A 57,671-nucleotide genomic window follows, 5' to 3' on the forward strand; every position below is an offset into this window, starting at 1 on the left:
GGAACCATCACCGAGATCTACGATTACCTGCGCGTGCTCTACGCCCGCGCCGGCGAGCAGCGCTGCACGACGTGCGGCAAGGCCGTGGCCTCGCAAAGCGTCGACGAGATCGTCGAGACGCTGCTCGAGCTGCCCGAGGGCAGCCGCGCCACCCTGCTCGCGCCGCTCGTCGTGCACCGCAAAGGCGAGCACAAGGAGATCTTCGAGGACCTCGCGACGCGCGGCTTCTCGCGCGTGATCGTCGACGGCAAAATGGAGAAGCTCGATCCGCTTCCGAAGCTCGACAAGAAGCTCTGGCACGACATCTCGCTCGTCGCGGATCGCATCACGGTGCGCGGCGAGGATCGGCCGCGTATCGCCGAGAGCATCGAGCTCGCGCTGCGCGAGGGCAAAGGCGAGATGATCGTCGACGTCGAGGGAGAAAAGCCCCGCCCCTTCAGCCAGGCGCGCATGTGCTGCGGCAAGAGTTATCCCGAGCTCAGCCCGCAGAGCTTTTCGTTCAACAGCCCCCTCGGCATGTGCCCGAAATGCAGCGGCCTCGGCACGCGGCTCGAAGCAGATCCGGATCTCATCGTGCCAAACCCGGCGCTTTCGCTCCGGGAAGGCGCGATCGCGCCCTGGGCCTCGGCCATGTCGCGCGGCGAGGGCTGGACGTTCCGCATCGCGGACGCCGTGGCAAAGGCGACGGGCGTGGATCTCGACGCGCCCTTCGGAAAGTTGCCGGCGAAGAAGCGCGAGCTCATTCTGTACGGGCTCGAAGGCAAGAAGATCGCGGTGCAATGGGGCAAGGAGGGTTCGGAGAGCCACGGGACCTTCGGCATGAAGTTCGAGGGCGTGATCCCGAACCTGGAGCGGCGCTTCCGCGACACGACGAGCGACATGGCGCGGGATCTCTACCGGAAGTTTTTCCGGGAAATGCCCTGCGACGCCTGCGAAGGAAAACGCCTCCGCCCCGAGACGCTCGCCGTCTTCGTCGCCGAGAAGAACATCGCCGACGTGACGTCGATGACGGTGGGCGGCGCGATCGATTTCGTGGAAAAACTCGCCCTGCCCGGCGGGAAGGCGCGCATCACGGAGGGCGTGCAGCGAGAGATCGAGGCGCGGCTCGGCTTTTTGATGAACGTGGGGCTCGATTACCTGACGCTCGATCGCTCGGCGACCACGCTCTCCGGCGGCGAGGCGCAACGCATCCGACTCGCAAGCCAGCTCGGCAGCGAGCTCTCGGGCGTGATGTACGTGCTCGACGAGCCGAGCATCGGCCTGCACCAGCGCGACAACGAGAGGCTGATCGCGACGCTGCGGCGCCTGCGCGACCTCGGCAATACGGTGGTCGTGGTCGAGCACGACGAAGAGACGATCCGCGCAGCCGATCACGTCGTGGACTTCGGCCCAGGCGCCGGCCACGAAGGCGGCCGCGTGCTCTTCGCAGGCACGCCCGAGGAGCTCGCCGAGGCGAAAGGCAACGTGACCGGCGATTACCTCGCCGGCCGCCGTCGCATCGAGATCCCGGGCGAACGCCGAAAGCCGAACGGCTGGATCAAAATCAAAGGCGCGCGTGAGCACAACCTGAAAAACGTCGACGCGCGGATCCCGCTCGGCGTCCTTTCGGCGGTGACGGGCGTCTCCGGCGCAGGCAAGAGCTCACTCGTGAACGGCATCCTGCTCCCAGCGCTGAGCCGCGCGCTGCACGACGCGACGGGGCCCGTGGGCGCGCACGATTCGATCGAAGGCCTCGACGTGCTCGACAAGGTGATCGCAATCGATCAACAGCCGATCGGCCGCACGCCACGCTCGAACCCGGGCACCTACACCAAAGCATTCGACCACATCCGCGAGGTCTTCGCGCTGCTGCCCGAAGCACGTGCGCGCGGCTGGGACTCGGGGCGATTCAGCTTCAACGTGAAAGGCGGGCGCTGCGAGAGCTGCCACGGCGACGGCGTCGTGAAAGTCGAGATGCATTTCCTCGCCGACGTATACGTGCCCTGCGAGGTCTGCGGCGGAAAACGCTACAATGCGCAGACGCTCTCCGTGCGTTTCAAAGGCAAAAACATCAACGAGGTGCTCGAATCGAGCGTGGAAGAATGCCTCGCGATGTTCGAGCACCACGTGGCGCTGAAGCGAATCCTGACGACACTCGTGGACGTGGGCCTCGGCTACATGAAAATCGGTCAGCGCGCGACGACGCTCTCCGGCGGCGAGGCGCAACGCGTGAAGCTGAGCCGCGAGCTCGGAAAAACCCAGACCGGCCGCACACTCTACGTGCTCGACGAGCCCACGACAGGCCTACATTTCGAGGACATCCGGCGCCTGCTCGTCGTGCTCTCACGGCTCGTCGACGCCGGAAACACAGTCGTCGTCATCGAGCACAACCTCGACGTGATCAAATTCGCCGACTGGGTCCTCGACCTCGGCCCCGAAGGCGGCGCCCGCGGCGGGCGCGTCATCGCAGAAGGCGCCCCCGAGGCCGTGGCGCGCGTGCCAGAATCACATACAGGGCGGTTCCTGGCGGAAATCCTGGAGCGCGAGCAGGTCAAAGCAAAAGCCAGGAACGGCAAATCCGTCCGAGCGCACGTCTGAGCGGGTGCTCGACGGCGTCGCGCCGGGGCGCTGCCCCGGGCCCCGGAAGGGGGCTGTCCGCCCCCTTCACCCCGGACCAGGGCAAGCCCTGGACCTCAGGTGGAAAAACTGCGCGGTGCGCAGTTTTTCCAAGGGCCGGTGGCAAGACCGTGAAGGTTCGTCTCACGCGGCGACGGGACGTTGCCCGCCAAGCCGTCGGCGCTGCCGTCTTGGTTGGCAGGGTCGTCCGTGGTCTTGACCTGGCCTGTTCGATGAACTGCGCATCGCGCAGTTCATCGACCCCGAGTCCAGCGCTTGCGCTGGTCCGGGTCCAGGGGTGGACAACCCCTGGTCGGGGTCCGGGGTGAAACCCCGGCGCCACGCTGCGCATCAAGACGATTTCTTCAACTTCCGCTGCAACGTCCTACGATCGATCCCCAAGAGCTTCGCGGCCACCGCAATCACCCCACCCGAATCTTTGAGGGCGGCGTTGATTGCGTCGCGCTCGAGCTCGTCGAGCTTGTACGTCGTCCGGCTCGACGGCGGTGAACCTGAAAGCGGCGCGCGTGGGTGCTCGAAGAGGGCCGTCGCTTCGCGCAGCAATCGATCTGCGTCGATGGGCTTCGTCAGCAGCGTGTCCGCGCCCTCGCGCACGGCTGCTACGGCCAGCGGGATGTCCCCGAATCCCGTCAGCATCACGATGGCTGCCTCCGGGCAAAGACGTCGCAATCGTGGCAAGGCTGAGAGACCGTCGACGCGTGGCATCCGGTAATCGACGACCACCAGGTCCACGGGTGCGTCTTCCAGTGCGACGAGCCCCTCCTCCACCGTCGCTGCGGTCCGTGCCTGCACCCCTCGCCGCCGCATCGCGCCCTGGAGCGTCGTGCGGAATGCGTCGTCGTCGTCGATGAGCAGCGCCGTCTCGATCTTGCGAGGCATCTTCACACCTCCGAGTCACGCGACGCCACATGGCGCGCGAGCCGGATCGTCACCTTTGCCCCGCCTTCGACCCCATTGTCTACACTCAACGTGCCGTTCATCCGATCGAGCAGCACCGAGCTCACGTACAGACCGAGCCCCATGCCCCCTTCGCGCTCCTTCGTCGTCTGAAACGGCTCGCCGAGCCGCGCGAGGATCTCCGGCGCAAACCCTGGCCCATTGTCGTCGACCACGATCTCGGCGTGATCGCCGGAGTCCCGCACTGCAATCGCGATCCGCGGCTTTGGCGTCCGCACCATCGCCTCCGTCGCGTTCGTCAGGACGTTCACGAGCACTTGCAAGAGCCCTGCGGGCATGACCGTCACGTGCACTGGCTCGGGCGCGTCGATCATGATCTCGCCTCGGTATGCGAGCCGCCGCAGCTCGCGCCCCGCCATCTCCATCACCAGCTTGCCGAGCTCCACCTCCTCGCGCCGCTGATCGGGCCGGATGTAGCCTCGCACCAGGCCGATGATGTCGCTCGCTCGCTGCGCCTCGCTCGCGATCGTCCGCGCGAGCTCGGAGGCGTCGGGCGAGGCGTCTTTGGTGATCTCCGACAGCTCGCGCCCGGCGAGCAGGATCGTGGCGAGCGGCGTCGACAGCTCGTGCGACATCCCGCCGACCACGCGGCCGAGCATCGCCAGCTTGTCGTTGCGCAGCGCGCGTTGCCGGAGCTCGTCGAGCCGGCGCGCGTAGACGAACAGGAACACGCCGAGGAAGCCGGCCACGGACGCGAGCGATACGAACGCGCCGAGGTGGTGGACGCGCTCCTTGCCGAGCGGCGCCGAGGCGAGCGGCAGCGGATCCGCGAACGAGACGAGCGCGCCCACGGCCACGGTCAGGCCTGCGATCGCGAGGATGGCGCGTCCACCGCAGAGGAGCCCCGCGAGCGCGATCTGGAAGACGAGGAATGCGGCGAATGGGTTCCCTGTGCCGCCCGTGACCCAGAGTACGGCGCCGAGGGCGAGCACGTCGAAGCCGATCTGCCCGGCGACGAGGCGCCGCTCGTGCCGGAGGATGCGGCCGAGCACGAGCGCGAACGACCCGTTCAGGATCACGAGCAACCCGAGGATCAGGAACACCGGCGTCACGGCGAGATCCGGGACGAACCATTTTCCGGTCGCCGTGGTCGCGCCCATGCCGAGGATCGCGAGCCAGCGGAGCTGGATCAGCCACCGCGCCGCGGTCCCCTCGGGGATCGGATCTGCGCTCGAAAGGACGGCCCGTACGGACGATTGTCCCCCCGCGGGTGCGCCGCCCGCCGCGCGTGCCGTCTCGGGCTCGACGACGGCGATCGGGGGAACGGAGACACGGGCCGACATTGGGTCGCCAGACTATGGCGAGTCCGAACCCGGTGTCGAGCGGATCGCGGTGGAGGAGGCTCGGGGGAGGCTCGGGGTGCTCAGCTCGTTTGCCGAGCCAAGCCCCCGAGGGGAGAGGGAAACTCAGTGCTTCGCGGGGACGGCGGCCGGGGCGGCCGAACCGGCCGCCGGAGCGGCCGAGCCGGCGGCGGCGGGCGCGGCCGCCTCCTTCGGGATGGCGATGTCGCCGGTGCGCTGGGCCTTGAACGGGTCCTTCAGGTCGACCGGGTTCTTCGCCTCGATCGCCTCGGCTTCGCCGCGGAACTCCGTGTCGCTCATCGTGATGCCGATGAAGACCGCGAGGAAGAGCAGCGCGGAGACGAAGATGATCCCGTGGAACTTATGGTCCCACTTGAGGTGCATGAAGATGAGCGCGACGACCGACGCCTTGATCGTGGCGATCAAGAGGGCGACGATCAGGTTGCCCGTGTGGCCGATGTCCACGTAGCTCGCCGCCACGGTGACGACCGTGAGGAAGAGCAGCGTGGCGAACGTGGCGATGTAGACCTTGAACGGCAGGACGTGCGGAACGTGATCGCCGTTCGCGCTTCCGTGACCGTGGTCGTGCTCTGCGTGCGAAGTGCTCATGGTGCGCTCTGCTCCGGGGATCAGCCGACCAGGTAAAGGAGCGGGAAGAGGAAGATCCAGACGAGGTCGACGAGGTGCCAGTAGAGGCCCACGTTCTCGACGGGCGCGTAGTAGCGGCTGGAGAACTCGTTCTTCTGGTTCCGGAGGAGGATCCAGAGGATGAGGCCCATGCCGATGACCACGTGCACGCCGTGGATCCCGGTCATCATGAAGTAGATGGCGAAGAAGATGCCCGGGTGACCCGAGGCGAAGTCCGCCGCCGTGAAGTTGCCGCCGGGCAGGAGCCCGTCGTGGATCTTGTGGCTGTACTCGAAGTACTTGACCACGAGGAACATCGCCGCGCACGCGAGGGTGACCGCGAGCAGGAGCGTCGTCTTCTTGGTCTCGTTCTTCTGCGCGGAGCGGACCGCGAGCGCCATCGTGAAGCTCGACGTGATCAGCACGATGGTGTTGATGCCGCCCATCACGCGGTCGAGGTGGTGGTGCGCCTCGACGAACGACGGGAAGTACTTGCTACGGAAGATGGCGAAGGCGCAGAACAAGCCGCCGAACAGCAGGATCTCCGTCACCAAGAAGAGCCACACGCCCATTCGACCTGCGTCGAACTGGGTGTCTGCCTTGTCGAAGTGGTGGGCGACGTGGAACTGGGGGGAGAGCTTGCTCTCCCCGGCGCCGCCCAAAGCCTCGGCTTTCGCGCTCATCAAGCAGTCTCCTCAGCGGGACGCTCGTACGCGTCCAGCGTCACGATGGGGGCCTTCTCGAAGTTCTCCGTGATCGGCGGCGACTGCGTCTGCCACTCGAGCGTCGCGCTGTCCCACGGGTTCGCCGGCGCGGGCGCGCCGCTCTTCAGCGAGCGCGCGAGGCAGATGAACGTGATGAGGAAGCCCGTGCCCAGCACCCACGAGCCGTACGTCGAGAACGCGTGCAGCGGCTGGAACTGGTCGAGGTAGTTGTAGTAGCGGCGCGGCATGCCACGCGTGCCGAGGATGAACTGGGTGAAGAACGTCCAGTTGAAGCCGATGAACGTGAGGGCGAAGCCCACGCGCGCCAGCTTCTCGTCGTACATCTTGCCCGTCATCTTGGGCCACCAGTGGTGGAGGCCGCCGAAGAACGCGATCGCCGTGCTGCCCATCATCACGTAGTGGAAGTGGGCGACGACGAAGTACGTGTCGTGCAGGTGCAGGTCGACGCTCAGCGTGCCGAGGAAGAGGCCCGTCAGGCCGCCGATCGCGAAGAGGAAGAGGAACGCGATGCCGTAGAGCATCGGCACCGTGAACCGGATCGACCCGCCCCAGAGCGTGCCGAGCCAGTTGAACATCTTCACGCCGCTCGGGATGGCCACGAAGAACGTGAGGAAGGAGAAGATCGCCGAGGAGAGCTCGCTCTGCCCCGAGACGAACATGTGGTGGCCCCACACGAGGAACGACACGAGGGCGATGGCCACGCTGGAGAACGCGATCGCCTTGTACCCGAAGACCCGGCGCTTCGAGTGCGTCGTGAGGATCTCCGTCGCCACGCCCATGCCCGGCAGGATCATGATGTACACGGCCGGGTGGCTGTAGAACCAGAAGAAGTGCTGGAAGAGGACGGGGTCACCGCCGAGCGTCGGATCGAAGATGCCGATGTGGAACGCGCGCTCGAAGATGAGGAGGAGCAGCGTGATGCCGAGGACCGGCGTCGCGAGCACCTGGATGATGCTGGTCGCGTAGAGCGACCAGAGGAAGAGCGGCATGCGGTACCAGCTCATCCCCGGGGCCCGGAGCTTGTGCAGCGTCACGATGAAGTTGAGCCCCGTCAGGATGCTCGAGAACCCCATCACGAAGACGCCGAACGTCGCCGAGATGACCGACGTCGTCGACACGCCGGAGGCGTAGGGCACGTAGAAGGTCCAGCCCGTGTCCACGCCGCCCGTCACGATCGCCGCGAGCATGAAGATCGCGCCGATCCAGAACAGGTAGAGGCTCAAGAGGTTGAGCCTCGGGAAGGCCACGTCCTTCGCGCCGATCATCAGCGGCAGGAAGAAGTTGCCGAGCGACGCCGGGATCGACGGGATGATGAAGAGGAACACCATCGCCGCGCCGTGCAGCGTGAACGCCTGGTTGTACTGCGTGGCGTCCATGATGGTCTTCTTCGCCGTCAGGAGCTCGAGACGGACCAGAAGGGCGAAGATGCCGCCGAGCCCGAAGCCGACGAGCACCGACACCAGGTACATGATGCCGATGCGCTTGTGGTCGACCGTCGTCAGCCAGGACCAGACGCCAGCAGTTTGGTTCAGGTAGTTTTTGCCTCGAACCTCGGGCGAGTGCCCGAGTTCGTCGACCGTAGCCGTGTTTGCCATGATCGAGCCTCCGATTCCCTACTGGACCGTCTTCAGGTACGCGATGATCGCGTCGATGTCCGTTTCCTTGAGGAGGCCCTTGTAGGTCGGCATGACGGCCGGATACCCCTGGACCACCTTCTTGTTCGGCTCGAGCAAGCTCTCGCGGATGTAGTTCTCGTCGACCTTGATCGACGAACCGTCCGCGATCTGCTCCGTCCGGCCGAAGACCCCCTTGAACGTGGGACCCTGGATGCGGGACCCATCGAGCGAATGGCAGGTGTTGCAGCTACGCGTCGCGTAGAGCTTTTTGCCGAGCTCCGCCGGGGGAAGCGGCTTCTCGCCGGGCAGGAGGCCGGTCTCCTGCCAGTTGTCGTAATCGGCCTTCTCCATCACCCGGACCTTGGCCATCATGTCCGAATGGCCGACGCCGCAGTACTCCGTGCAGAACAGCACGGTGTCGCGGTTCTCCGTGGCCTCGAACCAGACCGTCGTGTACGTGCCCGGCACGACGTCCTGCTTCACGCGGAACTCGGGCACGAAGAAGCTGTGGAGGACGTCCTTGGAGCTCATGATGAGCTTCACGGGCTGGCCCTTGGGCACCACGAGCTCGTTCACGCTCACGTTCCCGTTCGGGTACGTGAACGTCCACATGTACATCTCCGCCGTCGTGCGGATCTCGAGCGCATTACCCGGCGCGACCATCGCCTGCATCCAGCCCTTGAGGCCCACGAAGAAGAGGCCGATCACCAGGATCGAAGGGATGATGGTCCAGGAAATCTCGAGCACCGTGCTATGGGTGACGTCGCTGAGCTTGTCCTTCGGGCCGCGTCGCTTGTACTTGTACATGAAGTACGCGAGCGCCCCCATCAGGAGGACGAACATCACGACATCCAGCCAGTAGACGATGTAGTACGCAGTATCGATTTCCCCTGCGATCGTCGAAGACTGTTTCGGCATCCAGAACGAGCCGAGTTCGATCGGATCCAACCTCATGCCAGAGCTCCATCCGCCGACTTCGACGCGCGACGACGCTCACGCCGCCAGAACCCGAAGAGCATGCCTCCGAGGCCCAGCACCGTGAACGCACCGCCCGCCTTCATCAGACGCCTCGTCGCGAGGACGTACTTGTTTTCTGCGGGATCGTAATGAAAGCAGAACAGCAGCACGCGGCCCCACGCGGACGCGAGCTTGCCCTGCGACGCCTCGAGCAACGAGAGCTCGAGGTCCTTCGCGCTGTAATTGAGCCCGTACAGCGTCCGCGAGAGCTTGCCCTCGGGCGTGAACACGAAGACGCCCGCCGCGTGCGCGTACTGCTGCGTCGCCTCTTCCCAGCGGTACCGGAAGCCCACGGCGTCGGCCACCCGACGCGCCTGGGCCTCCTCTCCCACCAGGAAATCCCATCCCCGCTCCGCCACGGGCCGGCCGTACGCGCCGATGTACGAATCGCGCTTCTTGCGGGCCGTCTCGGGGGTATCGCGGGGATCGATGCTGACGACGACGACGCGGTACTCCTTGCCCGTCGTCCATGCGAGGTTCTTCATGCCCTGCATCAGGCCGTTGACGACCAGCGAGCAGAGCATCGGACACTCGTAATACGCGAGCACCAGGATCACCGGGTGCGTGCCGTCGAGGTAGCTGCCCAGCGTGACGTCGCGCCCCTCGTGATCGCGGAGCTTCGCGTCCGCCGGAAGGACGGCGCCGGGTCGCTCCTCGATGTCCACGCCCTCGAGCTCCTTCGGCAACGCCGGATCCCCCGCGAGCGCAGGCGAAACCGGCGCAAGCGTGACCACGGCCGCCGTGAGCGCGGCAGCGACGAACATAAGGAAGCGGCCCGGACGAACCATCACTTCTTGGGCTCCTTGGGCTTGTCCTCGGGCTTAGTATCCTTGGAGTCGCCCTTCTTGTCGCCCTTCTCCTCGACCTTGGCGCCGTCCTTCTTCTCCTCGCCCTTGGTCTCGCCCTTGTTCTCCTCGGGCTTGTCCTGCTGGGGCGCGGGGGCCGGCTCCTCCTTCAGAGGCGGGGCCATCGGCGGCTGCCGATAGCCCGCGATCGTCAGCTCGACCGCGCGATCCGTCGGGATCCGCACGACGCCGTCCTTCTTGCTCACCCACTGGTAATGCGTGAGCTTCTGCTGCTCGGCGGTGCGAAGCGCCCGAAGGTCGGCCGCTTGCAGCGAGAGGACCTTGTCGTGGAGCTCGCGATCCACGTAGTAGTTGAAGATCTCGCGCACCGCGACGCAGAGAACCACCACGACCACGCAGGTGATGACCGTGACGAGCGTGATGAGGCCGTTGCGCGGCCTGTCATCCTCGACCGGGTCGTGCCCGCCGTGGCCGTGACCGCCCTCATGCGCGTCACCGTGATCGTCGTGCGCCTCGTCGTGCGCGCTCGATTCCACGCCGTCCTCGCGGTCCTCGGAGGTGGACTCGTCGTTGTCCGAGGACACCTTCGAGGTCTCCTCGGCAGCGGCCTCCGCGCGGCCCTGGTTCTTCTTCTTCTTCTTGCTCATGGATTGTCCACCTTCACGGTCTCGGCGAGCCGAGGATCACGGAGCGGGTAGAGCGGGCCCTGCGCAGCCTGCCGCGCGACCAGGAACGCCGCGATGCCGAGCGGTCCGAGCAGGCCGCAGATGTCCACCACGCTGAAGTGGAAGTGGTGGTCGAACGTCGGCATCACGAGCCAGTAGAGGTCGACGTAGTGCATGACCAGCATGATCACGGCGCCGACCGAGAGCCCCACCGCGTGCCGCTTCGCGTGCCGCGAGAGCAGGAGCAGGAAGGGGATCACGAAGTGGCCGAAGAAGATCGCGAGGCTCACCTTCGCCCAGCCCGCGTCGTCCCAGCGGTGGTGGTACCACACCGTCTCCTCGGGGATGTCGGCGTACCAGATCAGCAGGAACTGCGAGAAGCCGATGTACGCGAAGAAGACGATGAACCCGAAGAGCAGCTTGCCGATGTCGTGCCGGTGCTCGACCGTGCTGATCTTGCGGAAGTAACCGCGCTGCTGGAGCTGCACCGTGATGAGCGCGAGCACCGACAGCGAGCTCGTCGCGCACCCGGCGAACACGTACACGCCGAAGATGGTCGAGTACCAGTGCGGGTCGAGGCTCATCACCCAGTCGAACGCCGCGAAGGTCGTCGTCAGGGCGAAGAGGATCATCGCCGGCGCGCTCGCCGCCTGCATCTTCTCGGTGAGCTTGGCGTCACCGCTCTCGTCCTGCGCCCGGCTCGTCCGCGTGAAGTAGAGGCCGAGGGCCACCCACACCACGACGTAGAACGCCGACCGGCCGTAGAAGAACGAGGGGTTCAGGTACCCCGCCTTCTTCTGCAGGATCGGATCCGTCGCCGCCTGCGGCCCCATCCAGTGATGGTAGAGGTCGTGGGCCCAGAGGAAGATCGGGATCGAAAGGACCGCGACCGCAGGGAGGAGGCCCGCGAGCCACTCCATCTGCCGCCGCGCCGCCACGGACCAGCCCGCGCGCGCGAGGTGCTGGACCAGCACGAAGAACAGACCGCCGAGCGCGATCGTCGCGACGAACAGGAAGCCGATCAGATACGAGGCCGCGAATCGCTTCGCGTCCATCGCATACCCGGCGCCCGCCGCCACCACGCCCAGGACCGCGAGCCCCATGCCCGCCTTCGTGAGCGTGTCGCCCACGTCTTTCGGGAGCTTCCGGGCGTCGTCGGCCTTCGACTTCTCGCCCGTGGCCCGACCTGCGGTCATCGCCGCCGCCTGGCTCATTGCGCGTCTCCTTCCGGCTCGATCGCGCTGCGCTTGTCGGCAGGCACGTCGTCGATCGAGGCATGCTGGCTCTTGCCGAGCACCCTCACCCACGTGACGATGGCCCACCGGTCGGCCACCGGGATCTGCTTGCGATACGACGGCATGTTGCGGACGCCGTGCGTGATGGTGTCGAAGATCTGCCCGTCCGGCATGGTGCGGACGCGATCCGACGAGAGCTCGACCGGCGGGGGGAACCCGCGCTGCACCACCATCCCGCGGCCGCTGCCCGTCATGTCGTGGCAGGGCGCGCAGTAGATGTTGAAGCGCTCCTGGCCACGACGAACGACCTTCTCGTCCACCTCGACCGGGACGCGCGGGACGAACTCGCCCTTCGCGTCCTTGCCGCGGTAATACACGTCGTCCTCGTTCAGGTGGCCGACCGGCACCGTCCCGTCGACGAGCGGCCGCATCGCGCGACCGTCCTCGAAGAACGGGCTCGCCTCACCCCACTGGTACTTGGGCTGCCAGTCCATGTCTCCGAAGACGTGGACCGGCGGCTCCTCGCTTTTGTTGCCGCGGCAGCCCGCGAGGGCCAGCGCGAACAAGAGGAATGCGGCGGGCCTCATTCCGTGACCTCCACGATCTCGCGCGCGCCGAGCTCCTCGAGGAGCTTCCTCGTCTTCGACGCGTCGTATTTGGGGTCCTTCGCCTCGACGGTGACGAAGAACGCGTCGTCCGTCGCACGCGGGAAGGACGGGTGCTTCATCGACGGGTGGTAGAACATCGGCAGGCGGTTAATGCCCCACATGCCGAAGAACGCACCAAACGCCGAGAAGAGCACGGTGAGCTCGAACATGACCGGGATGTACGCCTGGTACGAGAACGCCGGCTTGCCGCTGATGACGAGCGGGTAGTCGAGCGAGACGAACGCCGTCAGCGCGATCGCGCTGAGCAGGCCCGTCGCGCCGCAGGCGAGCACGATCCAGGGCATCTTCGACGGGGGCAGCCCCATCGCCTTCTCCAGGCCGTGCACGGGGAAGGGCGTCTGCGCGTCGAAGTCCTTGTACCCCGCGTTCTTCAGCTTCTCACAGGCGTGCATCAGCTCGCCGGGCGTGAGGAAGTAGCCCATGAGGCCGAACGGCTTCGCCGCCTCTTCCTCGAGCTCTTCGTGACGATGAGCCTTATCCACGGGACTCCTCCTCGTCCTTCTCCGCGTCGTCCGACGCCTCCTCGCCCTCGTCGCCCTCGTCCTCGCTCTCGTCGGCCTTCGCGCTCGCCTCCTCGTGGTGGTCGTCGTGCGCGTCGTGTCCGTGGTCGTCGTGGCCCGCGTGCGGATCCGCCTGCGGCATCACGCCCTTGACCTCGCTGATGGCCACCGCCGGCAGGAACCGGAGGAAGAGGAGGAACAGCGTGAAGAACAGACCGAACGACCCGAGGAACGTCGAGATGTCGAAGAGGCTCGGCCGGAAGTACGTCCAGCTCGAGGGGATGTAGTCGCGGTGGAGGCTCGTCACGATGATGACGAAGCGCTCGAACCACATGCCGATGTTCACGAAGATCGAGATCACGAACATCGCCGGGATGCTGGTCCGGATGCGCTTGAACCAGAAGAGCTGCGGGGAAAAGACGTTGCAGCTCCACATGGTCCAGTACGCCCACTTGTACGGACCGAACGCGCGGTTGATGAACGCGAAGCGCTCGTACTCGTTACCGCCGTACCAGGCGATGAAGTACTCGATCGCGTAGGCGTAACCGACCATCGTCCCCGTGAGGAGGATGATCTTGTTCATGTTCTCGAGGTGCTTGATGGTGATCAGGCCCTCGAGACCGTACGCCTTGCGCGCGAGCACCATCAGCGACACGACCATCGCGAAGCCGCTGAAGATGGCGCCGGCGACGAAGTACGGCGGGAAGATCGTCGTGTGCCAGCCCGGCATGATCGACACGGCGAAGTCGAACGAAACGATCGTGTGCACCGAGAGGACCAGCGGCGTCGAGAGACCGGCCAGGATGAGGTAGGTCTTCTCGTAGTTCAGCCAGTTCCGGTGCGAGCCACGCCAGCCGAGCGAAAAGATGCCGAGCACGATCGAGCGGACCTTCGTCGTCGCGCGATCACGCAGCGTCGCGAGGTCCGGCACGAGGCCGACGTACCAGAACAGGATCGAGACCGTCGCGTACGTCGAGATCGCGAACACGTCCCAGAGCAGCGGGCTCTTGAAGTTCGGCCACATGCTCATCTGGTTCGGTATCGGGAAGAGCCAATACGCGAACCACACGCGACCGACGTGGAACACCGGGTAGATCGCCGCCGACATGACGGCGAAGATCGTCATCGCCTCCGCCGCGCGGTTGATGCTGGTGCGCCACTTCTGCCGGAACAGGAAGAGGATGGCGCTGATCAGCGTGCCGGCGTGGCCGATACCGATCCAGAAGACGAAGCCGGTGATGTCCCAGGCCCAGAAGACCGTGTTGTTCAGACCCCAGATACCGAGGCCTTCCGCGACGAGCTTACCGAGCGAGCCGAGCAGGATGAGCAGTACGCTCACCGCGAGGCCCAAAAGAACCAGCCACGAGGGGGTCGTCTTCTTCTCGACGATCCCCGCGACCGTCTCGGTCACCGCGTTGAAATCGCGGTGGCCGAGGACGAGTGGAGCACGCTTGCCGGGCGTGTCTTCTTGCAGGGCGGCGGTGGTCATGCCCCCTCCAGCTCAGGGTTGGGGTTCTTGATCTTGGCGAGGTACGTGGTGCGCGGTCGGATGTTGAGCTCCTCGAGGAGCTTGTATCCACGCGGCCCTTCGGCGCGCTTGGCCACCTCGCTCTGCTTGTCGTTGAGATCGCCGAAGTGGATCGCCTGCGCCGGGCAAGCCGCCTGGCACGCCGTCACCACCTCGCCGTCGCGGAGACGGTCGCGCCCCTCCGCCTTCGCGGAGATCTTCGCGCGGTTGATGCGCTGCACGCAGTACGTGCACTTCTCCATGACGCCTCGGCTGCGCACCGTGACGTCGGGGTTCATCTGCATCTTGTGCTGCTCGATCGTGTCCTTCGTGTAGTCGTGGTAGTTGAACCGACGAACCTTGAAGGGGCAGTTGTTCGCGCAGTACTTGGTGCCGATGCACCGGTTGTACGTCATCTCGTTCAGCCCCTCGGGGCTGTGCGTCGTCGCCGCGACCGGGCAGACCTCTTCGCACGGCGCGTTCTCGCAGTGCGAGCACATCATGGGCTGCGAGACGCTGGTCGGGTTGTCGAGATCGCCCTCGAAGTACCGGTCCATGCGGAGCCAGTGCATCTCGCGCGACCTCTGCACGCCCTCGGCGCCGACGATCGGGATGTTGTTCTCCGCCTGGCAAGCGACGCTGCAAGCGTTGCAGCCGATGCAGGCCGAGAGGTCGATCGTCATGCCCCAGGCGTGACCCTTGTCGTACTTCCGCTCCTCGAAGAGGCTCAGGTACTTCTTCGGCGGCGGGACGACCTGCGGGCTCTCCTGGTACTTCGCGAAGGACGCCTCGAGCACGAGCGGCCGGCCCTCCGTGAGGAAGTGCTCCTGCGTGCGCGAGAGCTTCGTCGTGCCGCCCGCCTTCGTGATCGACGCGCCGTCGGCGACGTGGAAGCTCGCGCTCGCGCGCAGCGCCCCCGTGTCGACGCCGATGTTCTTGCCGACCCGACCCACCACGCTCCGGCCCTGGCCGACGGTGACGAGGATCGTCCCGTCCGCCTGCCCCGGCGCCACGAGCGCAGGCAACGTCACCGTCGCCCCGTTCGCGCTCACGTTGACGAGGTCCCCGTCGGCGACGCCGAGCCCCTTCGCCGTCTTGGGCGAGAGGGACGCGACGTTGCCCCAGGTGAGCTTGGACATCGGGTCCGGCGTCTCCTGGAGCCAGCCGTTGTTGGCGTAGCGGCCGTCCCACGCGTGCGGATCCGGATCGAAGACGATCTCGATGTCACCCTTCGGCGCCGCGGCCTTCTGGGCCTTGATCGCCGCGCCGACCTTCGATGCGTCGAGATCGGCCGTCTCCGCCGGGAAGGCGCTGTCCTTCCAGAGGCCGTCGTGGAGGGCGCGCCGGAAGTCACGCTCGAAGTCGGCGACGAGCGACTGCGCGCCGCGCCAGCTCGCGCGGACGAGGTCGTAGCCCTTGCGCGTGCCGCCGAGGAAGATCTCGAGGATCTCGGCGTCCGACTTGCCGCCGTACATCGGCGCGATGAGGGGCTGGACGATCGCGCCGGTGCCGTCCTCGGCCCTGACGTCGCCCCAGCTCTCCAGCGTGTGCGCGCGGTTCAGGTGCCACGTCGCGGCCTTGCCCGTCTCGTCGACGTGGGTGCCCACGTGGATGAGCGTCTTGGCCTTCGCGATCGCGCTGCGGGCGTCCGCCGGCGCGTTGAACACCGGGTTGCCGCCGAGCACGAACAGCGTGTCGACCTTCCCCGATTCGATGTCCTTCGCGAGGGCGCCGATCTCGGCCGGTCCGCTCTTGATCTCGTCGAGCGGGCGCACGAGCTTCACGGTCTTGCCGACCGCGCCGATCGCGCGATGCACCGCGTGCACGAGCGCGTGCACGGCCGCGGGCTGCTTGCGACCCACGACGATCGCGACGGCGCCGTTGCGCTTGGCGACGTCGCCGGCGATGGCCTTGACCATCTTCGCGGTCTGCGGATCGAGCGCGGCCGCGCCGCCGAGCGAAGACGTGATCTCCGCGGGCAGCTCCACCTTCGCGGCGGCGGCGATCTCCTGCGCGAGCGCGTAGGCGAGCGCCGGGATCTTCTGGCTCTGGACGCGCACCCGATGATCCGCGCTCGTCCCCGTGACCGAGAAGGCGCTCTCGATCGCGTAGAACCGGTTCATCGGCTTGTCCTTGCGATCCGGGTTCCGCCGCCCGGCGAAGGCGCGCATGTTCTTCACGACGCTGCCTTCGTTGTGCAGGAAGTCCGCGTCGATCGAGACCACGACGTCGGCCGCGTCGAAGTCGTAGACGGGCACGAGCGCCTTGCCGAAGGCGATCCGCGCGCCCTCTTCCTCGACGTCGCGGCCGAACGCCTCGTAACGCACGACGCGGGCGTCGGGCATCAGCTTGAGGAGCGCGTCGAGCTGCGCGGCGAGCGTGGGCGAACGGTGATCCTCGACGAGGATCGCGAGGCCCTTGCCGTTCTTCTTCTTCGCGTCGTCACCGAGCTTGCGCAGGAAGGCGTTCGCCTCGTCCCACGTCCGCGCCTCGCCCTTCTCTTGCGGGCTCTGGCTGCGGTCGGGATCGTAGAGATCGAGCACCGTCGCCTGCACGAACGAGTTCGTCGCGCCGAGGCTCTCGGGGTGACGCGGGTTGCCTTCGATCTTCGTCGGCCGGCCTTCGTGCGTCTCGACGACGAGGCCGATCGCGGTGCCGAGGATCGGCATCGCGGTCGAGAAGAACAGGGGCCGACCGGGGACGACCTCCTCCGGCGCGCGCGTGTAGGGGACGATGACCTCTTCGGGCCTGCGGCACGCCGCGAGGCCGCCGAGGGCCATCGAGGCGCCCATGATGGTGAGGAACTCTCGGCGGCTCGTCCCTTGCGGAGGCTCTGCGGCGCCCTCCGGGAACTCGCGCTTGAGGTCCTCTGCGAACGACGGCGACTTCTCGAATTCGTCGACGCTCCGCCAGTAGTTCTTTCCGGACGTATCCGGCTCGATGGGATACGGAGCTCGCTTCATCGGTGGCACCCCGAGCAATGAACGGGAGGCGAGACCTTGCGCTGGGAGGGCGGGGCCGCGAGGTTCGCGACGCTCGCCGGCACGGTCTCGTCGACCATCTTGGTGATGTCCTTCGGATCCCGGAGGTTTGGCTCGGGGTTCCGATGGCAGTCGAGGCACCAGCCCATGGAGAGGGGCTGCACCTGACTCACCTTGATCATCTGGTCGACGCGGCCGTGGCAGCTCTGGCAAGCCACTCCTGCGGTCGCGTGGGCCTGGTGGTTGAAGTACGCGTAGTCGGCCAGGTTGTGGACGCGCACCCAGGGGATGGGGTTCCCCGTCGCGAAGCTCTCCCGCACGGGAAGAAGCTTTTGACTATCCGTCTTCACCTTCGAGTGGCAGTTCATGCACGTCTCGGTGGGAGGGACGGACGCTTGGGCGCTCTTGTCGACGGCCGTGTGACAGTAACGGCAGTCGATGCCGAGATCGCCGGCATGCAGCTTGTGGCTGTAGTCCACGGGTTGCGTGGGCGTGTAGCCGACTTCGACGTGCTTGTTGGTACCGTAGTACCAAAGGCCGCCGGCAGCCGCGGTGCCAAGCGGAGCAAGTACGAAGGCGGCCACCATCGGCAGCACCCGGTTGGACCACTTTGGGAATAGGTATCTCGCCATGTGGACGCTCGATCATCGGGAATTCCCGACGACGCGGGCGGGTTTTGCCGTCCCCAGCCGACGAGGGCAAGATGGCAAAGCGCCGCACGCCTGCGGCAACTTGCCGCGCCCCCTCCCTTACGGACCGACGAACGGTTCGTCAGGCCACATCTAAGGGCGTTTCGGCCACAGAAGAACGTTCCGTAGGGACACGTTTCGGGGTCGTCGAGCCCGCGGTTGGTCCGGGATCACGGCTCGGATCCCCCTCCCCTGCCCCGCTCTGACTACTGCTGCGCGAGTCGCCAGAGCAGATACGCGTCCGACTTCATCGCCTCGGGGATCGACTCCATCGGATCCCGCGACAAACGCGCGATCGCCTCGGGATCTTTCGCGCCTTCTTCAAGCGTGCCCGCGGCGACGAGGGCCTCGACGGCAGGCACGGGCGGCAGATCCACCATGAGGTGGATGCGCGGCGGACCGAGGTTTTCCGCGCCGTGCGGCACGCTGTTGTTGAAGGCCCAGACGGTGCCCGCAGGCAGATGCAGGAAGCGGCCCGCGACGCAGAGGCGCGCGGCCGGCGTCGTGATCAGCGGGATGTGGAAGCGGTGGTGCTCGTCCCAGTGGGGCGTGTTGTCGATGTGCAGATGGATGCGCGAATCGGGCGGGCTCAAGCCGAGCCACGCAGAGACGGGGCGCGCGGGGAAGGCCGTGTCGAGCAGCTCGCGCACGCGCGGCAAACCTTCGAGCGCGGGCGCGTCGATGCCGCCGCCGCTCGTGAGTCGACTGCCGGGCCAGCCGCGCTCTTGCCCGCCGCGCAGGATGCAGAACGAGGTGCCGAGGTGCCACTTCCACTGGCTCGGCAACCACGTGATGTCCGCGGCCTCGATCTCGGCGACGATCGGCGCGACGTCGATCGCGAGCGGAAGCCGCAGGAAACGATAGGCCTTCGGGAGTGCGCGCGGGCTCGGGACGTGACGCCTCTGGTACATCGGCTCTCCCCAGTCGAGAGGCCCCGCATCGCAGCCGACGCGGGCCCTCCGTGTCAAGTTCCGTGCGCGACGCGAAACGGCTCGAACATCGTGGAGAGCTCGTCGTCACTGCGAGCCGCGCTGCCACGCGAGATCTTCCCGATCCGGGTGGTCTCGTAAGCGGCCCGCGCGATCGCTTCGCGCTCTCCATGCGAGAGACAGGCCGCGAGCGTGACGATGTCGTCGACGTGATCCGCATCGGTGCCGGCCGCGCTGTGCACGCGCAGGCATCGCGTGGCGTCCACGCCGCTCGGGAGCACGGCTTGCACGGCGCGCACCTCGGCCGCGCTCCGCGTCGCGGCGAGGCGTTCGAGCGCGAACGCGTACCCCACACACCGCACGGGATCTCCTGGGCCACGCACGAGCGACGTGAAGAAATCGACGAGCGCCGCCGCGGTCTCCGGCACGTGCGCGGCGACGAGCGCGCGGCCGTCGTAACCGAGCGACGCGAGATCGCGCAGCGCGAGCGCATCGTGCCCGTGCTCGTCGCGCGACTTTTCGTGCGCCCACGCCGCGAGCGCCGCGCGCCCTTCTTCCTCGAAGCGCGCCCGGGCCTCGATCATGAGCGGCGGCGTCGCGTGGGTCGTATGAAAGTACCCCGCGAGGCGGTGGATCCAGCCCGTGAGCGTGAGCTCTCGCCGCGGCGGCGCAGGCCCTTCGCGTTGCGCGACGCCCACCGCGCCGTCGAGCAGATTCCGCGTCGCTGCGAGGCTCGCCGGCCCCTCGGGCGGCACCGAGAACGGCCCTCCGAGGGCCGTCGCGTCCTCGTGCAGGAAGGCTCGCGCGCTCGTCGCGACCACGATCTTTCCTTCCGCGATGCGCGCCCACGTGATGTCGGAACCCTGCACGATCGACGACGCCTCCTCGGCCCTCGGCCCCCACGGATACCCCATCGGGCGCGAAGCTTCCAGGCGCGCGCGCCGCGTGATAATCGAGGCCGCATCATGGGTATCGAGCGTCGCGACGTGGTCGTCCTCGGTGGAGGTCCTGCGGGCAGCACCTTCGCCGCCATCCTCAAGAAGTACGAGCCGAACCTCTCGGTCACGGTCCTCGAGAAGGCGCGCTTCCCGCGCTACCACATCGGCGAATCCCTCATCCCCGCGCTGAACCCGGTCCTGCGTGATCTCGGGATCTACGACGATCTCGGCCGCGCCGGGTTCATCCGCAAGATGGGCATCACGTTCGTGTGGGGCCGCGATCGGAACCCCTGGGACGCCGATTACCTGAAGCTCGGCGACGTGCGGGTCCACGAGGGCGCTCAGGTGCTGAACGTGCTCGGCCAGGATTTTTCGAAGCTCCTCCGCCGCCACGAAGAGCGCGACGAGACGTTCAACGCCTTCAACGTGCGGCGCGCCGAGTTCGACCACATGATCATGAACCGCGCGCGGGACTTCGGGGCCGACGTCCGCGAGGGGACGCGCGGACGAACCATCCACAAGGACGAACACGGCCGCGTCACGGGCGTCGACTGGGAGGACGATCAAGGCCGCGAGGGCACGATCGAGACCTCGTTCGTGCTCGACGCGAGCGGGCAAGGCACGCGCTTCACGCCCGGCGGCCGCGTCTTCGATCCGCACATGAACAACTACGCGGTCTACGGCTACTGGTCCGGGGCCGAGTGGAAGATCCTCTACCGAGGCACGCGCGACCGGACGAACGTGTTCATCTGCTCGGTCGACAAGGGCTGGATCTGGTACATCCCCGTCGCGCAGGACCTCATCAGCGTCGGGGTCGTGACGAACACGGCGCACTTCAAGGACGCCCTGCAAAACCAGGATCCCGAGTCGTTTTACCACGAGACGATCCAGGGCTGCGACGAGGTGCGCGGCCTGCTCTCCAAGGCCACGCACCGCGACGATTTCATCGGCGGGGGCAAGCGGATCTCGGTGACGCGCGACTGGTCTTCGTGGGCGAAGAGCCCGATCGGCCCGGGCTGGGCCACGGCCGGAGACGCGGCGATCTTCGTCGACCCGATCCTCTCGTCGGGCGTGACGCTCGCGATGCAGAGCGGCCATCGCGCGGCGTACACGTACCGCACCGCGCGGGCACGCAAGGAGCTGCCCGAGGACGCGCTCTGGCGCGCCTACGCCGACTACATCCGCGGCGAGGCGGGCTCGTTCCTCAGGCTCGCGCGGTATTTCTACGGGAACAACCGCGCGGCGCCGTCGTGGTGGTGGGAGGCGCAGAGGCTCGTGAACGCCTCGGGCAAGCTCGCGGTCGACGATCGGCAGGCCTTCACCATGGCGACGGCCGGGTTCTTCCCGACGCTGCGCGCGGTCACGGACGACACGGTGATCCCGCTCGTCGCGGGCATCGCGGGCCTCCAGGGCGACGTGTACAACGTGTTCTACGACGACGGTTTGCCGCCGCCCGCGGAGCTGCCGAAGCATGCGATCGAGCACCTCGCGCGCTTCCGGCTGGCGCTGCGCACCGAGCCCATGGCGAGCGAGGGCAAACCGACGGGGGAGCTCGACGTCTTCTACGATCTGGTGAGCGACGACGCCGACTTCACGCACCGCACGCACGCGGCGCCGAGCAAGATCGCGCCCGTGCTCGGCCCGGTCGTCGAGGCGATGGGCCGTCACCGCGAGGTCGCGACGCTGCTCGCCGAAGCCCCGCGGCTCCTGCCCGAGGGATACGCTTCGCCCGAGGCCATCCGCGCCGCGACGCTCTCCGTCGTGCGCGCCGCCGCCAAAAAAGGCTTCGTCAAGCTCGCGCCGGGGGCCTCGGCTTGAGCACCTCCGCGCACGCGCACGACGAGCTGACGCTCGTCTTCGTCCTGCACGAGCACGATCGCGAGTCGATCCGGCGCGCGGCGGAGGCGGCGAGCCACCCGGACGATCACAAGCGCGCGCGGCACCTCGAACGCGAGGAGCTGCGCAAGTTCGTGGTGCTGCCCTCGGACGAACGCCGGGCCGTGCTCGAGTGGCTCGAGGAGCACGGCATGCCGCACATGGACGTGCGCAGCGTGTCGGGACAGACGATCTTCGTGAAGACCACGAAGGAGGCCGTGGGGCGCACGTTCGGCGCCGAGTGCCGGCGCTGGCTCGACGAGAAGGAGAAGGACGAGCGCGCGCTCACGCCCATGGAATGGCCGATTCCGCGGCAGATCGCGCGGTACGTCCAGTCCGTGAAGGTCCGGCAGAGCGGCAACCGCGCGCGCAGCACCATGGTCGCGGACGCGGGCTCCGAGCACCCGATGCAGTTCCCCACGCTCGAAGGCGCGCGCGAGAGCCAGCCCGATCCTGGCTTCGGCCTCACCCCCGCGGACGTGCGCCAGATCTACCGCTTCCCGCCCATGAGCGAGCTCGACGGGTCGGGCGAGACGATCGCGCTGCTCATGCTCGGCGGCGCGCTCGAGGAGAGCGATCTGCACGCGTTCTGGGATGCCCACGGGATCCCGCATCCGCCCGAGATCAAGACGTACCACGTGGGATCACGGCCCTCGAAGGTGACGAGCGCGAACAAGCTCTACACGCTCGAGGTCGCGATGACCGTGCAGTGGGTGGGCGCGATGGCCCCGGGCGCGCGGATCCTCGTGTACTTCGTCGATCCGATGGTGATCGCCGATCCTTGGGTGACGTTCCTGCTCAAAGTGATCGGCGATCGCGAGAACATGCCGACGATCGTGTCGACGAGCTGGATCACGCCCGAGCGGAGCTACTACCGGGTGCACGGTCGCCGTGTCGTGAGTGGCCTGCTCGACCAGGCTGCGGCCATCGGCGTCACGGTCATCAGCGCAGCGGGTGACTGGGGCGCGTTCGACGGCGTGCCACGCACGATCAAGGACGGGAGGTACGTCGGGGACGCTCCCTGGCCCCATGGGGTGTTCCCGGCTGTGGAGGAGCGTGTGCTCTCGGTTGGGGGCACGATGATCACGGGGCGCGCGCCGCTCACGGAGATTGCCTGGAGTGGGCCGCCGCCGCCTGGGCTTGGCCGGGTGCTTCATTTCGTGCGGCTTGCTTCGAGTGGTGGGTTCAGCCGCGAGGTGCCGATCCCGAAATGGCAGTCCGACACGATGAAGGGCTGGTACGCGCGTGGCGAGGGTGAACCCGCGGTCGTCCCCTACGGCCGCGGCTTCCCTGACGTCGCCCTCATGGCGTCAGGCTCGGCCGTGCAACGCGCCCCCAACCAGCCTCTCACGATGCAGGGCTACCAGGCTGTCGCGTGTGGGCAGTGGGTCGACTATGCGGGTGGCACGAGCGTTGCGGCGCCGATCTGGGCGGCGATCGTGGCGCTCATGAACCAGGCGCGGCGTGCGGCGGGGCTTGGGCGCGTGGGGTTCGTCAATCCGATGCTTTATGCGCTCCGCAAGGAGAACCCGACCCCCTTCCGCGAGATCTCCGAGGGCAGCACGGATGTCGCCATGAACGTGCTCAACGCGCACGGCAAGGCGGTGATCCACAGGCTCTCGGGGTACTCGGCGGGACCTGGCTGGGACCCGGCGACGGGCCTTGGCGTGCCTGACGTGTCTCGCTTGATCGAACTCGCCACGCGGCGGGGCAAAAAATTCTAGCTCCCCTTTTGCATCGACCGCACCGCGGTCGATGCACCAAGGGTCCAGCGCTTGCGCTGGTCCGGGTCCAGGGGTGGACAACCCCTGGTCGGGCCCGGGGTGAAACCCCGGCGCCACGCTCCCCCTCAAAACCCGGGGTCGTAGTCGTGCAGCGGCGACGTATCGAGGGGCAACACCGACACGTCGCCCGACGGCGCTGACGGCAACACGATGTGACGGCGGTCGTGGGTGTTTTCCGCGACGACGAAGCGGACGCCGGCGGGGATTTTGAAGCCGAGCTCGGCGAGGACTGCGTTGGGGTCGTCGATCAGCTTTTGGCGGAACTCGGGGTCCTGCCAGGCGCGGAGGACGGCGCGATCCCAGACGGCGAGGTTTGCCATCTCATCGGCCGACATCTCGATGTGCTTCGTGTAGGTGATCTTGTTCGTCATCGGAATTGTTCCCCGTTCACGGCGGACGACGCAATGCGCCGAGGATACCCACCGGAGGGGGGGTCGTCACGTGGTTCTGACGACTTTTAGTCTGCGAGCAAAGTTTCGAGCTTGGCGCGACCTTGGGCGGGCGCGGGGTTTTGGGACTCGATCAGGGCGCGGAGTTGGGCGATGGCGCGGCCTTCTTGGATGGCGCGGCGTGCTTGGTCGACGCCGGCGGCGAGGGAGTCGACTTTGCCCATCAGCTTCAGGCTTGCGGCGGCGTTGAGGAGCAGCACGTCGACGATGGGGCCTTCGAGTTTGCCGGCGAGGGCGCGGGCGAGGATGCGGGCGTTTTCTTCGGCGGTGCTGCGGGAGGCGATGGCTTCGAAGGGGGCTTCGCGGAGACCGGCGTCTTCGGGGCGGATCATGTACTCGCGGATTTCGCCGTTTGGGAACAGCTCGGCGACGTGGGTGGGGCCGACGTTTCCGATCTCGTCGAGGTAGCGGCCGGGGTGGGCGTGGGATTCGGCGCAGGGGACGAGGGCTCGTTCGTAGCCGAGGTCGCGCATCACTTCGCAGACGATGCGGACGAGGCGGGGTTCGGGGACGCCGGCGATTTTGTGGCGTTCGCCCACGTGCCTCACGAGGGGGCCTCCGATGTGGAAGGAGGTTCCGATGCGGATTTGGCTGATGACGCGGGCGAAGCCGCTGGTCATGAAGGCGCGGCCGACGACGGAGGTGAAGCCGAGGTGACAGGTCTCGGTGCTTCTGACTTGTGCTTCGCCTGGGGCGTCGAGGTCGACGCCCCAGAGGGCGAACATGTCGGCGGCGCCGCTGACGCCGGTGAGGGCTGGGGCGCCGGGTTTGTGGACGTAGAGGCCGCAGGCGGCGGCGAGGACGGCGGCGCCGCTGGAGACGTTGATGGTTTTGAGGGCGTCCATGCCGACGCCGGCGATGCTGAGGGGGGGTTCGGGGGAGCGGACGACGTGGGGGAACCAGAGGCGCCACTCGTCTTGGAAGGCTTCGACGACGCCGGTGAGCTCGGCTTGGGATTCGCCTTTGGCGCGGAGGGCGGCGATGAAGGCGCCCTGGTGGAGCTCGGGCTGCTCGTTGCGCCAGATTTGGCGGTAGGCTTCGCGCGTTTCTTCTCGGGTGAGGTCCTCGCGTTGCTGGAGCTTGACCACGAGGCGGCCGAAGGCGCGGAGCTTGTCTTCGTCGAACATGGGTCGGGGGAGCGTACTCCGGTTGCGACAAACCGAGAAGGGGGGCGCGGGGCGGGGCTGGTCGTGCTTCCTCGACGGATTTTTGGCGCGCGAGGGGGTCGCGACGCTCCGAGGGGCACAGGAGACCGTTACCCGAGAGGGTCGCAACGTTCCGAGGGGCACTGGAGAGCGTTACCCGAGGGGGTCGCAACGTTCCGAGGGGCACTGGAGACGGTTGCCCGAGGGGGTCGCAACGTTTCGAGGGGCACAGGAGACCGTTACCCGAGGGGGTCGCAACGTTTCGAGGGGCGCGGGAGACCGTTCCCCGAGGGGGTCGCAACGTTCCGAGGGGCACGGGAGACTGTTGCGCGAGGGGGTCGCAACGTTCCGAGGGGCGCGGAGACCGTTACCCGAGAGCGGTCGGCTCGGGCTCCTCACGGCAATCGGGTTGTGATCCCCCGGAACGCCACTTCTGACCGCGCCCGTTCGACTTTAGATTCATTGCGAAAGGGAGGGTCACACATGAAAGCCACAAGGTTCTTGGCGTTGTTCGCGACATGCATGTTGTCCGCCGTCTCCACGCCCGCATTCGCGGACGATGCCGCGAATCAGGCGGATGCGGAGGAGCATGCCGAGGCTCGGACCGTGACCGTCGCGGGGCTCGGGGAGATCATGGTCGCGCCCGATTCGCTGCGCACGAGCATTTCCATTCGCGCGCGGGCCGCGACGCTGGCCGAGGCGCGCACGGAGGCCGCGAGCAAGACGCAGTCGGTGATGAATGCGCTGGAGGCACTCCGGATCCAGGATTTGCAGGTGCGGACCGTGGAAATCACGGTGACGCCGATTTCGGAGCGCCTGCGGGAGGGAGACGAGTCGACGCCGCGGATCATCGGTTACGAGGCGGAGAGCCGGCTCTCGGTGGCCCTGCGGGGCGTCGGGTCCGAGGTGCTGCGTGCCCAGGGCCCGCGGATCCTCGATACGGCGCTCGGCGCGGGCGCCAATGTCATCGGCGGGCTCGATTTCTTCCTGAGCAAGCCGCGCGAAGCGCACAGGCTGGCGCTCGCGGCGGCCGTTCGTGACGCAGAGGAGAATGCCAAGGTGGTGGCCGGTACGGCGGACGTTCAGCTACGTGGGCTCCGGACGATATCGACGGAGGCGGGGCAAACCTTCGGATACGGCCAGCAAGCCATGTATGCCGGCGGCGGGGAGGCGGCGTCGGTCGAATTCCCGGTCGAGCCCGGAGAGATTCGGGTGACGACGCAGGTGACGGCGAAGTTCGACTTCGTCGAGTAAGCCAGGGAGCGGGGGGTCGGGGCCCCGTCACGACCCCCCCAGCCTTGCACGTCATCCTACCGCCGTAGATTCAGATCGTCGGGAGGCCGCGGGCGATCGGCGCCGAGTTGTTCGAAGAGGAATTGCACGGCGCCCCGCAGGGACCTTTCGAGGCATTCGTCGAAATCGCCGTCCTGGATGCGGCAGGTGCTACCCGGTGAATCGAGACGAAACGGTTTTCCCTCGAGGTCTTTGCCTTCGGCCTGGAGGAACGCGGCATAGGCCGGCGTGCCGAATTGCTGGTTGCCGCAGATGAAGTCCTCGTGAACGTTGAGGTCGGCGTCGGTCACGAGGACGATGAGGTCCGCCTTTTCGGGGCTCGTTTTGCCCTCGTCGCGCAGGAGATCTCGGGCGGCCCGCTCGACGGGGCCGCGAAGGTCGCTCGGGGAGAGCTCGCCGTGGAAGCTCTGGAAGGCGCGAAGGCGGTCCACGTACACGCCTCGCTCGATGAACCGCTCGAACACGTAGCCGAGGTCGCCGAACTTCTTTCCCTCGGGAACCTCCCAGCGGAAGCTCACGCGCACGTCGCGCTCACGATTGACGAAGCGATGCGCGGCGTCGGTGGCGGCATCGTCGACCTGGAGATCCCGCCAGACGAGCTTCGGGATCTCCGCGTTCGGGCGCGCGCAGCACGCGAGCAGGACGAGGGCGGCGAGGGCGGGCCTCGGGTCGGCTCGCCAGGAGAAGGAGCGTCGTCGCATGAAACTACTTACATGCAGCTTCGAGATCCTTGGATGCCTTGCTCCAGGCTTCCTTCTCGGCGTCCGACCAGGCGCTCGGATCCTTCTGCGTGAGCGCGGTCCGCGCCGCCGCCCGTTTCTGCTCGATCGAAGCGAGAGACGCCGACGAGGCATGCATTTTCGATTCGCCGGGCGAGATGACGAGCGTCACGACGGAGCCCACGGCGCCGAGGCCCGCCGTCACGATGCCCGTGATACCCGTCACCGTCTTGATCGTGTCGGGGGAATCGATCACGTACGCCCCCACGCCGCCGATCGCGCCGCCCACGGTCCCCACGCCGCCCGTGATCGAGCCCATGATGGTCTTGAACTTTTGCTGATCCTGCTTGGCCTCCTCGTAATCGAAGAGGAGCTGCGCCTGGCGCTGGCTACAGACACGATCGGCGCGCTCGGCCTGACGCACCACGTCCTCCGGCCATTGTGGCTCGCCGGTGACGAGCGGCTCGCTCGGGCGCTTGAGCGGCGTCGTCTCGTTTTTGGTACACCCGATCGACATCACCACGAGCGCCACCCCCATGACGCTCACCCCTCCGAAGTAGCGACTCCACACAAAAGGCCCCACGCAATCCCCCCTACGTTCCCCCATCGATTTCCCCATGCTGCGACGATAACACCCACGGCGCGCGGCAAACAAGAAAGCCCGCCGACGGTCGCCGAGGCCGAGCAACTTTTCGTCAGGCGTTCGTCTCGCGCCGCAATCCGAGCCGCTTCATCCGGCTCTGGAGCGTCGTGGGGGGCAGGCCGAGGATGGCGGCGGCGCCCCCTTCGCCATAGATGCGACCGCCCGTCGCGCGGAGGACCCGCTGGATGTGGCGGCGCTCATTCTCGGCGAGCGAGACGAGCGCCTCCGGCGACCCGACTTCCCCGGCGCCGGACCGCTTGCGTGCCTTCGGCGCGAACAGGGCGAGGTCCGCGCGCTCGATCATCCCCGACGACGCCCGGATCGCCCCGCGCTCGAGGATATTCGAAAGCTCGCGGATGTTGCCCGGGTAATCGTGCTGCCGGAGCGCATCGAGCGCGCCCGCGGAGAGACGAAGGGATGCCTTCCCCACCCGAACGGAGAGCTCCTCCAGGAGGACCCGGCAAATCGCCGGGAGGTCCTCCATACGCTCGCGCAGCGGCACGAGGCGCAGCGGATAGACCGAGAGGCGATAATAAAGATCCCCGCGGAACCGGCCCGCGGCGACGGCTTGTTCGAGATCCACGTGGGTCGCCGCGATGACGCGTACCGAGACCTTGAGCGGCTGCTCCGCGCCCACGGGCAGGACCTCGCCTTCTTGCAATGCGCGGAGGAGCTTGCCCTGGAGATCGAGCGGCAGCTCGCCGATTTCGTCGAGGAACAAGGTCCCGCCGTCCGCGGCCCGAAAGAGGCCGGGGCGGGCCCGAAGCGCGCCCGAAAACGCGCCACGCTCGTGCCCGAAGAGCTCGCTTTCGAGCGTCCCCGAGGGCAAGGCCGCGCAGTTGACGGGGAGGAACGGTCGCTTGCGGCGCGGGCTCTTTTCGTGGATGAACCGCGAGAGCCGCTCCTTGCCGGTGCCCGTCTCGCCAATGAGCAGCACGGTCGAGCTCGTCCCCGCGACGAGGGCCGCCTGCCGCGCGAGCTCGCGCACCTGCGGATTGTCGCTGTCACCGAGCACGGAGGCGTGCTCGGTGATCTCGCCGATGCGGCGCTCGAGCGCGGCGGCCCGCTCTTCACTTTCGAGCCCGGCGCGGGCGAGCTTCTGGTTCTGGCGAATGCAATGAATCGAGAGCGCGAGCAGGCGCCCGAAGACCTCGACGAGGTCGACCACGGCGCGCGGATAAGGTCCACACCGCGCGCGGTCGATCGACATGACCCCGAAGACCTCGGAGCCGGTCACGAGCGGAACGACCATGCACGCGTGGCCGTATGGAAAATCCATCAATCCGTCGAAGAGGTCGCCGTCGCCGTGGGCGTGGTCGTCCTCGGTGAAGACACGGCTCCTGCGCTCCTCGATGGCGAGCCGAATGGAGGGGAAATGGTCGAGGTGGATTCGATACTCGCGGACCTCGGGCCGGAAGAGCGAGCCGCGCCCCGCCCTCGCGCGGAGCAAGGAGCCTTCGAGCTCGAAAATGACCGCGAGATCGTAAGGGGCGATGCGACCGAGCCATTCGAGGCCCCGCTGCAAGAGCTCGTCGAGCGCCGCGGGCGTCCCATCCGCGAGCTGCGCCAGGTCCGCGAGCTCGCGCGTGCTCGCGGCGACCCAGTCGTCGAGGTTCATACGGGCGAGAGTAACCGACCCCTCTCGACGCACGCAACGACGCCTCGTTGGTTTGAGCACCGACGGTTCGGTGTCGAGCAACGATATTTCGCTGCGCACCGACCCGTCGGTGTCCTTGCGCGCAGCGTCATCGAAGGAAGTCGCGGGGTTGGCGATTCGAGCCCGCTGGTACGTGCTGTGCCCATCGCGCCGTGTGCGGGGGCAGGCCGCGAGGAGGACGAGCATGGAGCGATCGGGAAGCGAAAACGGGCGAAGGCGCGTGGGTGCGTCACGGGTGCTGGCAGGTGTTTTGGCGTCGGTGGCGCTCGTCGGCGCTTGCAGTGGGGAGAATGGGACGGGCAACACGCCGACCGCGCCCGATGTCGACGAGGAGCTCACGGCGCTCCTCGCCGCCGAGGGCGTCAAGCCCGTGGAGAAGCCGGCGGCGCAGGATCCAGGGCTCGTGAAGCTCGGGCAAAAGCTCTTCTTCGAGAAAGAGCTGAGCGGCCGGCGGAACATCGCCTGCAGCACGTGCCATCATCCTTTGCTCGGGTCCGCGGACGGGCAGAGCCAATCGCGCGGCCAGGGCGCGACGGGGCTCGGGCCGCAGCGGGTGCACGGGCCGAAGAGCCTGTTTCTGGCGCGGAACACGCTCTCGATCTGGAACCGGGGCGTGAAGGGCTGGGACACGATGTTCTGGGACGGCCGGCTCGGCGGCAATCCCACGGACGGCTACATCTCGCCCGCGGGCGACGCGACGCCGCAGGAATTTTCCAATGCGCTCGCGGCATTTTTCATCATCCCGATCACGCCGGGCGAGGAGATGCGTGGGTTCCAGGGTGAGCTCGACGTGAACGGGAATCCGAACGAAATGGGCGACCTGACGGACGCAGATTTCGCCAAGATCTGGCCGCTCGTCGTGGCGCGCGCGATGGCCATCCCCGAATACCGGGACGCGCTGCTCGCGGCCTTCCCGGGGAAGACGGAGGCCGACATCAACGTGGTGCACCTGGCCGAGGCCGTGGGCGCCTTCATGACCGACGCGTTCACGGCGCTCGATACGCCGTTCGATCGGTACCTCGCCGGCGATCACGCGGCGCTCTCCGACGCGCAGAAGCGGGGCGCGATGCTGTTTTATGGACGCGCGAACTGCGGGTCATGCCATTCGGGCGCGCTGCAGACCGATTTCGGCTTCCACAACATCGCGGCGCCGCAGGTGGGCACGGGCAAGGGCGACGAGGCGCCGCTCGATTACGGGCGCGGGCGCATCACGCTGAAGGAGGAGGATCGGTTCAAGTTCCGGACGCCGTCGCTGCGAAATATCGAGCTCGAAGGGCCGTGGATGCACAACGGCGCGTACGCCAACCTGGAGGACACGGTCCGGCACCACCTCGATCCCGAGGCGTCCTTGAAGGCGTACGACGACAAGCAGGTCGAGCCCGAGCTCGTGGGCACGTACCAGAAGAGCGACGAGACGCGCGCGATGCTGCTCGCATCGCTGGATCCGCTGCTGAAGGTGGAAGGCGAAAAGCTCACGGACGCCGAGGTCGCGGACCTGATGGCCTTCCTGTCGGCGCTGACCGATCCCTCGTCGCTGAATCTGCTGCACCTGATCCCGGACAGCCTCCCGAGCGGGCTGCCCGTGGACGATTGATGCGTCACGCCTTCGAGACGAGCGCCGCCACGCGCTGACGCAGCGACGCATCCGCCGACGGCCCGAGACACGCCGAGGCCTCGGCCGCGAGCGCCGCAATTCGATCCGCTCGTCCCCGCGCCCGAAGCAGGCCCACGAGCCGCTCCACCACGTCGATCCACGGATCCCCGCCCATCGGCCGCGCCAGCCGCTCGGCCTCCTCCGCGTGCTCCAGCGCCTCGGCCCCGCGTCCCGTCTTCTCCGCGAGGTCCGCGAGGAGGAGCCGACACTTCACGGCGCGCCCCGACAACCCGAGCTCCGTGCACAACGTGAGCGCGCGGATCGCTTGCACCTCGGCCTCCAGGAGCTCGCCTTTTTCGCGCAGGTGATGCGCCAGGTGAAACCCCGAGTGCGCCTGCGCCAGCACGTTGCCCTCGCGCACCGCGAGCGCGTGCACCGCCTTCTGATCCTCGATCGCCTCGTCGAGACGACCCATCGCGGCGAACGTCATCGCCCGGCCGCTGCGCGCCGCGACCTGGCCCCACACGGCCGCGAGCGGATCGCCCTCGAGCGCGAGCTCTTCGCCGGCGCGGATCGCCGCCTCGAACACCTCGATCGCCGCGTCGTACCGCCGCACGTCGCGGAGCAAATTGCCGAGATCGTGGCCGGCCCGCACGACCGCGGGCAGGTTGTCCGAGCCGCGCAGCGTCTCCCAGCCCTTCTCGGCGAGCGCGAGGCCTTCCTCGATTTTGCCCTGGCTACGAAGCTGAAAGCCACGCGTGCAGAGCGCCTGCGCCGCGTCGAAGGGCCTTCCTGCGCGCCGGAAGAGCTCCTCGGCCCGTTCGAGCTGGCAAACGGCCTCGGGCCAGCGCGCGCGCTGGTGCGCGGTCTCGGCGCAGAGGAGGTGACAGCGCGCGCGGACCGTGAGCGCCTCCTCGCGGGAGTCGTCGCTGAGGAGCGCGAGGCTCTGCTCGACACGCTCGCCCGCCTCGTCGAAGCGGCCGAGCCAGAAGAGCGCGATGCCGAGATCGAAGAGAGCGCGCGCGGCGGCGAGCGGGTCGTCGTCCCGCAATCGGCTGCGCAAGGTCTCCGCGGTCATGAGCGCCTCGACCGCGTCGACGAACGCGCCGAGGGCGACGGCGCGGCGGCCCGTGAGGCGCGCATACTGCACGATGCGCTCGACCTCGTCGGTCTGGCTGTAGTGATGGAACAGCGCAGGCAGGTGCGGCGCGAGCTTGCCGGCGTGCAGGCGCTCGATGGACGCCGCGGCGAGGTGGTGCAGTACGCGCTTGTTGTCCATGAGCACCGTGCCGTAGATGGCGTCCCGCGCAAGCACCTGCCGGAAGGCGAACGTCTCCTCGCCGCGCTCCTTGCGGTGCGAGAGAATACCCCGACGGACGAGCTCGTGGAGATGTCGTTGCGAGGTCCGCTCGTCGCCGAGCGCAGATGCAACGCCGTCAAAAAGATCCGCGCTGAACTCGACGCCGAGGATGCTCGCGTATTGAAGCGTGGTGCGGAGCTCGGGCTCCAGCCGATCGAGGCGCGCGAGGAGCATGCCGACGAGCGAGGAAGGCACCGTGAAGCGCCGGAGGGCCGCGGCGTCGGCCGTGACCATGCATTGCTCGCGCAGCGACAGCGAGAGCTCCTCGGCGAAGAGCGGATTGCCCGCAGCCCGCTCGACGAGGAGGCGCACGACGTCCGCGGAGGGCTCCTCCCCCGCGAGGTGGACGGTGATCGCGCGAATCTCGTCGTCCGTGAGGGGCGCGAGCGGGACACGCGTGACCGCGACGTGCTCGGGGAGCGTGGCGATCTCGCCGTCGCGGCTCGTGACGAGAAAAACGACGGGGAGCGCGGCGCGGTAGCCGCCGAGGACACGGCCGAGGAGGTCGAGGCTCGTCGCGTCGGCGCGGTGCATGTCGTCGAGGACGCAGAGGACGGGCCTGCCGGGCCGGAGCGCGCTCGCCCTCCGCGCGAGGGCTTCGAGCAGGAGCGTGAGCGTCTGCTGGACGCGGCTCTGGAAGCCGTCGGGCCCGTACTGCTCGACGAGGTCGTGCCCGCCGAGGCCGAGGAGGAAGTCGACGACGGGCGCCTTGGCGATGAGCTCGCTGCGGCGGGAATCTTCGAGCGCGGCGGCGAGGGCGCCGATCTCGGTCGTCGTCTGCAGCGCGTCGATGATGGTCGCGCCGGGCGGGAAGAAGACGCGGCGGAGGAAGGCGACCCAGGCGCCGTACGGCGCGGCGGAGGCCGGGTGCGCGCGCACGACGAGGGTCGAGCGCGCGTCGTCGGCCTCGACCCGTCGCAAGAGCTCGTGCACGAGGCGCGACTTGCCGACGCCGGGCCCGCCCGTGACGAGGCCGAGGTGCAAGCCGCCGCGCGCGCGCGCCTCGGCGAGGAGGCCTTCGAGCGTGGAGAGCTCGGCGTCGCGGCCGACGAAGGGGCGATCCTCGGGAGCGCCGGCGCGGCTCTTGCGCGGGCCTTCGGCCTCGGAGGGGCCGAGGATCTCGTACGCCTCGCTCGGGCGCACGCGGCCCTTCATGGAGATGGGGCCGAAGTGCCGCTCGGTGAACCTGCCGCCGAGCAGATCGAGCGTCTCGCGGCTGACCACGACGGCGTTGAGCGGCGCCGAGCGCTGGAGCATCTCGGCGAGGTTGATGCTCTCGCCCGTGAGCATGGCGTCGCCGCCGCGCGTGACGAACCCCGTGTGGATGCCGATGCGCATGGAGAGCGCGCAGCCGATCTCGGCGAGGGTCGCGTTGATCTCGTGGCGCTGATCGAGCGCGGCGAACCCGGCCGCGACGGCGCGCTCGGCGTCGTCCTCGCTCGACGCGTGATACCCGAAGACGGCCATCAAGGACTCGCCCGGCGGCCTGTCGACGCGCGCGCCGGCCGTCTCGAAGGCGCGGCCGATGACCTCGGAGATCTGCGTGGCGATCTGCTCGATCTCCTCGGCGCCGAGCGTGCTCTCGCGTGGCTCGTCGAGCGCGAGGCCGACCATCGCGATCGTGAGGTGACGCCGTTCGCCCTTGCGCAAGCTCGGCCGGGGCAGGTCGGCCGAAGGACGCGCACGGCCGAGCCCCGCGAGCTTCGACTGGATGCCCGCGAGCTTGGGCACGGCCGGCGGCGGCGGGATGGTCACCGTCTTGCTGCGCGTGATCGCGACCGTCGCTTCGTTCTCGAGGCTCGCGCGGCGCGTGGGCACGCTCGATCGTTGGGCCGCGCGGCGCAGGTCGTAGAGCACGGCGCGGTCCGCGGCGAAGGGCTCGAGGGCGCGGGCGAAGGCCGCGGCGTCGGGGAACCGCTCGATCGGCTCGATGCGGATGGCGCGCATGACGGCCTCGGCGAGGCCGGGCGGGACGTTCGGCGCGGCGGCGGCGAGCGGGCGTGGAGGCTGCCTCTCGGCGAGCGCCGTGAGGTAGCCGATGAGGCTCGATCCCGGCCAGGGGCGCACGCCGGCGACGAGCTCGTAGAGGACGACGCCCGCGGCGAAGACGTCGGTCCACGGCCCGATCGCCCCGTGATCGCGGACCTGCTCGATCGCCATGTAAAACGGCGATCCCACGAGCTCGCCGGGCCGCGTGTTCGGATCGTCGACGAAGTGGGCGACGCCGAAATCGAGGAGCTTCGGGATCTCGCCGAGCACCTCGCTCCGCGCGAGGAAGATGTTGCGCGGCGTGATGTCGCGGTGGATGACGCCGAGCTTGTGGACCTTGTGCAGGACCTCGAGGACCTCGAAGACGATACGCGTCGCGTACGCCGGCGCGAGCGGCCCATCCGTGAGCCGCTGCTGGAGATCCTCGCCTTCGAGGTACTCCATCACCATGTACTGCGTGTTGTCGTCGAGCCGATCGATGTCGAAGATCTGCGGCAGGCGATCGTCGCGGATGCGGCTCGCGGCGAGCGCCTCGTTGCGGAAGCGCTCGGCCATCGCGGCCTTGCCTGCCATCTCGGGGCGGACGGTCTTGATGACGACGCGCGAGCCGAGCACGGGGTGCGCGGCCTCGTAGATGATGCCCATGCCGCCCGTGCTCATCACGCGGACGATCGGGAACTTGCCGATGCGCGCGCCCTTCTCGAAGGCGCGCAGCGCGGGGCCGATCGCGACCCCCTCGGGCATGGGGCCGGGCAGCGTGGAGCCCGCGCGCGGCGCGCCTGAAAAGCCGCCGGCCAGCGTGTCGTGATCACGTATGGGGAAGCGCCCCGAAGGGTCCGCCACGCCGTCCTCCGCCAGAACCAGGATCGCCGCGCCGGGCGACTGCCCGGGCCGCGCGTCCGCAGCGGGCGTTCGTACCCAGTTTGCCGGGGCTCCGCAAGAGGCGGTCGGTTCGATGTCCTAGGCGGCGCGGTGTCCGTGTCCGCCCTTGCCGACGATCGCGACGGTGCTCGCCTGCGGCCCCTTCTCGCCGAGCTCCTCCTCGTAGCGGACCTCCGTGCCCACGGCGAGCCGCGAGAAGCCGTTGTTGAGCACGCTGTTCTTGTGGAAGTACACGTCGTAGCCGTCCTCGGCCTCCAAGAACCCGTAGCCGCTCTCGGGGAAGATCCGCGCGACCTTGCCGTGCGGCGGCCCGACGCGCGTCTTCACCTCGCCCCGCTGCTTGGCAGCGTATTCCTGGAGGAGCCGGCGCGCGCCGTCGAACGCATCGCGCACCGCGACGTACACGTCCTCGTGCGTGTGATCCTCGGAGGCCTCGCGGCCGAACACGACCTCTCCGCCGGGCACCGTCATCTCGATGCGCACCCGGTAGACGTTGCCCTGATGATGCCGCCGGGAGTGCGACGCGATCGCGACGTGGCACCCCAGGATCCCGTCGTAGACCTCGTCGAGTTTGTCGGCTTTCTCGCGCACTTCGCGCGCCACGGACTCCGACGATGGCATGTCGCGGAACGTGATCTGGAGCGGTAACTTCATGCGCACCTCACTCGGGCGCTCGGGACGTTTGCCCCGAACCCCTTCGACGCTCGGGGGCTACGCTCGGCGAGCCGAGCTGCGCCCCCAAACCCCTTCGACGCTCGGGGGCTACGCTCGGCGAGCCGAGCTGCGCCCCCAAACCCCCATGGCGGAGCCGTCGGGACGCCGCCGTCTTGGCCTTCTCCCTCCTCCATTCGGCTCCGTCCGCGCTGCGGCAAGACCCGGCGCGCCCGTCCGAGTGTGGCCCGGCTTGCTTCTTCGCTCGATGGTCGACCAAGCCGCCGAATCGAAGTATGGTGCCGCCGGGACGAACGAGCTCTTGATGCGACCGCTCATGATAGGAGTCGCCGGCGGCAGCGGCTCCGGCAAGACGACCGTGGCCCGCCGTATCGCCGAGGCGCTGCCTCCCGCCGGCGTGACCATCCTCGAGCACGACGCGTATTACCGCGACCGTGGCGACATCTCCTACGAGGAGCGCTGCGGGCTCAACTTCGATCACCCGGAGTCCTTGGAGACCGAGCTCTTGGTCGAGCACCTCGCCGCCCTCCGGCGGGGCGAGTCCATCGACGTCCCTCGGTACGACTTCAAGACGCACCGCCGCGCCCCGGATTGGCGACGCGTCGCGCCGACGCCCGTGGTGATCGTCGAGGGCATCCTGGTCTTCGTCGAGGCGAAGCTCCGCGAGCAGCTCGACATCAAGATTTACGTCGACACGGACGCCGACATCCGCGCCTTCCGCCGCATCCGCCGCGACATCGAGCACCGCGGCCGGACATTCGAGTCCGTCCGGGAGCAGTACTACCGGACCGTGCGGCCGATGCACCTCATGTTCGTCGAACCCTCGAAACGCTGGGCCGACGTGATCATCCCCGAGGGGGGTGACAACAAGATTGGCATCGATCTCGTGATCGCACTCATCCGCCAGATGCGGGGCGCCGAGATGGCCGGCTGAGTTTGGCGCGACGGCCGGATGACATCCCGGCCCGAGTTGGGGTAATGGACGCGCCGTGATCAACACCGACCACGATCCGACGAGGCCCGCCTCCCTGCCCCCGCCGCCGACCACGATCCTCTGCGTGTCGAGCTACTTCAAGGGCAACGACTTCCTGAAGCAGGCGCGGCGCGAGGGTTGCCGGGTCATCCTGTTGACACTCGAAACCTTGCTCGGCAAACCGTGGGCGCGCGAGGAGATCGACGAGATCTTCGGCATGCCGACCTTGAACGATCGGCGCGCGGTGGTGAACGCCGTCAGTTACCTCGCCCGGACACGCGAGATCGAGCGCGTCGCGCCACTCGACGACTACGACGTGGAGCTCGCCGCGCACCTGCGCGAGCACCTGCGCATCCCAGGCATGGGCGAGACGACGGCGCGATATTTCCGCGACAAGCTCGCGATGCGCGCCCGCGCCAAGGATCGCAGCATCCCAGTGCCGGACTTCGTGCACGTGCTGAACGACGAGCGCGTGCGCCGCTTTTTGCGCACGGTGCCGGCGCCCTGGCTGCTCAAGCCGCGCTCCGAGGCCGCATCCCTCGGCATCAAGAAGCTCGATCGCGAGGAAGACGCGCTGCGCGTGATCGAGGAGCTCGGCGACGATCGCTCGCGTTACCTGCTCGAGCGGATGATCCCGGGCCAGTTCTTCCACGTGGACTCGATCGTCTCCGAGAAGCGCATCGTGTTCGCAGAGGCGCACCAGTACCGAACGTCACTCTTCGAGGTCGTGAACCAGGGCGGCCCCTCAGCGACGCAGACGATCGATCGGTCGAGCGATCTCTGGCGCGAGCTCATCGATCTGAACGAGCGGGTGATCGAGCACATGGGCCTCGTGCGCGGCGTGACGCACATCGAGTACGTGCGCTCGAACGAGGACGGCCGGATCTATTTCATCGAGGCAGCGGCGCGCGTCGGCGGCAGCCACACAGCAGACGTGGTGGAGGCAGCGACAGGGATCAACCTGTGGCGCGAATGGGCAAAGATCGAAATCGCGCAAGGCGAACGCCCGTACGTGCTGCCAGCGCGGCGGTACGACTACGGCGGCCTCGTGCTGTCGCTGTCACGGCAAGAGCACCCCGACATGTCGGCATACACGGACCCCGAGATCGTCTGGCGCACGCCCGAGAAGCCGCACCACGCAGGTCTCATCGTCCGCGCAGACAACCCCGGCCGCGTGCGCGAGCTCGTCGAGAATTACGCGGTGCGGTTCGTCCAGGATTTCACGGCCGTGTTGCCGCCTCCGACCCAAGCGACGGCTTGATGGCGTAGCGCCGGGGTTTCACCCCGGACCCCGACCAGGGGTTGTCCACCCCTGGACCCGGACCAGCGCAAGCGCTGGACTCGGGGTCGATGAACTGCGCGATGCGCAGTTCATCGAACGGGCCAGGGTCAAGACCAAGGACGACCCTGCCAACCAAGACGGCAGCGCTGACGTTTCAACCAGCAACGTGTCGCTGCGTGCGACAACCTTCCCGGTCTTGCCACCGGCCTGCTGGAAAAACTGCGCGGAGCGCAGTTTTTCCACCTGAGGTCCAGGGCTTGCCCTGGTTCGGGTCGAGGGGCGAACAGCCCCCGCGGGGTCCGGGGCGGCGCCCCGGCGCGGACGCCCCCGAGCGAGTCACGCCGAGCTGCATTGCTGCCGGAGCCGCTCGAGGCCATCGAGGAGGAGCTCTAGCCCGAACTGGAAGTCGTGCAGGCCGCGGTGTGAGCCTTCGATGACGAGCTCTGTCAGTGCGCGCATGTAGGGGTATTCGTCGGCTGGGAGCTTGGGCAGGAACATCTTGGCCGCGCTTGCGTACTCCGAGGGGTCGAGTGGGAAGTTGAGCTCTTGGATCGTGAAACCGTAGACGTGGCTGTCGATCGCGTTCCAGGCGCGATCGGCCAGCTCGTAGGAGAAGCCTGCTTCCCGCAGACAGCCGAGCGTGGCGTTCACGTAGCGCAGCATCGCTGGCCCGACGTTCACGCGTGATCCGACGAGCATTGGCGCCCATGGGTGGCGCAGGAAGACCTCGTGGGCCGAGGTTGCGCGCTTGCGCATGGCTGTCTTCCAGTCTGCGCCGCCGATCGTGGGCACTTCGATCTCTGAAACGACGAGGTCCACGATGCCGTCGAGAAGGTCGTCTTTGCTCTCGACGTGGTTGTAGAGCGACATCGCTTCGACCCCGAGCTCTTGGGCGAGCCTGCGCATCGAGAGCGACTCGAGGCCCTCTTCGTCGGCGAGACGGATCGCGGTGCGGAGGATGCGCTCTCGCGTCAGGGGGTCGCGCTTGGACGCGCGTCGAACGGAATTTCTGGCTCGGGCCATCTCGCTTCGAGCCCTCACCTTGACAGACTTACGGTGTAAGTACAAGCTATACTTACACCGTAAGTTCGTCTTGCCCCTCTTGACCAGGAGACCGCCATGCATGCGCTCGTTCAACCCGAATACGGCTCGCCCGATGTCTTGCGACTCGAGGAGGTCGAGACCCCGTCGATCGGCGACGACGACGTCCTCGTTCGTGTGCATGCCGCATCGGTGTGCAAAGGCGACGTGCACCTGCTCACGGGCAAACCCTACCTCGTGCGCCTGGGCTTCGGCCTGCGGCGGCCCAAGCGTCGTATTGCGGGGCAAAACGTGGCCGGCACGGTCGAGGCTGTCGGACGCAACGTCACCACGACGAAGCCGGGCGACGAGGTCTACGGCCAGGTGACCTGCGGGTTCGCCGAATACGTCCGCGCGCGCGCCGACGAGCTCGCGCCGAAGTCCCCGAGGCTCACGTTCGAGCAAGCGGCCGCGATGCCCGACTCGGGCATGACGGCATTGCAGGCGCTGCGCGACGTGGGGCGGCTACGGGCGGGACAGCGGGTCCTCATCAATGGTGCGTCGGGCGGCGTCGGATCGTTCGCGGTTCCGATCGCCAAATCGATGGGTGCCGAGGTGACGGCCGTGTGCAGCACGCGGCACGTCGACAAGGTGCGGTCGATCGGCGCCGACGAGGTCGTCGATTACACGAAAGAAGATTTCACGAAGCAAACCGGGCGCTTCGACGTGATGCTCGACCTCGTGGGAAACCGCTCGCCTTCCGCATGCAAGCAGGTGCTCACGCCGAGGGGCACCTACGTGTCGTGCGCGGGTTCGCCGGGCGGACAGTGGATCGGGCCGGTCGTCTGGATGATGAAGGTGATGCTCACCGGCGCGTTCGCGAGCCAGAAGATGACGCCGTTCCTCACCAAGCCACGGCGCGAGGATCTGATTGCATTGAACGATCTGGTGGAAGCCGGGGCGCTTTTGCCGGTGATCGAGCGAGCGTACTCGTTCCGCGAGGCCGCGGAAGCGGTACGGCACGTGGCCGAGGGGCATGCGCAGGGAAAAACCGTGATCGTCGTCCGTCAATAGAGGAGGTCACGCCCGCTTGTTCGCACGAAATGCGTCGAGCGCTTGGAGGGCCCCGCCGGCCCCGCCTCCGGCGGCGTTTTTCGCCCATGAACGGAGAATGGGCATGAGCGCCGGCCTCTGAATGCGGAGCTCGTCCAGAACGGCGTTCGCTTGCCCTCGCACGAGGGACGCCATGATCCGCGCATACTCGTCGGCCGTGATGGGCCCCCGAAAACCTTCCACGGCGGCGACGTACGAGCGGTCGTATTTGGTGCGCTCTTCATGCTCGCCGCGGGAGGCTTCGTCCGTGAGCTCGCGCGAAAAACGGCGCTCGATCGCCGCGAAGGTCCGCTCCGACAATGCGTGACGCCGCAAAAGGTCGGCGCGGGGCTCGTGTTGCTCCGCGAATTCGGCCGAGAGCGTGGCGAACTGCTCGATCGTGAACGTCGCCGGGTCGAGCTCGGGCAATGGCTCCGGCGCGACCTCGACGGGCGCAGGCGGCGAAGGCGCGGGCAGGGCGGCGATTTCAGGCGGCGCGGCGGCGCGGACCGTCGCGAGGGGCCCGATCATCGGCGGAGCCGCCGGCAAACCCGGCGAGACCATGTCCGGCGGCGGCGACAGACGCGAGGGTGGCGGCGGCTCAAAAGCCAGCGCCGACGCAGGCGGCGGCGGCACGGACGACGGGGGCCGCGAGGGCGGCGGCACAGGCGGCGGCGCGGGCACGGCCGCCCCCAGGACGGCGAGCGGGGCTTTTACGAAGGGCAACGCCGCCCCCGGATCGACCCGCGCAGGCTCGCCCGACAAACTCGTGGTTTCCTCGATCGAGAGGCCGTCCGCGGAATCCCCGGGCGCGAACGGCAATGCGGGGGACACGGCCGCCTTCTGGCTCGAGCGCCAATCGAGCTGCACCGTCCCGGGCGCGCCGGGGCCCGAGAGCTGCCGATCGCTCTCCTCCGTGGTCACCACGACGCACCCGTCCTCGTTCGGCGACGAAAGCGGCACCGAGCCCCGCCAGGTGAGCGAGCAGATGCCCCGGTTCGTGTCGATGAAAAGTGTATCGCACCGGAACCGCAGATCGGCCGGCGCCCCGCTCTTCTGCACGAGCGCGCGCGGCTTGATCAGGAGCAGGCGCGTCGAGAACTGCGGGGAGTGCGGGTGGAGGTTCGAAAGCGAGATCCGCTCGTCGCCCCGGAGCTCCGCGACCCGCTGATCCAGCGGCGCCGCATTGAAAAACGACGCGTCGATCCCGGCGGGCAAGGGTCCCTCCCCCACGCGGTGCGAATCCCAGCCCCCCGCGTGTCGGGGGAGTTTGTCGCTGCGCTCAGGCCACGTCGGCGCAATCGGGCCGAAGCCGATCGGCGGGATCACGTCCGAGGGCCTCGACAGGCGGAATCCCGGCGGCACGAGGTTCGGCACGCGCCGGAGGGCCCTCGGATCGGGCGGCGGATTCGACGGCACGCCGACCGGGTTCGTCGTCCCCGGCCCGCCCGCGGCCCGCTCCCAGCGAAGCGCGATCCGCCCCGCCGGAGGCTCTTCGAGCAATCGCCCGTCCGCGGTCCATGCGCGCTCGCCATGCACCTCGATCGTTTTGTCGAGCACGTCGCCGACCACGAGCCGCGCGAAAAAAGGCCCGCTTTGCGCGGCGTGATGCGCGTAGGCGTGGCCGACGAGCAGGATGTCCACGCCGCGCTTGAACGGGGCGAGGTCGCTTGCCGCGCTCAGGCTGCGCCGCTCGTCGTCGTCCCAGTATTCGTCACGCTCGTTCGGATCGTCCTGCTCCTCGGCGAGGACCGACAGCTCGGGCGCGAGGGCGAAGGTCGCCTTGCAGACGACCGTGAGCACGTACGCGCCTTCCCGCGGCTGCCAGACGATCGAGCCGACACGAAGGGGACACGCCGAGACGATTTCCATCGAGCCCATGAGCGAAAGCGCCGCGCCTCAGGGCGCCAGGAGCAGGACACGCACCTGGCTCGGGACGATGCGCATCCCGGGCGCGTTCGTGCTGTTGTGGATGTTCACGCTCGTCAGGCGCGTGCCTGGCAGGCCGCCCACGAGCACCGAAAACGCGGCCGTGAGGCTGCGCGTCGGGCCCATCACGGTCCCGGACGCCACGCCCGTCGCGATGCCCGGATTGTCTCCCAGGCTGATCGGGATCATCGTCGCCAGGTTGTGCGCGGGCGTTCCGCCGTAGAGCACCATCGGGACGAACGGGATCCCGAGCGGGCCGAGCGAGAGGTTCGGATACGGAATCGGGATCGGCGCGGGCGCGGGCGGCACGGGGGTGAGGCACACGTCCGGAAAGCCCAGGTTCAGCCCACCCATCTGCGAGTTCGCGAACATGGTCCGAGCCTCCTATCCGAGCTGGATCTGCTTGCCGTCGACCTTGATGAGCTCCTCGGCGTGCACGACCGCGTGCTCGGCGCGCATGGCGAGCGTCGTCTCGGCCGCGTAGTCGACCTTGTTCGCCTTGAGCTGGTCGATGTCCTCGACGGTGCGGAACGAACGTTTCACGCGCTCGGAGACACGCTCGAAGAAGGACTCGCGTGTCTTGCCCACGGTCTTGATGGCCTCGATCTCGGCCTTGAGCCGATCGCCGAGGTAGGCGAGCTTCTGCACGAAGACCGTGCCCTCGAGCGCGCTCACCGAGAGCGCCCGGCCGACGAGGCTGATCTCGTCGCCCGACGCGACGTTCACGCCTTTCGCGGCGCGCAGGCCGAGCTTGCCGGAGCCCGTGACGACGTCGAGATCCCCTTCGACCTCGATCTTCGTGGCCGCCTTCGTTTCGCCCTCGGGCCCTTCGAGCACCGCGAGCACGAAGCACCGTCCTCCGGGGCCGAAGGAGCAGAGCACCACGTCGCCCGGTGCGGGCGCGACGAGGCAACTCTTCGCGCGCCGGGCCGAGCAATCGAAATCGCCCACGCGGATCGTCAGGACTCCGTCCTTCACGTCGACGACCGTCCCCTCGTCGATCGTCGTGAGCTCGCGATTCAACTTCCGTGCGGCGCTGTGCATGCGTCTCTCCCTGATCGAAAGGTCAATACGGCGGGTTCCAGTCCTCGGACGTGACGACCTCGGCCTCGTCTCCGAGGGCGGCGGCGCGGCTGCACCAGATCGTATCCTTGTCTTTGACGCGGTGGAAACGCGTCCGGAAGACCTTGGCGCCCGTGAAATCGGCCGCCGACACGTCGGCGTGCGTGAAGTCGGCATACGTCAGATCGCAGTCGGCGAACCGCGCCCCCTCGCACGCAGCGCGGTGGAAGATCGCCTCGTCCACGCGCGCGCCCGAGAGATCGGCGAGCGGCATCTTCGCGTCGGCGAAGAGCGCCCGCGTGAGGCACGCCTTCGTGAAGGTCGCGCGCGCCATCTTCGCCTCCACGAAAATGGCCTGCTGCGCCTCCGCGCCGTCGAAGCGCGCGCCCGCGAGGTTCGCGCGCATGAAGTTCGACTGACGCACGATCGCCCGCTCGAAGGAGGCGCCCTCGAGGTCTCCATCGATGAACTGCGAGAGCGTCAGATCCATCCCCGCGAAGCTCACGCCGCGGAGCTTGGCGGCGATGAAGAGCGTGTTGTCGAAGCGCGCCTCGGCGAAATCGGTCTTCTCGAGATCGGCCTTGTAGAGCGTCGTTTGCTTGAGGCACGCGCGGGCGAGGATCATGCCCGTCACGTTCGACTCGACGAACCCGGCGCGATCGAGGTTGCAGCCGGAGAGATCGGCGCGCGTGAGGTCGCTCTGCGCGAACCCCGAGATCACGAGGTCGGATCCGGCAAGCCGCGCCTCCGTGAGATCACACTGGTAAAATTTCACGACGGGCATGGTCCCGCCGCGCAGATCGGCGCCGCGCAGGGACGAGCGGTTGAACACGGCGTGGCGCAGGTTCGCCTCGCCCATGCGGGCGCCGTCGAAGTCGCACTCGCTGAGCACGCTCTCCTTGAACAGGCATCCGTGGAGGTTTGCCCCGCGAAACGAGACGTTCTCGAAGATGCCGCCGGAGAGATCGGCCCCCGTGAGATCCAGGCCCGAAAGGTCGACCCCGGAGAGGATCTCCCCGCCCTTGACCATCTGCACGAGCTCGCTTTTATCCACGGCTCTCCTTGTTGCCCGGCTTGATCGCGGCGCGCGGCGCGCTCGGATCCACCGTGGTCACGGCGCCCGCGCTGCCCTTCGGCGAGACACGGACCTGCGTGACGAGGGCATCGAAAAAACTCGTCTTGTCGTCGCCGACGGCGCGCAGGAGATCGGCGCGGAAGAGGTTCGCCCCCTTGAAATCGGCGCGGCCGAGCTTGGCCTTGAGGAAGATCGCGCCTTCGAGGTTCGCCGCGACGAGGCTCGCGCCCGTGAGATCGGCGCGCATGAAGAGCGCGTTCTTCGCGACGGCGCGGTAGAGCTTTGCTTCCCGCAAGACGCACTTCGAGAGGTCCGAGGACGAGAGCGTCGCGCCGCTGAAATCCGCGTGGCTGAAGTCGGCCTCGCGCAGCGTCGCCGCGGCGATCGTCGCGCCCGTGAAGTCGGCGCCGATGAAGGTGCAGGGCTCGGCGAGCCGCATCCCGCAGAGGTTCGCCTTCAAAAACGACGCGCCGTCGAGCGTGCAACGCACGAGCGAGGCGTGCTCGAGCGTCGCGTTCGCGAAGTTCGCGTTCCGGAGGTCGACCTCGACCAGCATCGCATGCACGAACGTCGATCCCCGCAGATCACAGCCGCGCAGAAGGTTCCCCTTCATGATGCACTTATCGAAGCGCGCCCCCGCGAGCGCCGCGCCGTCGAGCAGGACGTCGGAGAGGTCGGCGAGCTCGAAGACGACGTCGCGGAACGACGCGCCCGTGAGATCGGCCTTGCCGAGGATCGCGCCGCGCAGCGTGACCTCGTCGAGCTTTGCGTTTTTCCCGTTCGAGGCGCCGAGGTTCGCCTCCGTGAGGTCGGCGCCCGTGAGATCGGCCCCCGCGAACACGGCCCCCGCGAGCACCACGCGCGCGAGCTTCGCGCCCGAAAGGTTTGACCCCGAAAGATCGGCGTTCTCGAGGAACGCCTCCGTGAGGTCCACGCCGCGGAGGTCCATTTCGGAGAGATCGGCCCCCGAGAGATCGATCCGGGCGAGGCTCCGGCCCTCCGCGTGCGCGGCCGCGACGCGCCTGCGCAGCTCGCTGCGCGCCGGTTCTTCGAGGCGAGCGGGGCGATGCTCGGCGAGGTGGGCTCCGTCGCGGTAAGCGTTCCGAGCCTCCTCCTCGGCCTTCCGGAGCTTCTGCTCCGTGGCCGGATCCGCGAGCGCCGCGTCGAGATCGGGCGTCGCCACGTTCGCGTTGTGGCAGAGCGTCTGGATGTCGCGCAGGCGCTCGAGCTCCTTGTCCGCGGAGAACTTCGGCGGCCCGGCGGCCTCCTTCTTCATCCGCTGCACCTCGGCGTCGTAGTCGAGCCCCGCCGCGGCGTAACGCTTGCGCGTATCCGCGAGCGCCTTCTCGTGCGCCGCGTCCATCTTGCGTTGCGCCTCCGCGAGATCCCGCTCCGAGCGCTCCACGAAGTCCGAAAGGTCCCCGAACGACGGCCCCTCGACGGGCTTCGGCCCCTCCACGACCGGCACGAGGTCCGGATCCCCGCCGGCCGCCAGGATCGCCGCGCGCGTCTTTTCGGCCTCGCGCCGCGCGCGCTCCGCGAGGTTCTTCTGCAAGAGGTTCTCCGAGCGGGTGAGATCGAACATCGCGTCGATCTCCCCTCCCCCCGAGGCCTTACCGCCCGCGTCGGGCGGCAAGAGATCGCCGTCGCGGAACACCTCGGAGGCCTCGCGCTTCGGATCGAGCCTGCGATCGAGCACGGCGCGGTAGTGCTCGATCGGCCGGGGCGCCGCGCGATCGTCGGCGGCGACGAGCAAATGAAGAATGTCGTCGGCGTCGTCCTCGGCGATGGCCCAGAGCCCGCGGAAGGAGAGCGCCAAACGCTCGTGGTGCGGGAAGAGCTGCACCGTATCGAGGTGCAGCGGGATCTCGCGGAACACGTCCCCCTCGGCCGTCCGTTGGGTCACGAAACATCGGCCGACGACGCCCGGCAACCGCCCTTCGATCCGGGGTTTGTCGGGGTGCATGTTCTCGACGAGGATCTCCTCGGCGCCCTCGAAAAACCCGGCCGGAAGCTTCTGATCGTTCGGCGCGGCGTTCCACATGGAGAGGTCCATGTCCTTCGCCAGGCCCGGCAGATCCTCGCGCATCCACTTCGTGTCGTAGGTGCCGATCTTCGGCCACCGCTGGGCCCAGAGCAGATCGTAGGGCCCGAAGCCCGCCGGCGGCGGCCTGTCGGAGGTGCTCTTGATGAGTCTGTCCGGCAGCTCGATGTTCGGCAGCCGGTGCACCGCGCGCCCGTCTTCCATCACCTTTGCGAACCCCACGCCGATCGGGTTCTGCGGGAAGCCCTCGCCGCCGAAGGCCCGGTCGTAGCGGATGGGCATCTCGGTGAAGAGCTCGGGATCACTCGGCGTGCCGTCGCGGCGAAAGACCCGATCACCGATGACGTAGAGCGTCTTGTCGATCGGGCCGACCTTCACGCGCACCGAGGCGGCGGGCCGCGGGACGCGATTCGCCGTGTAGCAGCAGCCGTGGACGAGCACCTCGCCGCGCTGCTTGGGCATGCACTCGTCGATCACCGCCTCCTTGCCGAGCTCCGCGGCCGCGAGGCGCCAGAGCTCGACCTCGGACAGGAGGTTTCGCGCGGGGCCGAGCTCGCAGAACACGAAGACCGTCGGCACGAAGTAGTGCTTGCGATCGAGCTCGAACGTCCGTGTCAGGACGCCGAGCTTCATGGGCTTGATCGTCTTCAAGGTGCCGTCACGTGAACGTATGCACGCCCGAGGGGTGGATGAGGACGCCGATGGCCACGAGCTTCACCCCGTCCTCGTCGAGTTTCGCGCCCGCGGCCGTGGACTTGAGGCCCACCGTGCGGAGATTCACGCCCGTGAACGACATGGCCGTGCCCTTCGCGGAGGCCGTGAGCGCGCCGTAGCTCGAGGACTTGCCCGTCGCCGCTGCTTTGAACACGAACATGTTCAGCTTCACCCCGACGAGGTGCAGCTTGATCAGCATGTTGATGTCGAGGCTCGACGCCTGGTGCGTGATCGGCCCCGCCGCGACGTGGATCGTCGCCGCGCCGACGTCCACGGTCTCCGAGCCGCCGATCGTCGTGTCGTAGTTGCCGCCGACGAGCGCGCCGAGCACGGCGCCCGAATCGATGGTGCGCGCGCCCGCGATGTCCGTCGTCTGGTTGCCGCCGTAGTCCTGGAGGACCATCGCGCCGACGGTCTGATCCCGCGTCGCGCCGTACGTCTCGGTCCAGTTCGCTGCGATGCTCGTCGTCCGCGTCGCGCCGTACGTCTCGCCCACGTCGCCGGAGACACTCTCCTTCAGGGCGCCGCCCACGGTGTTCGCGTGGCTCGCGCCCGTCTGCCGCGCCTCGTTGCCGCCGATGACCACGAGCCGGCTGCCGCCGATCATGCGGATCTGGTTCGCCCCGATGGTCTCGGTCTGGTTGCCGCCGACGGTGAGCGTGTCGTTCGCGCCGATCTGGATGGTCTGGTTGCCGCCGATCTCCTCGGTGTTGCTCGCACCCACGGTCATCAGCGCGTCGGCGCCGACGTTCTCCACGCGCTCGTTTCCGACGTTCGTGACCATGTCCTTGCCGGCGTTCGTGTAGATGCGCTCGCTGCCGGCCGTGTCCTCGAACGAGATCTCGTTGCGCACGCCGCCGCCGGGCGTCGAGAGCGACCACATCGTGCTGTGCGTCGGGTTCGTCTGCGCGGGGCGGTTCTTACCGTTGTAAACGCGGCCCGTGACGAAGGGCCGATCGGGATCGCCGTCCTCGAACTCGACGATGACCTCGCACCCGACGCGTGGATGCCAGAGGCCGCCCTGGCCGCCGCGCGCGAACGGCTCGCTCACGCGGACCCACTTGCTCGAAGGCTCCTTGGCGATCCGTTTTTCCTCGGTGTCCCAATGAAATCGGAGCCGCACACATCCGATCGAGCGCGGGCCCCCGAGGTTCACCTCGGCCCCGCGCGCGCTCGGCTCTGCCGTCACGAACGCGGTCTGCGATCCGAGGATCCGAGGCTTGCGTGTCCTTCGCGCCGGGCGGTAGCGGCTCTCCGCGACGTCGCTCCCGCGGCCGCGGCAGGCGCACTCGATCTCGACGCGGAACGGCTCCGCAGGGGCGTCGCCCGCAGGGGTCGCGAGCACGCCTTGCTGATGGCCGACGGCATGGAGGCGCGTGACGAGGTACTCGCCCTCGTAGCGGGCCTTCGGGTGCTCCAGCGTGAAGATCGATCCCGCGGAGAGCACGCGCGTCACCCCCTCGCCGACGGCGAAGGAGGCCTCGGTGTGGAGCTCGTCGAGCCTCGCCTCGGCGAGGGGCGCTCCGAGCTCGGCGCTCTCGAAGGAGCCGCCGTGGAAGGCGTAGACGGACAGATCCTCCGAGGCGCCCGAGAGCGCGTCCACGTCGAGCGCGGGCTTCTCCCAGTTATACGCGCCGAGGTGGACCTTGGTCTCGCGCAGCCGCGCGCCGAGGCGGAACATGCCGATCGCGCGGCCGGGTTTGCCCGGACCGAACACGTCGTCGCCAGGGACGCGTGATCGGCCGAAATCCTTGTCCGAGAGCACGAGCAGGCTCGCGTCGTCGGTGTGCTCGAAGTGGTAGCTGATCCCCTCCTCTTCGAGCAGCCGCGCCACGAAATCGAGGTCGCTCTCGTTATACTGGACCACGTACGGCCGCGCCTTCGGGTCGTCGAGCCGGCTCGACTTGATACGAAACGTGAAGCGCTCGGACGCGGCCGTGAACGAGGGCGGGCCGACCGGCGGTTCGAGCGAGGCGCCCGAGGCGAGCGTCATCCCCGCGTCGTCGCGGAGCACGCTCTCGATGATTTGCCGCAAGGTTTTGTCGAGGAAGATGCGGCTCCGCGTGCGGTAGCGCGCGCGCGCGAGCGGCGGTTCGAGGACCACGCGGTAAACCGAGCCCTCAGGGACGGTGGTGAGGTCCTCGGCCTCGGTGACGACGCCGTGCACGACCTTCCACGCGGGCACCGAGGCCGTCGCGATCCAGAGGCTCGCCCGCTTGCCGATCATGGCTTCGGGATCGAGATCGGCCTCCTTCGCGAGAAGATGGATCTCGTAGCGGAAGAGGCGGCTCATCCCCTCCTCGCCCTCGAACCGCGCGACGCGCAAGGGCTCCGGGCTCTCGGCCTCGTCCTCCCACGCAAACACGAAATCGTCGGTGTTCATCGGTGTCCTCGTGCCAGCGCGAGCGCCCTCAAAGCTTGATGATGAGCCCGACCCTCGTCTTGACCCCGTTGTTCTGCATGTGTCCCCCGTCGACGCGCGTGAGCAGGCCGAAGAAGTCCACGTCCGCGCCGACGAACTCCAGGTTGAGCCCGGCGGCCGCGGCGCTCACGCCCATCGTCGACGACGAGTACCCCGTGGCGCCGAGCGCGATCCCGCCGATGGTCACGTCGAGGCCCGTGATCGTATACTTGGCGACGTCGACGTCGCTCCGGTTCGAATCGAGCGCCTTGTACCGAGGCGCGAGGTAGATCGCGCCGCCGCCCGTGCTCAGCGTGTGATCGCCTGTGACCTTCGTCGTCACCGAGCCTGCCACGATGCGGATCGAGGCGGCGGAGACCGTCGTGTCGAGGCTCGCGCACGAGAGATCCCGGTTCCCTCCGACCATCTTGAGGTGCGCCGCGCCGAACGACTGCGTGTGCGCGCCCGTGATCGTCGTGGTCCGGTTGCCGCCCACGCTCTCCGTCTCCATCGCGGCGACGCTCGTCGTCAGCGTGCCGCCGATCTCTTCGGTCACGCTGCCGCCGACGAGCTCGGTGTGCGAGGCCGCGATCGAGATCGACTGATCCGCGCCGACGAAATGCCCCTCGTTGCCGCCGATCACCGTCATCGCGTTCGCGCCGATCGTCGTCGACACGTTCCCCCCGATGAGGGCCGTGTCGTTGCCGCCGACCGTCACCGTCTCGTCGCCGCCGATCGTCACGGAGCAGTTCGCGCCGATGGTCTCGGTGTCGTTCGCGCCGACCTTCATCGCGCTGTTCGCACCCACGGTCTCGGTGCGCTCGTTGCCGACGTCGGTCTCCATGTCCTTGCCGGCGTTCGTGTAGATACGCTCGGCGCCCGAGGTGTCGTCGAACGTGATCTCGTTGTGCACGGCGCCGCCGGGGCTCGCGTTCGACTTCAGCGTGCTGATCGTGGGCGCTCCGCCGTGGTAGGGCCGGTTCTTGCCGTTGTAAACGCGGCCGACGACGAGGGGCCGATCCGGATCTCCCTCCTCGAAGTCGACGATGACCTCCGTGCCCACGCGCGGATGCCACACGCCGCCCATGCCGCTTCCGGCGAAGGGTTCGCTCACCCTCACCCAGGCGCTCGACGGCTCCTTCGCGAGCCGCGCCTCGTCCGTGTCCCAGTGGAACCGCAGGCGCACGCAGCCGATCTGCGCGCCCGCCGGGCCGCCGATGTGGATCTCCGCGCCCGCCGAGGAAGGCTCCGCCGTCACGATGGCCGTTTGTGTACCAACGATCCGCGGCCTCGGCGTGACCCGCGGCGGGCGGAACCCGCTCTCCTCGATCGAGGTCCCCTGCCCCCGGCGCGCGCATTCGAACCGCGCGAGGAAAGGCTCGCTCGCGCCGCCGTCCGCGCCGCTCGGCAGCACGCCCGCTTGCTCGGCCGCGACCTCGATCGAGGTCACGAGGTACTCGCCTTCGAAGCGTGGCTTCTTGTGTTCGAGCTTGAAGATGGTCCCGGCGCCGAGGACCCGCAGGTGCCCCTCGCCTCGCGCGAAACGGGCCTCGGTCCTGTGCCGTTCGAGCCGCGCCTTCGCGAGTGGCCTTCCCTGGCTCGCTTCGTCCGGGTAGCCGCCCGGGTACACCACCTCGAAGAGATCCGCTTCCTTGCCGCCGGCCCGCGCGGCCATCTCGAGCCCAGGCAACTTCCAGTTGTACTCGCCGAGCGAGACCGCCTCGGGCCGCATCCTTCCGCCCGTGAAGAACCCGCGGATCTCGCGCCCGTCGATGCCGATGCCGACGAGATCCGGCGAGAGACGCGGCCGGCCCGCATCGCTGTCGGTGAATACGAGCAGGCTCGTCTCCGCGCCGTTCTCGACGTGGTAGGTGATCCCTTCCTCCTCGAGCAGGCGCGCGACGAACGCGAAGTCGCTCTCGTTGTACTGCACGACGAACGGCCGAACGCGTCGGCTATCGAGCCGCGACGTGTCCTCGACGCGCCACGCGAACGCCTCCTTTGCCGGCGCGAACCCCGCGTCGCCGAGATCGGGCGCGGGCGCCTCGGCGCCTGCCTCGCGGACGAGCGGATCGCCGAGGAGCACGGCCGAGACGATCTCGCGCAGCGTCTTGTCGAGGAAGATCCTGCACCGCCGTCGATGCATCGCGCGCGCGAACGGCGGCGCGAGGACCACACGCAGCGTGCGTCCTTCCGGCAGCCGCGAGATCTCCTCGGCCTCGACGACGATGCCGTGCACGGTCTTCCACGCGGGCGCCGAGAGCGTCGTGATCCGCAGCGTCGCGCGTTTGCCCACGAGCGCCGCGACGGCGGTGGTCCCGGCCGGATCGAGCAGGAGGATCTCGTAGCGGTAGAGCGACGAGAGCGCCTCGATCCCGCGAAACCGCGCGACCCGCAGGGCGGCCCAGGGATCGGCCCCGGAGACGTCTTCGCAAGCGAACGTGTAGTCGAAGCTCGGCATACGTCCTCTTGGTCTCAGGCCTCGACGTTCGGCCCGCCGCCCTGGTTGTCCACGCCCGACGCGACGAGCCCCACGGCGGCGATCTTGAGGATCCCGCCGCACATCCTCTTCTCGAAGCCGTACGCGCTCGGGCTCGCGCCGCTCTTCGACTTGGCGAGCCCCGTGACGTCACGCGCCATGCCGATCGCCTCCAGCGTGATCACGTTGTACGAGGAGGACGATCCCTGCGCGTCGAGCTTCGCGCTCTTGATGTCGTCCTCGAACGCCGAGAACGTGAGGTGCAGCGGGCCCGACCGCGTGATCGAGCCGCCCACCTCGAGCGTCTGCGGGCCCCCGCTCGCCTCGATCTCGACCGCGCCCACCTTCGTCGTGACGCTGCCCGTCACCACGGTGCTGTAGTTGCCGCCGATCATCATCAGCCGCGCGGCGCTCACGGAGAGCGCGTGCGAGGCCGCGCTCTCGGTCACGTCCCCGCCCACCGAGACCTTCATCATCGCGCCGAAGCTCTCGGTCACCGCCCCGCCCACGGTCGTCTCGCGCGAAGCGCCATACGACTCGCTCACGTCCGCGCCGACGTTCTCGGTGACGCTCCCGCCGACGCCGATCGTCTGGGATCCGCCGACCATGTTCAGCTCGTTCGCGCCGACCGAATGCGCGTGATTGCCGCCGATGATGGTCACCGTGTTGCCGCCGATGGTGATCGTCTGGTTGCCGCCGATCGTGAGCGTGTCGTTCGCGCCGACGCTCTCCGTGCGGTTCGCGGCGATGGTCTCGGTGTTGTCGCCGCCGACGGTCATCTTCGCGTTCGACACCACGCTCTCGCGCCGGAAGTTCGCGACGTCCGTCGTCTGATCCTTGCCGGCGAAGTAGTGCAGCATCTCGGCGCCCGCCGCGTCGCCGAACATGATCTCGTTGTACGTGCCGCCGCCGGGCGTCGAGAGCGACTTCATCGAGCTCTCGTGCCCCGCGCCGCGCGCGGGCAGGTTCGCGCCGTTGTAGACGCGGCCGACGACGACGGGTCTGTCGGGGTCGCCCTCGTCGAAGTCGACGATCACCTCGTCACCGACGCGCGGATGGAACACCGCCCCTTCGCCGGCGCCGGCGAAGATCTGGCTGACGCGCACCCAGAGGCTCGAAGGCTCCTTCGCGAGGCGCGCCGCTTCCGTGTCCCAGGGAAACCGCAGCCGCACGCAACCCAGGCCGAGCCCGTCCGGCCCGCCCACGTTGACCTCGGCCCCGGGAGCGCTCGGATCGGCCGTCACCACGGCGGTCTGCACGCCCCGGATACGCGGCTTCGGCGTGCGAAGCGCCGGGCGGAACCGCGACGGCTCGACGGCGCTCCCCGCGCCGCGCCGCGCGAGCTCGAAGCGCGCCTCCCACGGCACCACGTCCTCGGCCGCCGGCTGCGCGAGGACGCCCGCTTGCGCCCCGCGCACGTCGAGGCGCGTGACGACGTACTCGCCCTCGTGGTCCGGCTCCTGGGCTTCCATCTCGAAGATCGATCCGGCCGAGAGCACCCGCACCGAGCCCGCGCCGGCCGCATACCTCGCCTCCACGCGATACCGATCGAGCCTGGCGGACGCGAGCGGCTCACCCTTGCCGGCCGCATCGGCGTACGCGCCGGGGTAATGGTACTCGGCGAGATCGCCGCTGCCGGCCTTGGCCGTGATGTCGAGCGTCGGCTTCCTCCAGTCGTGATCGTCGAGCACGACACGCGTCGGGCGCAGCCGGGCGCCGAGCGCCACGTGGCTCACGCTCCGGCCGGGGATCGCCGCGCCGAGCTGCGCGGGTTCGAGGCGCGGCCTGCCGGCGTCGTGATCGGCCAGCACGAGCAGGCAAGTCTCCCTGCCGTTCTCGAAGTGATAGCTGATGCCCTCTTCTTCGAGCAGACGCGAGACGAACGCGAAATCGCTCTCCTCGTACTGCACGACGAACGGTCGCGCGCGTGGATCGTCGAGGCGCGAGGTGTCCGTCACGCGGAAGGTGAAGAGCTCGCGGGCGGGGGAAAAACTCGGCGCATTGTCGTCGTCTTCGACTTCGGCGGCGCTCCGGTGCTCCATGAGCGGATCCCCGGCGAGGACGGCCTCGAGGATCCGGCGGAGGCTTTTGTCGAGGAAGATGCGGCACCGCGTGCGGTGCTGCGCCCGCGCCCAGGGCGGGTCGAGGATCACGCGGAGGAGCGTGCCCTCGGGGACATCGGCGAGCTCCGAGGCCTCGCGGACGATGCCATGAACGACCTTGAAGGGTGGATTCGACAACGTGGCGATACGTAACGTCGCGCGTTTGCCGACGAGGTCGCGCGGATCGACGTCGGCGGCAGAGGCCTTCGCGAGCAGGGTGATCTCGTAGCGGTACGGCTCGGAGAGCGCTTCCCGGCCGCGAAAACGCACGACGCGGAGCGCCCCCCACGCCCCGAAAGGCCCCTCGCCGGGGATGGCTTCGCATGCGAAGGCGAAATCGTCATTGGGCACGCGCGGTCCCCCTTCCTCGAAGCGATGTTCACCTGATGCGGGCGGGGGTTCAAGGGGGGTGGAGACGGGGCGCGCTCGTAAATTGTTGACGCGCCACGAAATCGTACGCAGGATTGCTCATTTTGTCGCGCGCACGATTACAAGCGGATGCAAGACCACGCCGCGCTCGGTAGGGACCCCCTTGCGGGTATCGATCGCCTTCGGTAGCGTGCCTACTTACAATGGGCGAAGAATACCTACCAGACGTATACGTAAGAAATGCCGCTCGATATCAAACCGGGACCACTTCATCCGTGGAAGAATTCTTCGGCAGGGCGCTCTTGGAGACCACATCCGGGTTCTTCGGGACAACGCCGGTTCTGATCTGGAATCAGTCAGCCCTGTACGAATTTCCGCTCTGGAAACGCCGACGATGCTAAGGATCCGCACCCGCAGCCACATGGAGCTGCAACGCGATCCCGTGCCCGAAGGCGAGAGATCGCGCGGCCTGCCCGCCCAGCCCCTTGCAACGCGGGTCGTTGGCAGGCAAAGGAGATTCCGCCGTACGATTCGTACGCACTTCCGTCCTAGACGTTGTAGGATTGATGGTGGAGACATAGCCGATGATCGAACGCGCGACCCTGGGCGGTGTTGAATTCGAATACGATACGGAACGTAAGACGATACGTATGGCAGGAAACCCCGGCATTTTCATCTGGGTCGAGAGTACCCTGGCCGGCCTGCTCTCGGGGCTGCAGCGCATGGTCGGCACCGAGCGGATCCGGCTCTCGCTCCACGGTGGCGGGCGCGACGGCGTCGAGGAGGATTGGAATTACATCTGCCAGTCTCCCACCTTCGAACAGGGCTTCGCCCAGCTCACCCAGGTGGCCGCGTCCGCCGGCTGGGGCGTCTGGGAGCTCGTCTCGCTGGATCGGACGGCCAAGGAGGCGCGCGTACGTGCCCGAAATCACTGGGAGGCCGATTGCCAGAGGGCGCTCGGGGTGAGCTGGGGCTCGAGTTATCTCGGCGGCAAATTCGCGGGGATCTTCCAGCGCCTCTTCGGGGTCTCGCAATGCTGGGCCGAGCAGGTCGCATTCGCGGCGAAGGGAGAGGAATACGACGAATTCGTCATCCGGCCCTCGGACATGAGCCTGGAGGACCGTGTCGAGCGCCTGCTCGGCACCGACGAGGCGACCAAAGCCGACCTGGCGGTGGCCCTCGAACGCGTGCGCAAAGAGGTGGAGGAGCGCGCCGAGACCGAAAAAGAGCTGCGGGAAAAGCTCGACCTCATCGCGCGCCAGGAAGAGGCCATTCGCGCCCTGTCCACCCCGATCATCGAGGTCTGGGACGGCGTGATCACCCTGCCGCTGATGGGGGTCGTCGACAGCCAGCGCGCCGCCGAGACCATGACGCGCTTGCTCGAGTCCGTCGTGCAGAAAAACGCGCGGCACGCAATCATCGATTTGACGGGCGTGGAGGTGATCGACACGTCCACCGCCGACCACATCCTGCGGCTCGTCCGCGCCGCCGAACTGCTCGGCGCGCGCTGCGTGATCACCGGCATCCGCCCCGCCGTCGCCCAGACGATGGTGTCGATCGGCATCGATCTGTCGAAGCTCGTGACGCTCGCGAGCCTGCGCGACGGCCTCTTGTTCTGCATGGGCGGAGCGCGCGCGGTCGGTCGGTCGAGTGTTCGGTAGAAATGGGGCCTTGCCCATTCCCACGGAACATCGTCACCATTCGCCTTCTTTTCCGTCGGACCGCGGTGGCCCCGCGCGAGGCAGCTCCACCGTGAACATCGTTCCGCTGCCCACCGTGCTCTCGACACGAATCGAGCCGCCGAGCGCCTCGACGATGGAGCGCACGATGTAGAGCCCGAGACCGAGGCCGGCATACGCGCGCGACGAGACCGCCCGCTCGAAACGTTCGAAGATGTACGGCAGGCGATCGGCAGGAATGCCGATTCCATGATCGCGCACCGTGAGCCGCGCCATTCCATCCGCCTCGCCAACCCAGATCTCGATCGGGTGACCGGAGCCGAACTTGATGGCATTCGAGATCAGATTGGTGACGACCTGCTCCAGGCGGATGTGATCCCAGCGTCCGATCATGGATGAATCGGCATGCAGCATCAGCGGACAGGCGGCCCGGGACAAGTCCTCCGTGAAGCGCTCGGCGACGTCTCGGACGACGGTAGGGAGATCGACGTCCTCGATCTGCAAATGCATGCGCCCGGTCGTGATCCGCGTGACGTCGAGGAGCTCCTGGATCAAGCGCGCGAGCTTTTTGACTTGTCGCTCGACCCGCGTCAGGGACGGCGGGAATGGATCCCCCGATTGCACCGCGCCTCTCTTCAGCGTCTGCACGTCGAGCTGGAGGCTCGTCATCGGCGTATTCAACTCGTGCGACGCAATCGACAAGATCTCGTCGCGCAGGCGAACGGCGGCCTGCGCGTCACGATAGAGGCGCGCATTGTCGATGGAGATGGCCGCGCGGCGGGCGAGCTCGGTCGCGAGCTCGAGGTCGGCGGGGCTGTAGTGCCGACCGGGCGCCGCGCAGCCGAGGGAGAGCACGCCGATCGTCTGTCCGCGAACGGAGAGCGGCACGGCCATCGCCGAGTGTGTACCGAGCGCCCGGATCAGGCGTGCATGCTCGTCATCGACGGAGTGCTCCCCGAGGACCTCGTCCGTGACGAGAGGCAAGAGCACGGGCTTGCCCGTGCGGAGGACCCGACCCGCCGGCTGCGGCGAGCTCGCGTCGGGCGCGTAGCGCTCCTCGAGCTGACGGAGAAGCACCTCATGGGAGGGATCACGGTGCGCGCCGCCGAGGCGCCGGAACACGCCCCCCTCGCCGACGTCAATGACGCACCAGTCGGCCATCGACTGCACGCATAGCCGCGCCAACGCGGCGAACCGGGTCGAAAACTCGAGCGACTCCGAGAGGATCTCGGAAGCCGTGGCGAGAAACTTCATGCGCTGCTCCGCCCGCTCGGCGGCGGCTCGCGCCTTCTGTTCTTCGACGACGACCATCGCGAGGAGCAGGATCAGCAGATTGAGAAACGCGACATACGTTTGCACGGTCAGGACGCGCGCAGCCACGGTCGTGCTGCCCATGGCAAAGGGACCGCGGCCCTGACTCGTATGCAATGCCGCCATGAAATCGACGATGACCGTGGCCACCGTCGCGCCTCGGGGTCCGAAACGAATGGCCGCCCACGCCGTCAAGGGGAACAGGAGGGCGGGGAGCGCCGCTTCGATCTCGCGCGGCCTCACGCTATCGAACACCCACCACGCCGCGCCCGTCAGTATCACGAGCAGGGTCCATGCTTC

42 protein-coding genes (2 of these 42 only partly in view) are annotated in these 57,671 nt (G+C 68.0%); 9 read left to right on the plus strand and 33 right to left on the minus strand.

The annotated features are described in order from the left end of the window. A protein-coding gene (uvrA, locus tag QHF84_RS01670) for an excinuclease ABC subunit UvrA (RefSeq protein ID WP_281311360.1) crosses the window boundary here: on the plus strand, positions 1–2,577 show its 3' portion. The gene continues 339 nt to the left of window position 1, outside the view; the window shows 2,577 of its 2,916 coding nt (coding positions 340–2,916); its start codon lies beyond the left edge, outside the window; it ends in the stop codon at positions 2,575–2,577. 369 nt (positions 2,578–2,946) lie between these two features. Here the strand turns inward: uvrA and QHF84_RS01675 are convergent, their stop codons facing one another. From QHF84_RS01675 to QHF84_RS01750, 16 genes are all read right to left on the minus strand, one after another. Further along, positions 2,947–3,495, minus strand: a complete 549-nt coding sequence (locus QHF84_RS01675; protein WP_281311361.1) for a DNA-binding response regulator — start codon at positions 3,493–3,495, stop codon at positions 2,947–2,949. Positions 3,496–3,497: 2 nt separating this feature from the next. Next, complete coding sequence (locus tag QHF84_RS01680; RefSeq protein ID WP_281311362.1) at positions 3,498–4,856, minus strand: ATP-binding protein; 1,359 nt, start codon at positions 4,854–4,856, stop codon at positions 3,498–3,500. Positions 4,857–4,979: 123 nt separating this feature from the next. Continuing rightward, complete coding sequence (locus QHF84_RS01685; protein WP_281311363.1) at positions 4,980–5,483, minus strand: cytochrome C oxidase subunit IV family protein; 504 nt, start codon at positions 5,481–5,483, stop codon at positions 4,980–4,982. A 20-nt stretch (positions 5,484–5,503) separates the two neighbouring features. Beyond that, positions 5,504–6,184 (minus strand): cytochrome c oxidase subunit 3 family protein, encoded by a 681-nt coding sequence (locus QHF84_RS01690; protein WP_281311364.1) that lies wholly within the window; start codon positions 6,182–6,184, stop codon positions 5,504–5,506. Continuing rightward, a complete protein-coding gene (ctaD, locus tag QHF84_RS01695; protein WP_281311365.1) occupies positions 6,184–7,821 on the minus strand; it encodes a cytochrome c oxidase subunit I in 1,638 nt (545 codons plus the stop codon). The genes QHF84_RS01690 and ctaD overlap by 1 nt, the downstream gene beginning before the upstream one ends. A gap of 18 nt (positions 7,822–7,839) precedes the next feature. Then, positions 7,840–8,796 carry a cytochrome c oxidase subunit II gene (gene coxB / locus QHF84_RS01700; RefSeq protein ID WP_281311366.1) on the minus strand — a complete coding sequence of 319 codons (957 nt, stop codon included), beginning with the start codon at positions 8,794–8,796 and terminating at the stop codon, positions 7,840–7,842. Further along, complete coding sequence (locus QHF84_RS01705; protein WP_281311667.1) at positions 8,793–9,647, minus strand: SCO family protein; 855 nt, start codon at positions 9,645–9,647, stop codon at positions 8,793–8,795. The genes coxB and QHF84_RS01705 overlap by 4 nt, the downstream gene beginning before the upstream one ends. After that, complete coding sequence (locus QHF84_RS01710; RefSeq protein WP_281311367.1) at positions 9,647–10,312, minus strand: hypothetical protein; 666 nt, start codon at positions 10,310–10,312, stop codon at positions 9,647–9,649. Before QHF84_RS01710 ends, QHF84_RS01705 begins: the two co-directional genes overlap by 1 nt. Continuing rightward, positions 10,309–11,544: a hypothetical protein gene (locus QHF84_RS01715; protein WP_281311368.1), complete on the minus strand. Its 1,236-nt coding sequence runs from the start codon at positions 11,542–11,544 to the stop codon at positions 10,309–10,311. The genes QHF84_RS01710 and QHF84_RS01715 overlap by 4 nt, the downstream gene beginning before the upstream one ends. After that, positions 11,541–12,152 carry a cytochrome c gene (locus QHF84_RS01720; RefSeq protein WP_281311369.1) on the minus strand — a complete coding sequence of 204 codons (612 nt, stop codon included), beginning with the start codon at positions 12,150–12,152 and terminating at the stop codon, positions 11,541–11,543. The genes QHF84_RS01715 and QHF84_RS01720 overlap by 4 nt, the downstream gene beginning before the upstream one ends. Further along, positions 12,149–12,715 (minus strand): DUF3341 domain-containing protein, encoded by a 567-nt coding sequence (locus QHF84_RS01725; protein WP_281311370.1) that lies wholly within the window; start codon positions 12,713–12,715, stop codon positions 12,149–12,151. The genes QHF84_RS01720 and QHF84_RS01725 overlap by 4 nt, the downstream gene beginning before the upstream one ends. Continuing rightward, a complete protein-coding gene (nrfD, locus tag QHF84_RS01730) occupies positions 12,708–14,222 on the minus strand; it encodes an NrfD/PsrC family molybdoenzyme membrane anchor subunit (RefSeq protein ID WP_281311371.1) in 1,515 nt (504 codons plus the stop codon). The genes QHF84_RS01725 and nrfD overlap by 8 nt, the downstream gene beginning before the upstream one ends. Beyond that, positions 14,219–17,203, minus strand: coding sequence for a TAT-variant-translocated molybdopterin oxidoreductase (locus QHF84_RS01735; RefSeq protein WP_281311372.1), 2,985 nt, complete (start codon positions 17,201–17,203; stop codon positions 14,219–14,221). Before QHF84_RS01735 ends, nrfD begins: the two co-directional genes overlap by 4 nt. Continuing rightward, positions 17,200–17,853, minus strand: a complete 654-nt coding sequence (locus QHF84_RS01740) for a cytochrome c3 family protein (RefSeq protein WP_281311373.1) — start codon at positions 17,851–17,853, stop codon at positions 17,200–17,202. Before QHF84_RS01740 ends, QHF84_RS01735 begins: the two co-directional genes overlap by 4 nt. Positions 17,854–18,116: 263 nt before the next feature. Further along, positions 18,117–18,821 (minus strand): aspartyl/asparaginyl beta-hydroxylase domain-containing protein, encoded by a 705-nt coding sequence (locus QHF84_RS01745; protein WP_281311374.1) that lies wholly within the window; start codon positions 18,819–18,821, stop codon positions 18,117–18,119. Between the two features lie 53 nt (positions 18,822–18,874). Continuing rightward, on the minus strand, positions 18,875–19,753 hold the full coding sequence (locus QHF84_RS01750) for an iron-containing redox enzyme family protein (RefSeq protein ID WP_281311375.1): 879 nt from the start codon (positions 19,751–19,753) through the stop codon (positions 18,875–18,877). 51 nt (positions 19,754–19,804) lie between these two features. Between QHF84_RS01750 and QHF84_RS01755 the strand changes: the two genes are divergently transcribed. Together QHF84_RS01755 and QHF84_RS01760 are read left to right on the plus strand one after the other, a co-directional pair. Next, the gene (locus QHF84_RS01755; protein ID WP_281311376.1) at positions 19,805–21,595 is read left to right on the plus strand and encodes an NAD(P)/FAD-dependent oxidoreductase; all 1,791 of its coding nucleotides are present in this window, start codon (positions 19,805–19,807) and stop codon (positions 21,593–21,595) included. After that, a complete protein-coding gene (locus QHF84_RS01760; RefSeq protein ID WP_281311377.1) occupies positions 21,592–23,376 on the plus strand; it encodes a S53 family peptidase in 1,785 nt (594 codons plus the stop codon). The genes QHF84_RS01755 and QHF84_RS01760 overlap by 4 nt, the downstream gene beginning before the upstream one ends. 125 nt (positions 23,377–23,501) lie before the next feature. Here the strand turns inward: QHF84_RS01760 and QHF84_RS01765 are convergent, their stop codons facing one another. Next, positions 23,502–23,807, minus strand: coding sequence for an NHLP leader peptide family RiPP precursor (locus tag QHF84_RS01765; protein WP_281311378.1), 306 nt, complete (start codon positions 23,805–23,807; stop codon positions 23,502–23,504). Between the two features lie 86 nt (positions 23,808–23,893). Next, positions 23,894–24,973 carry a hypothetical protein gene (locus tag QHF84_RS01770; RefSeq protein ID WP_281311379.1) on the minus strand — a complete coding sequence of 360 codons (1,080 nt, stop codon included), beginning with the start codon at positions 24,971–24,973 and terminating at the stop codon, positions 23,894–23,896. A gap of 540 nt (positions 24,974–25,513) precedes the next feature. On the opposite strand from QHF84_RS01770, the gene QHF84_RS01775 reads away from it, so the two are divergent. Next, on the plus strand, positions 25,514–26,284 hold the full coding sequence (locus QHF84_RS01775) for an SIMPL domain-containing protein (protein WP_281311380.1): 771 nt from the start codon (positions 25,514–25,516) through the stop codon (positions 26,282–26,284). A 56-nt stretch (positions 26,285–26,340) separates the two neighbouring features. On the opposite strand, the gene QHF84_RS01780 is transcribed toward QHF84_RS01775, so the two are convergent. The 3 genes from QHF84_RS01780 to QHF84_RS01790 form a co-directional block, all read right to left on the minus strand. Further along, positions 26,341–27,024 carry a hypothetical protein gene (locus tag QHF84_RS01780; protein WP_281311381.1) on the minus strand — a complete coding sequence of 228 codons (684 nt, stop codon included), beginning with the start codon at positions 27,022–27,024 and terminating at the stop codon, positions 26,341–26,343. Between the two features lie 4 nt (positions 27,025–27,028). Then, entirely contained in the window at positions 27,029–27,589 is a 561-nt protein-coding gene (locus QHF84_RS01785) for a hypothetical protein (protein WP_281311382.1), read from the minus strand. Between the two features lie 148 nt (positions 27,590–27,737). Further along, positions 27,738–29,303: a sigma 54-interacting transcriptional regulator gene (locus tag QHF84_RS01790; RefSeq protein ID WP_281311383.1), complete on the minus strand. Its 1,566-nt coding sequence runs from the start codon at positions 29,301–29,303 to the stop codon at positions 27,738–27,740. Positions 29,304–29,526: 223 nt separating this feature from the next. On the opposite strand from QHF84_RS01790, the gene QHF84_RS01795 reads away from it, so the two are divergent. Then, a complete protein-coding gene (locus QHF84_RS01795) occupies positions 29,527–30,936 on the plus strand; it encodes a cytochrome c peroxidase (protein WP_281311384.1) in 1,410 nt (469 codons plus the stop codon). A 4-nt stretch (positions 30,937–30,940) separates the two neighbouring features. Here QHF84_RS01795 and QHF84_RS01800 read toward each other — a convergent pair whose 3' ends face one another. Together QHF84_RS01800 and QHF84_RS01805 are read right to left on the minus strand one after the other, a co-directional pair. Further along, entirely contained in the window at positions 30,941–35,128 is a 4,188-nt protein-coding gene (locus QHF84_RS01800; RefSeq protein ID WP_281311385.1) for an AAA family ATPase, read from the minus strand. A gap of 117 nt (positions 35,129–35,245) precedes the next feature. After that, the gene (locus QHF84_RS01805) at positions 35,246–35,821 is read right to left on the minus strand and encodes an HPF/RaiA family ribosome-associated protein (protein ID WP_281311386.1); all 576 of its coding nucleotides are present in this window, start codon (positions 35,819–35,821) and stop codon (positions 35,246–35,248) included. A gap of 265 nt (positions 35,822–36,086) precedes the next feature. Between QHF84_RS01805 and udk the strand changes: the two genes are divergently transcribed. Beyond that, positions 36,087–36,773, plus strand: coding sequence for a uridine kinase (gene udk, locus QHF84_RS01810; protein WP_281311387.1), 687 nt, complete (start codon positions 36,087–36,089; stop codon positions 36,771–36,773). 55 nt (positions 36,774–36,828) lie between these two features. After that, positions 36,829–38,073 carry an ATP-grasp domain-containing protein gene (locus tag QHF84_RS01815; protein WP_281311388.1) on the plus strand — a complete coding sequence of 415 codons (1,245 nt, stop codon included), beginning with the start codon at positions 36,829–36,831 and terminating at the stop codon, positions 38,071–38,073. Between the two features lie 357 nt (positions 38,074–38,430). Here the strand turns inward: QHF84_RS01815 and QHF84_RS01820 are convergent, their stop codons facing one another. Further along, entirely contained in the window at positions 38,431–39,117 is a 687-nt protein-coding gene (locus QHF84_RS01820) for a TetR/AcrR family transcriptional regulator C-terminal domain-containing protein (RefSeq protein ID WP_281311668.1), read from the minus strand. Between the two features lie 96 nt (positions 39,118–39,213). On the opposite strand from QHF84_RS01820, the gene QHF84_RS01825 reads away from it, so the two are divergent. After that, a complete protein-coding gene (locus QHF84_RS01825) occupies positions 39,214–40,188 on the plus strand; it encodes an NAD(P)-dependent alcohol dehydrogenase (RefSeq protein ID WP_281311389.1) in 975 nt (324 codons plus the stop codon). A 6-nt stretch (positions 40,189–40,194) separates the two neighbouring features. On the opposite strand, the gene QHF84_RS01830 is transcribed toward QHF84_RS01825, so the two are convergent. The 8 genes from QHF84_RS01830 to tssI (QHF84_RS01865) are packed head-to-tail and all read right to left on the minus strand — an operon-like array spanning position 40,195 to position 54,363. Continuing rightward, complete coding sequence (locus QHF84_RS01830) at positions 40,195–42,087, minus strand: DUF2169 domain-containing protein (protein WP_281311390.1); 1,893 nt, start codon at positions 42,085–42,087, stop codon at positions 40,195–40,197. An 18-nt stretch (positions 42,088–42,105) separates the two neighbouring features. Then, positions 42,106–42,507 carry a DUF4150 domain-containing protein gene (locus QHF84_RS01835; RefSeq protein ID WP_281311391.1) on the minus strand — a complete coding sequence of 134 codons (402 nt, stop codon included), beginning with the start codon at positions 42,505–42,507 and terminating at the stop codon, positions 42,106–42,108. Positions 42,508–42,519: 12 nt separating this feature from the next. After that, a complete protein-coding gene (locus tag QHF84_RS01840) occupies positions 42,520–43,179 on the minus strand; it encodes a DUF3540 domain-containing protein (RefSeq protein ID WP_281311392.1) in 660 nt (219 codons plus the stop codon). Between the two features lie 22 nt (positions 43,180–43,201). Beyond that, positions 43,202–44,251, minus strand: a complete 1,050-nt coding sequence (locus QHF84_RS01845; protein ID WP_281311393.1) for a pentapeptide repeat-containing protein — start codon at positions 44,249–44,251, stop codon at positions 43,202–43,204. After that, positions 44,244–46,949: a DUF2169 domain-containing protein gene (locus tag QHF84_RS01850; RefSeq protein ID WP_281311394.1), complete on the minus strand. Its 2,706-nt coding sequence runs from the start codon at positions 46,947–46,949 to the stop codon at positions 44,244–44,246. Before QHF84_RS01850 ends, QHF84_RS01845 begins: the two co-directional genes overlap by 8 nt. A 25-nt stretch (positions 46,950–46,974) precedes the next feature. Next, the gene (gene tssI / locus QHF84_RS01855; protein ID WP_281311395.1) at positions 46,975–49,413 is read right to left on the minus strand and encodes a type VI secretion system tip protein TssI/VgrG; all 2,439 of its coding nucleotides are present in this window, start codon (positions 49,411–49,413) and stop codon (positions 46,975–46,977) included. A 28-nt stretch (positions 49,414–49,441) separates the two neighbouring features. Further along, a complete protein-coding gene (gene tssI / locus QHF84_RS01860) occupies positions 49,442–51,892 on the minus strand; it encodes a type VI secretion system tip protein TssI/VgrG (RefSeq protein WP_281311396.1) in 2,451 nt (816 codons plus the stop codon). A gap of 14 nt (positions 51,893–51,906) precedes the next feature. After that, complete coding sequence (tssI, locus tag QHF84_RS01865) at positions 51,907–54,363, minus strand: type VI secretion system tip protein TssI/VgrG (protein WP_281311397.1); 2,457 nt, start codon at positions 54,361–54,363, stop codon at positions 51,907–51,909. 668 nt (positions 54,364–55,031) lie between these two features. On the opposite strand from tssI (QHF84_RS01865), the gene QHF84_RS01870 reads away from it, so the two are divergent. Beyond that, a complete protein-coding gene (locus tag QHF84_RS01870; protein ID WP_281311398.1) occupies positions 55,032–56,042 on the plus strand; it encodes an STAS domain-containing protein in 1,011 nt (336 codons plus the stop codon). Positions 56,043–56,075: 33 nt separating this feature from the next. Here QHF84_RS01870 and QHF84_RS01875 read toward each other — a convergent pair whose 3' ends face one another. Beyond that, positions 56,076–57,671, minus strand: partial view of an MASE1 domain-containing protein gene (locus tag QHF84_RS01875; RefSeq protein ID WP_281311399.1) — the 3' portion only. Its footprint extends 567 nt past the window's final position; only the last 1,596 of its 2,163 coding nucleotides appear in the window; its start codon lies off the right edge, out of view; it ends in the stop codon at positions 56,076–56,078.

The sequence above is a fragment of the Polyangium sp. y55x31 genome (assembly GCF_029946505.1).
Lineage (GTDB): Bacteria > Myxococcota_A > Polyangia > Polyangiales > Polyangiaceae > Polyangium.

Excerpts from the sequence above, each read along its gene's own strand:
- QHF84_RS01705 (WP_281311667.1), bottom strand. The coding sequence starts at position 9,647 with ATGGTTCGTCCGGGCCGCTTCCTTATGTTCGTCGCTGCCGCGCTCACG.
- udk (WP_281311387.1), top strand. The coding sequence starts at position 36,087 with ATGGTCGACCAAGCCGCCGAATCGAAGTATGGTGCCGCCGGGACGAAC.
- QHF84_RS01820 (WP_281311668.1), bottom strand. The coding sequence starts at position 39,117 with ATGGCCCGAGCCAGAAATTCCGTTCGACGCGCGTCCAAGCGCGACCCC.
- QHF84_RS01790 (WP_281311383.1), bottom strand. The coding sequence starts at position 29,303 with ATGAACCTCGACGACTGGGTCGCCGCGAGCACGCGCGAGCTCGCGGAC.
- QHF84_RS01765 (WP_281311378.1), bottom strand. The coding sequence starts at position 23,807 with ATGACGAACAAGATCACCTACACGAAGCACATCGAGATGTCGGCCGAT.
- QHF84_RS01745 (WP_281311374.1), bottom strand. The coding sequence starts at position 18,821 with ATGTACCAGAGGCGTCACGTCCCGAGCCCGCGCGCACTCCCGAAGGCC.
- tssI (WP_281311396.1), bottom strand. The coding sequence starts at position 51,892 with ATGCCGAGCTTCGACTACACGTTCGCTTGCGAAGACGTCTCCGGGGCC.
- QHF84_RS01720 (WP_281311369.1), bottom strand. The coding sequence starts at position 12,152 with ATGAGGCCCGCCGCATTCCTCTTGTTCGCGCTGGCCCTCGCGGGCTGC.
- QHF84_RS01715 (WP_281311368.1), bottom strand. The coding sequence starts at position 11,544 with ATGAGCCAGGCGGCGGCGATGACCGCAGGTCGGGCCACGGGCGAGAAG.
- QHF84_RS01830 (WP_281311390.1), bottom strand. The coding sequence starts at position 42,087 with ATGGGCTCGATGGAAATCGTCTCGGCGTGTCCCCTTCGTGTCGGCTCG.
- nrfD (WP_281311371.1), bottom strand. The coding sequence starts at position 14,222 with ATGACCACCGCCGCCCTGCAAGAAGACACGCCCGGCAAGCGTGCTCCA.
- QHF84_RS01795 (WP_281311384.1), top strand. The coding sequence starts at position 29,527 with ATGGAGCGATCGGGAAGCGAAAACGGGCGAAGGCGCGTGGGTGCGTCA.
- QHF84_RS01825 (WP_281311389.1), top strand. The coding sequence starts at position 39,214 with ATGCATGCGCTCGTTCAACCCGAATACGGCTCGCCCGATGTCTTGCGA.
- coxB (WP_281311366.1), bottom strand. The coding sequence starts at position 8,796 with ATGAGGTTGGATCCGATCGAACTCGGCTCGTTCTGGATGCCGAAACAG.
- tssI (WP_281311395.1), bottom strand. The coding sequence starts at position 49,413 with ATGAACACCGACGATTTCGTGTTTGCGTGGGAGGACGAGGCCGAGAGC.
- QHF84_RS01850 (WP_281311394.1), bottom strand. The coding sequence starts at position 46,949 with ATGAAGCTCGGCGTCCTGACACGGACGTTCGAGCTCGATCGCAAGCAC.
- QHF84_RS01690 (WP_281311364.1), bottom strand. The coding sequence starts at position 6,184 with ATGAGCGCGAAAGCCGAGGCTTTGGGCGGCGCCGGGGAGAGCAAGCTC.
- QHF84_RS01870 (WP_281311398.1), top strand. The coding sequence starts at position 55,032 with ATGGCAGGAAACCCCGGCATTTTCATCTGGGTCGAGAGTACCCTGGCC.
- QHF84_RS01840 (WP_281311392.1), bottom strand. The coding sequence starts at position 43,179 with ATGCACAGCGCCGCACGGAAGTTGAATCGCGAGCTCACGACGATCGAC.
- QHF84_RS01775 (WP_281311380.1), top strand. The coding sequence starts at position 25,514 with ATGAAAGCCACAAGGTTCTTGGCGTTGTTCGCGACATGCATGTTGTCC.
- QHF84_RS01680 (WP_281311362.1), bottom strand. The coding sequence starts at position 4,856 with ATGTCGGCCCGTGTCTCCGTTCCCCCGATCGCCGTCGTCGAGCCCGAG.
- QHF84_RS01740 (WP_281311373.1), bottom strand. The coding sequence starts at position 17,853 with ATGGCGAGATACCTATTCCCAAAGTGGTCCAACCGGGTGCTGCCGATG.
- QHF84_RS01750 (WP_281311375.1), bottom strand. The coding sequence starts at position 19,753 with ATGGGGTATCCGTGGGGGCCGAGGGCCGAGGAGGCGTCGTCGATCGTG.
- QHF84_RS01675 (WP_281311361.1), bottom strand. The coding sequence starts at position 3,495 with ATGCCTCGCAAGATCGAGACGGCGCTGCTCATCGACGACGACGACGCA.
- ctaD (WP_281311365.1), bottom strand. The coding sequence starts at position 7,821 with ATGGCAAACACGGCTACGGTCGACGAACTCGGGCACTCGCCCGAGGTT.
- QHF84_RS01835 (WP_281311391.1), bottom strand. The coding sequence starts at position 42,507 with ATGTTCGCGAACTCGCAGATGGGTGGGCTGAACCTGGGCTTTCCGGAC.
- QHF84_RS01805 (WP_281311386.1), bottom strand. The coding sequence starts at position 35,821 with ATGAAGTTACCGCTCCAGATCACGTTCCGCGACATGCCATCGTCGGAG.
- QHF84_RS01710 (WP_281311367.1), bottom strand. The coding sequence starts at position 10,312 with ATGAGCAAGAAGAAGAAGAAGAACCAGGGCCGCGCGGAGGCCGCTGCC.
- QHF84_RS01685 (WP_281311363.1), bottom strand. The coding sequence starts at position 5,483 with ATGAGCACTTCGCACGCAGAGCACGACCACGGTCACGGAAGCGCGAAC.
- QHF84_RS01780 (WP_281311381.1), bottom strand. The coding sequence starts at position 27,024 with ATGCGACGACGCTCCTTCTCCTGGCGAGCCGACCCGAGGCCCGCCCTC.
- QHF84_RS01735 (WP_281311372.1), bottom strand. The coding sequence starts at position 17,203 with ATGAAGCGAGCTCCGTATCCCATCGAGCCGGATACGTCCGGAAAGAAC.
- QHF84_RS01755 (WP_281311376.1), top strand. The coding sequence starts at position 19,805 with ATGGGTATCGAGCGTCGCGACGTGGTCGTCCTCGGTGGAGGTCCTGCG.